This is a genomic window from Crenothrix polyspora, assembly GCF_900163755.1.
GTDB lineage: Bacteria > Pseudomonadota > Gammaproteobacteria > Methylococcales > Methylomonadaceae > Crenothrix > Crenothrix polyspora.
In genome coordinates this window covers 1-57,671 of the sequence record NZ_FUKI01000105.1, presented here as the reverse complement: position 1 = coordinate 57,671, position 57,671 = coordinate 1, and the positions used below count along the sequence as shown (strand labels likewise).

Here is a 57,671-nt window from a genome sequence, read left to right as displayed (position 1 = left end):
TTTCCAGTCGCCTGTACGCTCAAAATGTCTTTATTGGCGGCAGTTACTTTAATTAAATCTTTAGTCGTTACCACAATGCTTTGGCTGGCATCATAGCCTCTTTGTTCCGAACGCGTGCCCCCATTGGCTAACGGCACATCAATCATGTGCGGCGTAACTGCTTCAGCGCCTTCTTGCCAACTGGTTTTATCCAAACCGTGCTTAACCAAAAACATATCCAGGCCAGGACGTTCCTGACGTAAATTAGCCAGTGCCTGGGCAAAATTCTCAGCGCTTACCGACACGGTTACTGTCCATTCAGCATTATCCGCTTGCACAGCTTTTTCTGCTAAGCCTTTTACCGATACCGATTGTTGCGCAGACACGGCTTTTTTAGCCTGTACACCCAAAATAAATGCTGCGCCAGACATGCCCAAGGCGAGCAACAATCCTAATATGGCCATTGAATAAGATAATTGCTTTTCCATTGAACTGCCCTCTTGTGTTGTGTGACGAATAAATACTATTGGAATACAGCTTGAGTTAAATGTTTTTCTCAACTCCAACAAGATTCAATAATTGTCAATACTGGGTTAGCAAATAACCGGTAGCCTAACTTATTTCAGTATTACCAATTTTTGTGCCGTTTTAAGTTAAATAAATGCAATCGATTGATTTATGCTTGATTCTGCTACGTTCTGAATTATTAATTGCGCCACACACTTCTATAGTTAATAACAACCTTATGGTACAATGGGCGAGTCTAAATCACTTAAAGAGAATACACATGGCTAAAGAAGATCAAATTGAAATGGAAGGCAAGGTTATTGATACCTTACCTAATACAATGTTTCGCGTACAGTTGGAAAACGGTCACATTGTTACCGCACATATTTCCGGCAAAATGCGCAAACATTACATCCGCATCTTAACCGGCGACAGCGTTAAAGTAGAAATGACCCCTTATGATCTGTCCAAGGGGCGCATCTCGTTCCGCATGCGTTAACCGATTAACCGTTTTCAGAAACAATTAATTCATTATTTTCTATATCCAAGCTGAGCTCATTGTTTTCTACATAGATACGCACATTACCGCCGCGCACTAATTTACCGAACAGCAAATCGTTCGCCAGTGGCTTTTTGATTTTTTCCTGGATCAATCTTGCCATCGGTCTTGCCCCCATTTCTGGACTACACCCGTGCTCGGCCAGCCACAAACGGGCATCGGTATCTAGGCTGAGGGTGACGTTTTTATCGGCCAGCAACGCTTCCAGCTCAAAGATAAACTTGTCGACCACAGAGCCCACAATGGCAATATCCAGCGGTTTGAACTGAATAATCGTATCCAAACGGTTACGAAACTCCGGTGAAAAAGTTCTTTCGATGACTTTCAAGCTATCCGTCACATGGTCTTGCTGGGTAAAACCAATGGAAGCACGACTGCCTTCTGCCGCCCCTGCGTTGGTAGTCATTACCATGATGATATTACGGAAATCCGCCTTGCGGCCATTGGTATCGGTTAGCGTGCCGTGATCCATCACTTGCAATAATAAATTAAACACATCAGGGTGAGCTTTTTCTATTTCATCCAACAGCAACACCGCATACGGATGCTTATTGACTTGCTCGGTCAATAACCCGCCTTGATCAAAGCCCACGTAACCTGGTGGTGCGCCAATTAACCGTGATACCGTATGCCGTTCCATGTATTCAGACATATCAAAACGAATTAACTCTACGCCCAGCACCTTAGCCAATTGTCGCGTTACTTCGGTTTTACCGACACCGGTAGGGCCTGCAAACAAAAATGCGCCGATGGTTTTTTGGGCTTCCCGCAAACCCGCTCGCGACAGCTTGATAGCTGACGTTAACGCAGAAATAGCCTCGTCTTGACCAAACACCAACATCTTGAGATTTTTGTCCAGATTACCCAGCTTATCCACTTCATTCGACGACACCGATTTAGCCGGTACTCTGGCCATTTTGGAAACAATATCTTCAATCTCGGTCACATCAATCACCGGCACACGCTCAGACACCAGTTTCATGCGCTGTCTTGCACCGGCTTCATCAATTACATCAATGGCTTTATCAGGCAAATGCCGGTCGGTAATATAGCGATCGGATAATTCTGCCGCAACCCGCAAGGCTTCTGGCGAGTATTTCACATCATGATGCTCTTCAAAGCGCGATTTAAGGCCTTTTAAAATAAGGATGGTTTCTTCCACAGAAGGCTCAAGCACGTCCACTTTTTGGAAGCGACGTACTAACGCATGGTCTTTCTCGAAAATACCGCGATATTCTTGATAGGTCGTAGAACCGATACAGCGCAACTGACCTGAGGCCAGAATGGGTTTAATTAAATTGGACGCATCCATGACACCACCAGAGGCCGAACCTGCACCAATAATAGTATGGATTTCGTCGATAAATAAAATTGAATCCGGTTCATTTTTTAGCTGATTCACCAAATCTTTCAAGCGCTTTTCAAAATCGCCCCGGTATTTGGTACCGGCCACCAAGGCACCCAAATCCAGCGCATAAATCACGCTGCTACGCAAAATTTCGGGCACACTTTCTTCCACAATGCGCTTGGCTAAACCTTCGGCAATGGCGGTTTTGCCGACACCGGCCTCACCCACCAATAACGGGTTGTTTTTACGCCTGCGACATAAGATTTGTATGGTGCGCTCCACTTCGGCCTCGCGGCCAATGAGCGGATCAATCTTACCTTTTAAGGCTTCGTCATTAAGATTAGTGGCGTATTTTTCCAAAGGAGTACTGGACGCTTCTGGGTCATTAGGGTTCATTTTGGCAGCTTGCTCAGGTGCGGATGACTGATCCTGTTCGTTTTTGGATATGCCGTGTGCGACATAATTCACCACGTCCAGCCTGGAAACATCTTGTTTATTTAATAAATACACCGCATGCGAATCTTGCTCGCTAAACAATGCCACAAATAAATTAGCGCCCGACACTTCTTTTTTATCAGATGCTTGCACATGAAAAACCGCACGCTGTAACACACGCTGAAAACCCAGAGTAGGCTGGGTTTCACGGTGTATGCCATCGGGTATCAGGGAAATGGTTTCATCAATAAATTGCTCCAACTGCATGCGTAACACTTTAAGATTGCAGCCACAGGCTTTCATAATGACTTCTGCGGAGGCATTATCGGTTAATGCCAGCAGCAGATGCTCAACGGTAATAAACTCGTGGCGCTGATCGTAGGCTTTTTTAAAGGCCATATTCAGGGTAACTTCCAGCTCTTTACTTAACATACACTCTCCGACTACAGTTCTTCCATTGAGCACAGCAAGGGATGCTGATGCTGTCTTGAATACTCATTGACGATATAAACCTTGGTTTCTGCAACATCTTTGGAATACGTACCGCACACTCCCACGCCTTGTGTATGGACTTGTAACATCACTTGCGTCGCCTTTTCTTTGGGCATAGCAAAAAACTGCATTAAGATTTCAATGACAAAATCCATCGGCGTAAAATCATCATTTAACAAAATGACTTTAAACAACGGCGGCTTTTTGAGCTTAGGCTCAGCCAGCTGAATCGACAAATCGTTATCGTCGTCTCTGTATGGATCAAAATCGGACATAATTCCCTGTAAAATAGTATTCTAGGCCTTAACATAATGCTAATGTAAGAATATTTCAAGGCCTTGTGCATAAGAAAATTAACCGCTCACCCAGTTGCATCCTGCAAGCGGGCAGTGATGCGCATTGTTATAAAGTAGACAAGTGACTGTTTTATGAAACAGATCATCTGTTAAATCTTTGCAGCCATAATACCGTTAAATCCAGTAGAATAGCCTTTTTATTCACTCGGAACACCTGAATGGTTTGGAAACCACACGTCACTGTCGCCGCCATCATCCAACGCGGTGATCGTTTTCTTTTTGTTGAAGAAGAAACTTCCAGCGGCCTGCAATTTAATCAACCCGCCGGCCATCTAGAAGAACACGAAGACTTGCTTGCCGCTGTTAAGCGCGAAGTTAACGAAGAAACCGCCTGGCATTTTGAACCAGAGGCGATTATTTCCGTGCAACTGTGGCGACTTAATCCTAACTCCCCCACCTACATGCGTTTTTGCTTTTCTGGCCAATGCCACAGCCACAATCCCTTGCAAGCTCTGGATGATGGCATTATCGCCACCCATTGGTTAACCCGTGATGAAATTTTTACCCAGCAATCACGCTGTCGCAGCCCCCTAGTGCTGTCATGTATGGATGAATACCTGAACGGCCAACGCTTTCCACTCAGTATGCTGAAATCATTACTCAATAATCACCATGCGTAAAAACATTATAGTCGGCATGTCCGGTGGCGTGGATTCTTCTGTCACCGCCCTGTTATTATTAGAACAAGGCCATGATGTTACCGGCTTGTTCATGAAAAACTGGGAAGAAGACGATGGCACTGAATACTGCACCGCCATGCAAGATCTGGCCGATGCACAGCAAGTCTGCGACAAACTCGGCATAACACTAAAAACGGTTAATTTTGCCAGCGAATACTGGGATGAAGTCTTTGAGGTATTTTTATCAGAATTTAAAGCCGGGCGCACGCCAAATCCCGATATTCTCTGTAATAAACACGTTAAATTTAAAGCGTTTTTAAACTACGCGACTGAAGATTTAGCCGCAGAATTCATCGCCACTGGCCACTATGCCCGTGTCGCTGAAGAAAATGGCAAATACTTTTTACTCAAAGGCTTAGATCCCAATAAAGAACAAAGCTATTTTTTGTACACGATGGCGCAAAAGCAGCTATCACGCACACTGTTTCCGATTGGCCATTTGCACAAACCAGAAATTCGCGCCTTGGCGACAAAAGCGGGTTTTGATAATCATAAGAAAAAAGACAGTACCGGTATTTGTTTTATTGGCGAGCGCAAATTTACCGAGTTTTTACAACGCTATTTACCCACCCAGCCTGGCGAAATGCGCAGCCCCGACGGACAGCTTATTGGCCAGCATCATGGCCTGATGTATTACACCTTTGGCCAGCGCCAAGGTTTAGGGATCGGCGGCGTTAAAGATGCACCCGATGAGCCGTGGTATGTACTGAATAAAGACTTGACCACTAATCGCTTAATCGTCGGCCAAGGCCATAACCATCCGTTACTGCTGCATAATACTTTGGAAGCCAATCAACTGGACTGGTGCAATAATCAGCCACTCACAGAGGTGCTGCGCTGCTACGCAAAAACTCGTTATCGCCAAGCCGATCAAGCCTGCACTGTTACGCCATTGTCGAATGATCGGGTGCGCTGCGTTTTTGATGAGCCACAACGAGCAATTACACCAGGACAATCCGTGGTGTTTTATGATGGCGAGCTATGTTTAGGTGGCGGCATTATTGAATCAAAAACAAATCAATAACCGGCTTAGTACATGACTATCAAATTTTTTGCCCACCATTACGCATCAAAGTGTCTATTCTGCGGGGCACTACAGCGTTTTCACAGTTCAATAGTTACAGCGTAACCGTTCGTACTGAGCTTGTCGAAGTGTGCCGTTCATGCTTCGACAAGCTCAGCACGAACGGTGGCTGTAACTGCCCTAAGTTGAAAACGCTGTATCAATATCAATCAACACATAAATAACTGGATACCTTCATGACCCATTTTGCCTTAACCGCTATTTCACCGATTGATGGCCGCTACGCCAGTAAAGTGGCCGATTTGCAACCTATTTTCAGCGAATACGGCCTAATTCGATTACGTGTTACCGTTGAAGTACGCTGGCTACAAGCCTTGGCCAAACACACGTTAATTACCGAAGTTAAAGCCTTCAGCGAGACGGCTAATCAACTGCTTGACACTATCGTGACAGATTTTTCAGAAGCCGAAGCACAGCGCGTAAAAGACATTGAAAAAACCACCAATCACGATGTAAAAGCCATGGAGTATTTTTTAAAGGAAAAAATCGCCGGTAACGCGGAACTGGAGCAAGTGAATGAATTCATTCATTTCGCCTGCACCTCAGAAGATATTAATAACCTATCTTACGCCTTAATGCTAAAAGAAGGCCGTGAGGTGATTGCCACACAAATCAGCGCCTGTATTGATGCGATTAAAAAAATCGCACTGGAAACCGCCGATCAACCGATGTTATCGCGCACGCATGGCCAATCTGCCACACCCACAACCGTTGGTAAAGAATTTGCTAACGTGGCAGCGCGGATGCAACGCCAATATGCACAACTGCACTCGGTAGAGCTGCTGGGTAAAATCAACGGTGCAGTCGGCAATTACAACGCGCACAGCGTAGCTTATCCTGATGTTGATTGGGAAGCCTTTGCCAAAAATTTTGTGGAATCATTGGGTTTAACCTTCAACCCTTACACCATTCAAATTGAACCGCACGATTATATTGCTGAATATTTCCATGCTTTATCGCGTTTTAACACCATCTTGCTGGATTTTGACCGTGATGTGTGGGGCTATATCAGCTTGGGATATTTTAAGCAACGTACGGTTGCCGGTGAAGTGGGCTCATCCACCATGCCGCACAAAGTCAATCCGATCGATTTTGAAAACTCTGAAGGCAATCTAGGCCTGGCCAATGCCCTGTTTGGTTTTTTAGCAGAAAAATTGCCGGTATCACGATGGCAACGCGATTTAACTGACTCCACCGTATTGCGTAACATCGGCGTGGGTATTGCACATACCAGCATTGCTATTCAGGCCAGTTTAAAAGGCATATCCAAATTACAGCTTAATGTTGAGGCTATCGAAGCAGATCTGGATCGTAACTGGGAAGTGTTAGCTGAGCCGATACAAACCGTGATGCGTCGTTACGGCATTGAAAAACCCTATGAAAAATTGAAAGATTTAACCCGTGGCGAAAAACTAACACCCGAGCAAATGCGTGTGTTTATTAACGATCTGGACATTCCAGTGGCCGCTAAAACCGATTTATTGACCTTGTCGCCCAGAACGTATATCGGCTATGCCAAAAAATTAGCTAACCAAATTTGATTTTTGTGACTTAGTTCACAATACTAATTTTTAATGTGTGCCATAATTAAGTCGTGGTAGATAGTTTCTTTGGCGGACTCCTTAGGTTGACGTTTATCACAATTAAAGGCCGTACCAGCCCTACGGCCTTTTCCTCTTTCAGTAACAAGCGCCATACAGTTAAATTTAACACGCAATAGCTGGCTTTTCCTCTCCGTGCAGCAACTCCATTCAAATCCACAGCATTGCCAAGTCACCAAAGCTTGGCAAGTGCTATAATAGCGACTCTTTTTGCATGCGGATTTTTCATACCATTCATGTTAGTACACCTTAAAACGCTCGGCTGTCGCCTGAATGAAGCTGAATTGGAAACCTGGGCACACGACTTTCAAAAATCGGGTCATCACATTACCCAACAAGCACAAGCAGCCGATCTTATCGTTATTAATTCTTGCGCGGTTACCCATGATGCAGCGCGAAAATCGCGCAATTTAATACGCCGTGTTCACCGCGACAATCCCAAGGCCAAACTGGTGATCAGTGGCTGTTATGCTACCTTAGATGAAGCGGAGGCCGCTGCCATTATGGGCGTGGACATGGTGGTGCGTAATGCCGATAAAGCTCAATTAGTCGAGCGTTCCTTAACCGAACTGAGCATGGAAACCATGCCAGAAATGTCATCAGATCCCGGAGAATCGTCTTTATTTACCCGTGGCAGGCAACGCGCATTTGTTAAAGTGCAAGACGGTTGTCGTTACCGCTGCACGTTTTGCATTGTTACCATTGCCCGTGGCGAAGAAATCAGTCGGTCGATTGATCTCGTTATTGCAGACATTAACACGCTACACGCACAGGGTATCAATGAAATTATTCTTACCGGCGTACACTTAGGCGGCTATGGTAGCGATTTGGGCTATACACTGTGTGATTTAATTAAGGCTATTTTACAACGCACCCACATTCCAAGACTGCGTTTAGGATCACTTGAACCGTGGGAATTTACCGCCGAGTTTTTTGAACTGTTTAACAACCCACGCTTAATGCCACATTTGCATTTGCCACTGCAAAGCGGTGCGGATTCGGTACTGCGCAGAATGGCACGGCGCTGTAAAACCGCAGAATTTGCCGACATCGTGCAGCAATTACGTCAGCGCATTCCACATTTTAATATCACCACCGATATTATCGTCGGTTTTCCTGGCGAAACCGAAGAAGAATGGCAGCAAAGTGTCGATTTTATTCAGCACATTGGCTTTGGCCATATTCATATCTTTACCTATTCCATTCGCAACGGCACTAAAGCGGCCACCTTGCCCAATCAAGTGGACAGCCAGACCAAAAAGCAACGTAGCCAACAGTTGCATGAAATAGCCAACACCTTAAAACAGGCCTTCTACCAAAATAATATTGGCCAGGAATTTTCGGTGTTGTGGGAAGGCTACAGCGAAGTTTGCGACGAAAATCAAAAGCGCGTATTTGGTTATACGCCTAATTATCTTCGAGTGGCGGCGGTCATAAAGAGCGCTGATACATTAGAAAATCAGTTAGCCAGCGTAAAATTAACACAGCTAACTGATGATTATTTAACAGGACAACTAATTAACTGGGCATAGCACGCAGTCAATCTTGATAGGTCGGGTATATTTTTGACAAATACAAGACCTACAAGTTTCTTAAAACCTCGTACAACGTTTTCAACTTAGGACAGTTACAGCCACCGTTCGTGCTGAGCTTGTCGAAGCATGAACGGCACACTTCGACAAGCTCAGTGCGAACGGTTACGCTGTAACTATTGAACTGTGAAAACGCTGTAGGTCTTTGCAACACCCAACAGAATTAGTATGTAAATTACCAGCCGTAACCCACACTAAACAAGTAGCGTGTATCAACTGATTCACGACCTGGGGCAGGTTTACTGAAGTAATCCACCTGTACTTCGTTAGTAAATTGTATGCCATTCCAAATCGGCACACGGAAACCCGTGCGACTACGTACAAACAATGAACCATCCACCAGGCCTTCATGGTTATGGAATAATTGTACTGCACGGTTAAACACAAATTGGTCATAGTTAACTGCCCAACGTCCGGCTATGCCACTTTGATCTTTTAAAGCGCACAGGCTTTTAGGTATTTGTGTGCAAACCAGACTTTGATCATAAAAATCAACATTCACATAAGCAGGACCCGCTTCTAATGATAAGTTAAGATCATCTGATGTGAAAAATTGATAACCCGCGCCCACACCGAAGGCCGAACGCAATTTTATATCTTGTAAGCGATCGTTAGTCAGCAAGGCATTAGCATAACCGTACCATTTATCACTAAAGAAATGTGCGTAGTTACCAAACACCTGCCAATTACGTGCATTTAAAGAATTCTTTTTGGTCACCTGGTCTTCATTGTCGGCGTAATTATACAATCCACCCAAAACGACCCGATCATCACGACCACGTACCGTAACTGTTGCATCACCATGATACGATTGGCGCGTGGTGTTACCCGCAGAAAGCCCACCACCGACATTCGCCATACCACTGAAGAATTTTTTATTGATTTCTTTGATTTCAGTCAGTGGAATCGGCTGCGATTGATAAACACCATCTGTTTTTAACGTCATGCTGTTATTTTCGCTATTACCCGCTAAGCCAGTAAACTCTTGTTTATTTTTAAGGGTAACCAGCATAGGCTTGCTTGAATTTAACGTTTCAACAGCATCCCATTTAATAACCACTTTTTCAGCGTAATCGGTTTTCATTTCCAACACTGATCCTGATTTACTCAGGACTTCGCCGGTGATTTTGTCACCATTTTTTAATAAAACTTCATCAGCGTGAGCCGTAAAAGCGCACAAAGCCAGGGTTACTAATTGTAAGGTTTGTCTTTGTTTCATGATGCCTCTTCCGTTTATTTGCTACTTGCGTAATAGCATTTTAAAAAACCAATCCGTCAGCAGTGTATTTTTGCGGATTAAGTGCGCCTGTTGCGTTTATACAAATAAGCAACAGATTGTGTTAAAATACAACAATAGTATGAACGCAAGCTGAATGAAATTCAAGTAGAAAGTTAATTGCTAACAAAAATTCTCTGTCGCATTTATATATAAAACGCTATCAATCAAAATCATAATACATTTCCGTATTATAACATCGTATTATTTAAGAAAATTTACATACGATATTAGTCTGATATTTACAGCCTGCCTAGGCTTTTGCTGTTACGCAACAAATAAAAGCAACTGCTTTGCGGCGCATTGATAATAGATCCATTAATAACAAACATACTCGCATGCGTCCGTTGTATGATGGTGTGAAATAACGCGACAATAAGAAGATTCATTGACCGTTGTGTAGCAACATACGGCATACTAACCACTAACTTATCATTTCAATCGTAAAAAATTGACCCCCTACCCTAGCTAAAATACACACAAAAACCTATGCAAATTCAGTGGTATCCTGGGCACATGTGCAAAGCAGGCAAAGAAATGAAAGAAATGCTGCCGAACGTTGATATCATCATTGAAGTGATTGATGCGCGTATTCCGTTTAGTAGCCAAAACCCTTTATTGGCCGAATTGCGTGGCAATAAGCCCTGCATTAAAGTATTCACCAAAAGCGATTTAGCGGATACCGAAATAACCGCGCAATGGCAAACTTATTTAGAACAAGAGCAAGGCATAAAAACCTTAGCGGTGAGCAGCGATCACCCTGAAAAAATACGTCAACTTATCGACTTATGCCACAAAATGCACCCGAACGTGTCGGCAGCTAATAAACGCACGCAAGTACTGATTATGGGGATTCCCAATGTCGGCAAATCAACATTGATTAATATTTTAGCCGAGCGTTTGATTGCTAAAACCGGCAACGAACCGGCAATTACCAAAGGTCAGCAACGTATTAACATTGGTGAAGATATTGTGTTATGGGATACACCTGGCATGTTATGGCCGAATATTGAAAATCGCCACAGTGGCTATCGCTTGGCTATTACCGGCGCAATTAAAGACACGGCGATAGATCATTTAGACGTTGCGATGGCGGCGGCTGAGTATTTACTGCAATATTACTCAGATGCACTCATGAAGCGTTTTCAACTGGAAACACTACCTGACAGCGAACATGCTTTGTTGGTGGAAATTGGTACGCAACGCGGTTGTTTACGTACCGGTGGGGCGGTTGAAATGGACAGGGTGGCCAAAATATTCCTGACTGAATTACGCGCCGGTGTATTGGGTAAAATCAGCCTGGAAACCCCAGCAATGATGGAAAAAGAACTTCTTGAAGTAATGGTTATTCGTGAACAAAAAGCGGCTAAAAAACTACTGCGTAAAAAGAAATTTTTAGGCGACCAATCACCATTTTCCTGAACTCAAACTATAAAATAATTACCGCGAAAAAACCATGCCGTAGAGAGACGTTAAGTTTTACGTCTCTTACGACAAATTACTGACATTATACTAAGGAAGATACGCATTGATGCCGTACTCACGCGTAGTCAAAGACACCTTGGCAAGAAGAAATTGCAAGTTTCGCTTCAACATTCTAACGTACTCGGCAGGTTTAAATTCGCTGTATAAACCAAGATCAACAACAAAAGCTTCAGCATCTGTATAGCCCAAAAAACCCTGTGCCGGATTATTTAAGAAAAGATATAACTGCTTGAGTTTGGCAATGGTTTTACGGTCGTAACGATTAAAATAACTCAAATTACGCTTTATACTCGGTAAATAATCCGACATATCTGCACCACCGCTGTCTGTCATATAAAAATGCGCAACATTGGCACTGTCTTTTGCCAAGCCAACATTGACATTATTGTAACGATCCCATTGTTGAAAAATAACATCCAATGTCATAACAATCGAATATTCACGCGCTAATTGCAGAAGATCACCCGTATATCCCGCTTGAAGCGTAATTTTTTTGTTAGCAACCGGCTGTGGATTAGACGCTTGCAAAGCGGCAATAATCGGGTTATTTTTTATTGGATCGCCTTGCGCGGCACGAGAAATATCTGCAATAGATTTATATTCAGCGTAGCTGTCATGTTTTTTAGTTTTTAAACACCCCAGTAGCGAAGGTGTTGTTGCAATTCTGGTTAAAATCCGATCAATTCGCACCAAACGCCTAGCGTTAATATCGGTTATGGTAAGGCGATCTTTTTCTAATAATGTTTTGAAGGCAGCGGTGGCTTTTGCACCTAAAGAATACCGAACCACTGGGCGAATAATATCGTCGTGGCCAAGAATTGCTGCCAAATTGTAATACGCCAGTTCAATATCAAAATTAGCCGATCCACCGCGCGTAACGAATGTACCATAAGCTTGATAGCCATCCTCTAAATCAGTAGGGTCTATTTTATGGACTTTTAGATTAATTGACGTTGCACCTGAAAGTTCGTAAAACTCAAAACCATCCGCTTCAAGATTTGTACCCACCCAGCGCTTCATCCATTTGTTAGTTTCTTTAGATAACACCTGCGGTGGCTTTAGTTTTTGTAGCTTGGCAATAATCGGTGCTTGTTTTATAACATTGGCTTGCGCAGTGTTTACTGCTGTATCCGTCAACACAAAGATCAAACTTATAGTTAAAATAAGCTTGGCTTTGGTAATTATCGTCATTTTGTTACTGCGAAATAGGGACATAACTCTTTCTCGTCACGGTTAGTTAGACTTACCGGCTTCTGGCTTAAACGAGACAAAATACAGTAATGAAAATACCTGAGCGACTTGCCGCTGGGTGACTTAGTTGTATTTTTGCCCTGTTTAACTGTGAGCTGGCTTTATTATATTGCCAGTGCCCCCAGAATATTTTCGACGAACAACCTACCCTAAAACGCGAAAACTTCGCGTTTCTAATCTACAGCGAGACCAGGGTATATTTTTCAAAAATCAGCTTAAGACACTTAAGAAAGCTGTTAGCAATAGGTATGCCTAAAAAATATGACGTTATTAATTAATGATTTATAAAAAAATTATTCAGAAATATTGCCTGCAACATAGCAAAGCTGTTAGTTTTTTTGACACATACAGACATCCAAATAAATAATTTTATCTAAATAGAAATCAATACATTGATTTTAAATTGTTTTTTAATTTAAAAACGAAAGTTATTCATCTACAGATCTATAGTATTTAAAAAGCAGAGTATCTTTAAAAACACGTTATAAACGTTGTTTATATTGACATTTTTATCGAATAATCACCCTATACCAGTGATTGCAGTGTAAAGAAATCCAACAACCATTGATTATCACAGTATTAACCTGATGTTTTACACTCACATTATCGGTAACGGTGTAACCTGACCTGTTGCTCGAAAAGCTTTGTAGTGCATTAACACTTGCGCGTGATCAAATGCCAATTGCTCAGGCAAGGCATCAATATTAAAAATCTGACAGTTCTTTGCGTCATCCGCAGCCACAGGCGATCCTGACGCTACTGCCACGTAAACTGCGGTGACAGTATGGCCACGCGCGTCACGACTGGGGTCTGAATAAAGCCCAAGCAAAGCCATTAGCGCAACCTTTAGCCCGACTTCTTCTTGCGCCTCGCGCACCGCCGCGTGTTCAATGCGTTCACCCACATCCACAAAACCACCAGGAATAGCCCAGCCATACGGTGGGTAGGCACGCTCAATTAACACAATGGGGCGATTGGGATAATCGGTTAATTCGATAATGGTATCGGCGGCCAATAAGGGTGTGACAGGTTTGGTCATAAGATTTTCCAAGTAAGGTTCATAAAAGCGAATGATTTCAGAAAATGTTTCAACAAACAAGGTTTAGGAACGTGCATGAAATAACTTGAACAACTTAAACGCCACCACCGTTCGTGCTGAGCCTGTCGAAGCATGAACTTGCTCAAGTTATTTCGTGCGCGTTCCTTAACTATTTTGTTATTGCACTCAGAGGTAGCAATATTTTTATTAAACTATGTTATTTAACGTATTTTTTATGTGGCATATAACCTGTTTTTTATATTTATATATAATTTCAATTAGTTACATAATCTATTTTTTCGTATTTCTTCATAAATCCAGTAAACAACCGGATGATTTACGGTTTTTTATCTTAAAATCACAGTATAAAATGTATAAAACCACTTTTACCGACACAAAAAGCCTTCACAACATTCAAGAAAAAATATCAACATATTAAGTACTTATGAAATATTTTTATAAAATCACTCTATTTCGATTATGGCACAATTAATGCTTGTTAAAAAATATGTTATTTAAAAATAATCAGCCTGCTTTATTGACAAAAATCAGCCCACCTACTAAGACGTTAGTTAAGCTGGGTTTGGCGTGTGTGTTGTACATAACATCTAGCGTGGTATTTGCTAGTGATGCAAGTGTCAACTTAACCATCTCCACAGAAACAACAACAGCATTGCAATTAGAAGCCAGACAAGCACCTTTAGCACAGGTGCTTGATAAAATAACCAAAACCACCGGTGTGCCCATTCATTATTCAGTGTTGCCCGAAGGCCGTGTTACCGCAACGTGCGTAGGGGCAACCTTAAGACATATTTTGGAATGTGTACTTAACCACAAAGCCGACTTGATCTTCCGTTACCCACATAACACGGTGTGGCATACACCTAAAAACACCCTGGAAGAAGTTTGGGTGTTAGGTGCAAAATTTGAGGCTATCTCGCCGTCGGTAAGCTCCGCAGACTGCGAAACAACAGTATTAAATCAACAAGATCAATTACAGGCGCTGCGCAAACAACAAAACCATGTAGAAGCTGAAGAGGCGGCACAAACCACTGCCATGCTTAAAATGACACAATCGAAAGATCCTGCTGAACGCGCCCAAGGTATCGGGGGATTATTAGCCGAAAAACCCGGTGATCCTGCTATTAGAGCAACCTTAGAAGCCGCGTTATCTGACAGCAATCCTGATGTGCGAGCACAAGCCATCTCTAGTTTTGCCCATCGCAACGAAGAAGGCACCGAAGCTGCTTTACAAACCGCTATGCACGATGACGCTGTTGAAGTACGCATCATGGCGGTGGACAGTGCAGGCAATAATACCGCTTTATTACAACAGGCACTGCACGATAAAGATGAAAACGTGCGTTCTTTAGCCGCATTAAAATTGGAAACCCTAAGCACGGAAAAAGCACAGTAATCATTTAGCCAGCGAATATAAAAGCTTCTCCGTTGGCTTTTTGGAATAACGGAAATCAAAGAAACAAACGAAAATAACAATTTTCGTTTGTTTATGCCGATGGCTTTAGGATAAAAACCTGGGTATTTTTTAATTTAGCGTTAATTTTAACGTAATGAGAAACAACATGAAAAAATTAGTATTACAGCGCATTATTAGCACAACAGCGCTTTTGGCAGCCATGAGTTTTACTGGCCTTGCTTCAGCGCACACTGTTCCTGGTTCACTGGGCATAAAAGCGAGCGCAGTTGATGTCTTTACAACAACATGCTCAAAAAATGCCGCTGGTGCAACAGGCAAATTTTTGACTAAAGTTAAAGGTGTTACCAAAAAAGGCCCTTTAGTCAGTGTTAAAGTGATTAAAGGCAAGTTAGCGTCTAACACAACCGATAAAATAAACGGTGATGCGGTATACAGCCCAGATGGCATTATTAAAGCCGGTGGCGAAGGCGCTTATACCGTTTCAGTATCTAAAACGGGTGCAGGTATGATGAACTATGTACTCGAAACTCATTGTCAAACCGCAAAAGCTACGCACAGCGGCCAAACCGAACCAAAGCAAACGCAAAATCAATAAGCTTTAATTTATTACACCAGTGACAGTACTGTTGTGGTGCTGTCACTGGATTTTTAGTATGAATGCTGATTTTTTAACGTAAGGAGAAGCAACATGAAAAAGTTAACTTTACAAAACACTATCACCACTGCTGCACTTTTAGCAGCGCTAAATTATGCTGACATGGCTTTAGCACATACCATTCCTGATTCACTTGGTGCTGCTGCGGGTGCAGTTGATGCTTTTCAAACTACTTGCAAACCCAATGCTGCGGGTAAAACCGCGCAACTGGTCACTCGTGTAAAAGCGGCAAAAAAAACACCGCTGGTGAGTGTACAAGCTTTTAAAGGCAAGGTGGCCTCTCACAGCACAGATGCTGTCGGTGGCAATGCCGCTTATAGCCCATTGGCAAAAACCATTGCAGGCGATGGCGTTTATACCGTTTTAGTCGATAAAAGTGGCGCTGGCGCTATTAATTACGTACTCGATGTACATTGCCAAACCCTAACAGGGGCACATACCGAACAACCTGAGCCTACACAGCTACAAAATAACTGAGCATTAGATATGATAAAAACAACAGCACGGTTTTAGCGCTGTTGTTGTGGGTTGGTTTAGCGTGATTTAATCGGTATCATGGTGCAAAATCGCTACCCCAATCCCGTTTGGCATTGGTAATATTGACATAACACTAAGAAGGCAAGTAATGATTGCACGGATATTAACAAGATTTGGCATTTTTTTAACGCTAACAGCAGCCTTCACAGTGTATGCCGAAGACATCAATAAACCATTACCTGCGTGTGTGTTAAGCACATTAAACGGCGGCCAAACTTACGACTTACAGCAATTTAAAGGTAAAGTGGTGTATGTAGACTTTTGGGCTTCTTGGTGTGGATCGTGTGCTAAATCGTTTCCGTATCTAAATGTATTAAATGACACTTATAAGGATAAGGGCTTGCAGATTATTGGCATTAATGTCGATGAAAATGTCGACGACGCAAAAGCCTTTATCGAAAGCCATCCGGCACAATTTAGCGTAGCAGCAGATGCGAGCAAACAGTGTGCAACGGGCTTTGGCGTTGAGGCTATGCCATCTACTTTTCTAATTGATAAAAAAGGCATTATTCGTTACGTACATTTGGGCTTTCGTGCCGGTGAAACCCAAGACCTTGAAGACAAAGTCGCGCAATTATTAGCAGAGTAATAAAGCCAGTACCTGCTGTTCCGTAACGTTAACCGCTAAGGAAACCTATGAAAATGAGACACCATCTGCCCGTGTTATTATTGTGTATTAGCTGTTTTGGTATACTGGGCTGCACCAGCGTACAACCCTGGGAACGCGGCAACTTAGCCAAGCCACACATGGCCTTGGATGCAAGCGTTTTGCACAGCAGTTTGAGTCAACATAATTATAATAGCCGCGAAGGCGCGGCAGGTGGAAATAGTGCGGAAGGCGGTGGATGTGGCTGTTACTAGGCTAAGTATTACAAAAACAAAATCAGTAAGATCAACCAGTGCATCGTTACAGGCTTTAACCGCTGCCGCCTTAGCATTACCTGGGTTAATAGCACCCCCTGTTTTTGCCGCCGATGAAGAAGTTAGCTTTCAATACAGCCATTATCAGGAAGGTAAGCGGCAGTTATTTGATTCCAAAAGCACACTTAACCCAATTGAAGTAGACAGCTTACAAGGCAGTGCCAAAATCAAGTTGGCGGATCGCATTCGGTTTGCGTTTAATTACACCCAAGATACCTGGTCGGGTGCAACGCCCATTACCACGGCACCGCTCGCGCGAAATGGCAATCGATGGAAAGGCGAGACTATTAATACCGGCGCGTCGCCTTTGATACAGGCGACACCCGGTGTTTTTGATAAAAATTTTAATCCACTTAAAACCGATAATCCAGGTGACCCCAGCGCTAACGTGATAGGTAAAGATACCCGTTTGGCACACACCCTATCCTATGCGTCACCAGAAACACGTAAGCAAGGTGACTTTAAGCTCAGCTACGACTTTGACAATGCAGCGTTAGATATTGGTGGCGGCATTTCTATCGAAAATGATTATGAGTCGCGCTTTGGCAATCTGGCCGGACGCTGGGATTTTAACAAAAAACACACCAGTGTCAGTGCTGGGGTTAGTTATACCAACAGCCATACTCAAGCGCTGCTAGATCACGCAGCTTATGATTACTACCATTACAAACCCTTCCCCTTTAAAGATCAAATTCAAAACACTAGCGACGGTGGTCATACACTAAGCGGCGACCGTGAAGATTGGGCGACGCATGTAGGTTTAACGCAAATTATCAATAAACATGCACTGATCAATATAGGCTTAGGCTATACCTACAGCAGCGGCTTTATGGAAAACCCCTATAAGGCAGTTACTTTTATATTTGTCGATCCTAACTCAGACAATCAGCATCGCCTTGATAAAAATCTTAATGGTAATTACGCGGCATTGTTTGAGCAACGCCCCAACGAACGCAATCAATGGACACCCAGTTTAAGCTACGTGCAACATATTGCACCGCTGGACGCAGCATTGCATGTAGATTACCGGTTTTCCTCTGATGATTGGGGTATTAACGCCCATACCTTTGAGCTAACCTGGGGGCAACCATTGGGTGACGGCTGGACGATTACCCCTAAATTCCGCTATTACTCGCAAAGTGCAGCGGATTTTTACCAGCCGGTATTTTTGTCTAAACAAGGTTTACCTGGCTCTCATGCTTTAGGCGCAGATGGCCTTGATACCGCCAAAAAATACAATGCGTTAAACCCACGCAGCTTGCCCAGCAATTATTCCAGCGATCAACGCTTATCCGGTTATGGCGCACTCAGCGGTGGCGTTACACTCAGCAAGCAATTTGCTAAAGGGGTTAATTTTGAAGTCGGCTTTGAATATTATAGCCATGCCGGTGCATTAAAATTAGACGGTGGCGGTGAAGGTGCTTATGCCGACTTTAATTACTATATGGCCAATGCCGGTATGAAAGTGAATCTGGATAGCCTTGCCACATCACTCGGCGAATCAAATCATCACGCAAAACACCACCAACACACGACACACCAACATGCAGCGCCCGCTGGGGTTATGTTTGATCATGTCCTGCATAACGCCGGTGATGTCATGGTAGGCTATCGGTATATGTACAGCGATCAATCAGGCAATATATTACACGGTAACAGTATTGCTAAAGATTCGGCTATTATTCAGCACGGCTGCGCCAATAACACTTGTAGCAGCGCACCAAGTTATATGACCATGCACATGCACATGCTTGACCTCATGTTTGCACCTAGCGATTGGCTTACCTTAATGCTCATGCCGCAGTTTGTCGATATGAACATGAGCACCCGCGAACTTAACGGCGCACCAGAAGATCCTAATGCCCACAGCCATTCGGGAGGCCATAACACAGGTGGGGTCGGTGATACCGGCCTGTACGCGATTAGCAACTTGTTCAACAAACAAGGGCATCAGATTAACCTCAGCTTAGGCATCAGTGCGCCCACCGGCGATGTCGGTATAAAACTGCGCGATACCCACGGTTTAGGGGGCTTGTTCATCCATTACGGTATGCAGCTAGGCAGCGGTACTTGGGACTTTAAACCCGCACTCACCTACACGGGCGCGTTAAATAACTGGTCATGGGGCGCACAAGCCAGCGGTACTAAACGTCTGGAAAGCAAGAATGCGTCTGGTTTTGCTTTTGGCGATATATTTCAGGCAACGGCCTGGAGTGGTTATAACCTAACCCCTTGGCTATCGGCATCGGTGCGCGGTGTTTACACGGTACAGGGCAAAGTTAAAGGAGAATTTAATAACGCGCACTTTGGTGATAGCGCGGAAGAGCGACCTTGGGGCGGCTCTCAAGATTATACCGGCAATTATGGCGGACGCTTCTGGGATGTCGGTTTTGGCTTAAGTGCAGTAGTACCCAATGGTGATTTACAAGGTAATCGCTTGAGTTTTGAATGGTTGCAACCAGTAGAGGATGATGTTAATGGCTACCAAGTAGAGCGCGATGGCGCACTATCGGCCAGCTGGAACTATATGTTCTAATGCCGTGCCGACACTTTATGCCGGTTGGCAAAACGCTTCTCAAACGACAGCTTAACAAGCGCTCCGCAAATTTGTCGCTGCACGCCCTAATGGCCGCTGCGTTACTGTTGCCTGGCCTTATTGCACTCCCCGCGTATGCGGGCGATGATGAAGTCAGCTTTCAATACGGCCACTATCAAGAAGGCAAGCGCCAGCTGTTTAACGCCAAAAGTCAGTTTAACCCCATTGAAGTCGACACCTTGCAAGGTAATGCCAACATTAAACTGTCTGAGCGCATTAAATTCGCGTTTAATTACACCCAAGATACGTGGTCGGGCGCTACGCCCATTACCACAGCACCGGTGGTACGCCAAGGTAACCGCCTGCGTGTTGATAACGATATTCACTCTGGCGCATCACCGTTAATTGGTGCAAGCGCTGGCATTTTTGATAAACACTTTAACCCCGTTAGCCTCAGTGATCCCGCCAATCCTGATTCCACAGTCATCGGTAGCGATACACGTCTGGTGCATACCCTGTCTTATGCCTCGCCAGAAACCCGCAAGCAAAGTGATTTTAAAATCAGTTACGATTGGGACACCGCCGCTGTGCATATTGGCGGCGGCCTTTCTATTGAAAATGATTACGAATCGCGTTTTGGCAATGTCGGTGGCCGCTGGGATTTTAATCAAAAACTAACCAGCGTCAGTGCCAGCGTCAGCTATACCAACAGCCATACCCAGGCGTTATTGGATCATGATGCGCAGACCTATTACAGCAGCAACAATTCCCAGCTGGATAAGCTGATTCACAGCGATGTGGATGCTAATGTGTTGATTGCCAATAAAACAGACTGGTCAACCCACCTGGGCTTAACCCAGATTATTAATAAAAATGCGCTGGTCAATTTCAATGTGGGCTACACCTACAGCAGCGGCTTTATGGAAAACCCTTATAAGGCCGTCACCTTTGCATTTGTTGATCCTAGCGCCGTGCGCCCTGATGGCAATTACAATGGCACGTATGCGGTATTGCGTGAGCAACGACCGGATGAGCGCAATCAATGGACAGAAAATCTGCGTTACGTACAGCACATCGACGGCCTAGATGCCGCTGTGCATGTTGATTACCGGTTTTTTCATGACGACTGGGGTATTAACGCACACACCTTCGATGTCGATTGGGTGCAGCCACTCAGTAACGGCTGGACAATAACGCCTAAATTCAGGTATTACTCGCAAAGTGCAGCGGATTTTTATCAGCCCTTATTTTTAACCCAGCAGCGCTTACCCGACAATGGCAGGCTAGATGCCAGCACGTTGCCCAGCAATTATGCCAGCGATCACCGCTTATCCGCCTATGGCACACTCAGCGGCGGCATAACCCTCAGCAAACAATTTGCCAAAGGCGTTAATTTTGAAGTCGGCTTTGAATATTACAGCCATGCCGGTGCGTTAAAATTGGGCGGTGGCGGCGAAGGCAGTTATGCCGACTTTAATTACTATGTCGCCAATGCAGCTATGAAAGTTAATTTGGATGCGCTGGCCAGTACGCACAGCGAACACAGTCATCACACAGGACACAGCACACATGGCGCTCATGCGCCTGCCGGTATTATGTTTGACCATATTCTGCACAAGGCCGGTGATGTCATGGTCGGCTATCGCTATATGTACGCGAATCAGGCCGGTGCTAGCTTGCACGGCGACAGTGTCGCCCGTGATTTGGACATCGCCAGTTTGGGCTGCAAAAATCACCCGTGCGCCAGTACACCCACCTATATGACCATGCACATGCACATGCTTGATCTTATGGTTGCACCGACCGATTGGCTGACACTCATGTTAATGCCGCAGTTTGTTGATATGTCAATGAACATGCGCGAAGTTACCGGTGCTGATGAAGACCCTAATCCGCATCAACACAGCGGTGGTCACAGTACCGGTGGTATAGGCGATACCGGACTTTATGCCATTGGCAAACTCTTCGCTAGCAAAGGCCATCGTATCAACCTGAGCTTAGGCATCAGTGTACCTACCGGCGATGTGGGTATAAAACTCAGAGACGCGCATAAACTGGGTGATGTATTTATTCATTACGGTATGCAGCTGGGCAGTGGTACCTGGGATTTCAAACCGGCATTAACCTATACCGGAGAAGCCGACAAGTGGTCGTGGGGTGCTCAACTCAGTGGTACTAAACGTTTAGCCAGCAAAAATACCTCTGGCTTTGCTTTCGGTGATTTATTTCAGGCCACAGCCTGGGGCGGTTATCAGCTGAACAGCTGGCTAGCAGCGTCTTTGCGCGGTGTTTATAGCGTACAAGGTACCGTTAAAGGCGAATTTAATGGCGCACATCTTGGCGATGGCGGCGAAAGCTTTGATGGCACGCCACGTTCCTGGGGCGGCACAGAAGATGCGACCGCTAACTACGGTGGCCGTTTTTGGGATGTCGGTTTTGGCGTAAGCGCCAGCGTACCCAGTGGCGATTTACAAGGCAATCGCCTGAGTTTTGAGTGGTTACAGCCGGTACATGACGATGTGAATGGCTACCAAGTAGAGCGCGATGGCGCACTATCGGCAAACTGGAGTTATATGTTCTGATGTTACTACTGGCGATAGGGTAATGATATTTTACCAGCGTACTTTTAATGCAATGGGTTCACCCTGTGAGATACAGCTGTTTGCTGTAACGCACAGCCACGCAGAACACGTTGCCAGCGTGGCTATTGCCGATATAGAGCGTTTAGAGCAACGCTATTCACGTTATCGCGCCGACAGTTTTTTAAGTGAGATTAACCGTGTTGCAGCGGTGGGTGGTTCAATTAGCGTTGATGAAGAAACCGCAGGCTTGCTCAATTATGCCAGCGCCTGTTATCAGCAAAGCGATGGTTTATTCGATATTAGCTCCGGTATTTTACGCAAAGCCTGGCGCTTTAATACCCAGCAATTACCCAACGCCCAAGAGATTGAAGCCTTACTGATTAAAGTCGGTTGGCATAAGCTGAGCTGGCAAGCGCCCGTATTAAACTTCCCGCTCGCCGGTATGGAAATTGATTTTGGCGGCGTAGTCAAAGAATACGCTGTGGATCGTGTCGCCAGTTTGTGTTGGGCTGCCGGTGTACACCACGGCGTAATCAATTTAGGCGGTGATATTAAAATCATTGGCCCGCGTGCTGACGGAGAGCCGTGGCGGGTGGGCATTCGCCATCCACGCGACAAAGACGCAGTAATGCACACCCTCGCCTTGCGTAAAGGTGGCTTGGCCAGCAGTGGCGATTACGAACGCTGTATTGAAATCAAGGGCATACGTTACGGCCATGTGCTCAACCCTAAAACCGGCTGGCCGGTACGCCATTTGGCATCGGTTAGCGTAGTCGGCGATTTTTGTGTGGTGGCAGGCAGCGCTTCCACTATCGCCATGCTTAAAGAAGAACAAGGCCCTGCATGGCTAAAAAGCCTGGGTTTACCGTATCTGTGGGTGGATGTACACGGTAATACGGGTGGGTCATTGCGCTGTTAAACACATTATCTGAATAAGCACTTACATTTTTTGTAATTATTCAGTCCCCCGCTTTGAAAAAGAGAGGTTAGGGAAAATTTTTTAAATAAATCCCCCTCAATCCCCCTTTTTCAAAGGGGGAAGTAAACACATACAGCGTTTTCAACTTAGGACAGTTACAGCCACCGTTCGTGCTGAGCTTGTCGAAGCATGAACGGCACACTTCGACAAGCTCAGTGCGAATGGTTACATTGTAACTATTGAACTGTGAAAACGCTGCACCATTTTTTCACTCTCAATCACTAGTCTAATAATATGAACGATACCCCACCAAAAACCATCAGTCGCGCTATCATTTTTTTCATTGTCTTTATCACCGGCGCGTCGGTAATGGTCATAGAACTACTGGGGACGCGGTTGATTGCACCGTTTTACGGTGCCAGTCTTTACGTGTGGTCAGCACTTATTTCTGTCACCATGATTGCTTTGGCAATGGGTTATTACATCGGTGGTTACTGGGCAGATCGAGCTAAACGTGTGGGTTTATCGCTTATTATTGCCCTGGCTGCGATTTTGACACTGTTAATTCCCTGGTTTACGCGCCCCGTATTGCTGGCAACCGATTCTTTAGGCTTGCGTTTAGGTGCGTTTGTCAGTGCGCTGGCCTTATTTTGGCCGAGTTTGACTTTTTTAGGCATGGTCAGTCCGTTTGCCATTAAATTATCCACGGCTAGGCTGGATGGTGTGGGTTCAAGTTCGGGTTCAATCTATGCCGTCAGCACATTGGGTAGCGTGGTTGGCACCTTGGTACTGAGCTTTTTTCTGTTCCCGATGGTCGGTTCACGGCAGATATTAATCGGTGTTGGTGTGGTCTTGTTGATTTTAGCGGTACTGATCGCGCTGTATGAGAAAAAAGTTTTAACCAGCTCAGCGTCTATGCTGCCCAGTATTGGTTTGTTAGTGATTGGCTTATGCTTGCTGCCTAAAGTGGTTGGCGCAGGACATGCCTACCGTGGCGGCGATAGCTTTACAATCCAATCCGAGCAAGAAAGCCTGTACGGCTGGGTACGGGTGATTGATCAGCCTGCGAAAAATTTCCGCTTGTTAACCTCAGATGCGTCAACTATTGGCGCGGCCAGTCTGCGCACCGGCCAAACGCTGCTAACGTATCAAGATATTGTCGGTTTAATTCCGGCGATAAAACCTGATATGAAACGTGCGTTGATTGTCGGTTTAGGTGCCGGCCACATGGCCAAGGTATTGCACGACCAATACGGCATCGAAACGGATACCTTGGAGATTGACCCTGCGGTATCACAAGCCGCCAGCGATTATTTTGGCTTTAAAGCCACCGGCAAAGCCATTATTGGCGATGCGCGTTATGAAATAAGACGCTTACAAGGCAAATACGATTTAATCATTCACGATTGCTTTACTGGCGGCACTGAACCCGCGCATTTGTTAACCGTAGAAGTATTAGAGCAGTTACGTAGCCTGCTGACTGACCAAGGTATTTTAGCCGTCAATTTTGTCGCATTTTCCAGTAAAGACAAAAATATGGCTTTAGCATCGGTCAGTAAAACCATTGCTCAAGTGTTTCCACAGCAAACAGTGTTTGTCTCTGAGCCGGGCAAAGATTTTAACGATTTTATCTTTTTGGCCAGCCAAAACGCTATTAATCTAGCGCCAAAAAGCTTGAACAGTGAACAAATAGCTTGGTTAACACATCGGGTATTTAAGCTGGACAATGCGCAAGGCATTGTCTTAACTGACGACTTTAATCCCATTGAATCGTTGCAAACCAAAAAATCTGAATATTACCGGCGCTTTGTGGTTGACTGGTTGGGAGCAGATTTGTTGGTGCGCTAATGTAACTGACTGGCATTGTGTTTAGACAACAAAAGGAAGCCAGATAAAACCGGAATGGGTATGTAATTGTATTAAGGGAGCGTGGCTAAATTAGGCTTGAACGAATCAAAACGACGTGGTTCATCAGAGCCGCCAGCGATGTAAAGCTTATCGGCTACTACAGCCCCTGTCATACGGTATCCGTGCAATAGTGGCATAGGTGTTTGATAGCTTACTTTTTTGCTCACCGGATCAAAAATACACGTTGCGCTACCAGTGGTAGCAATAATCTTTCCTTTGAGCGGGTTTGCGCTAACCCATGATAAATCCTCTGGGCTATGATGAGACATTGACAGCTGTGCATTATAAGCATTCCAAACCTCCCATTTATCGGTTTTAGGGTTATAGATACTGATACCATAACTCCTCGCTCCGCCATGAAAGTTGTTAGACATATAATAGCGACCACCAAAAATATAAATTTTGTCATTTAAAACCGTCGCAGCGGCGCTGAAATGGCTATCGGGCATATCGGCTTTTTTGCTAAAGGCTAATTTCGACGGGTCAAATAGCCAAATTGTTGACTGTTGGTTTTGAAGTGCTGCACCCACCTCGAAATACCCCCCAAAAAAATAAATTTTATTGTTATAGACCACGGCTTGGCTGGAGTCACGTAGATCAGGTATAAACGGAATATTTAATTTTGAGATTGAACTATCAGCAAGATTATATTTCCACACTTCTGGTGTTGAGGTATCCGTTAAAAAATGATCCGTCTTTAATTTAAAAATATAGATATTCCCTGCAACCAAGGCGGCACGTACCTGACTAAAAGGGTTGTCATTGATTTCGTCAATATCATTGTATTCCCAGGTTTTGTTTCGCGTATCGTAAATATCAATATTCATGGTATTTACGATATAGAGTTTATTGCCGTTAACCACTGATGCCGCTGAATTAAAACTATGGGGTAATCTTTCTTCCGACCTCCAACCATAACCGGTATCAATTACATAAGATTGCGTTTCCCACGTATTGGTTTTGGCATTCCAGCGCAAATTAAACGTGTAATCGTATGTCGCTGAATGGACATGCTTTAATATCAAGGTATTTTTGCTGACCGATACCTCAGCATCTTTGGCGTTAATGGCCATAGCATTAACCTTCAAAGAAGGCAACAATAGTAGTGCATAAATCAGCGTATACATGTAACGCTTATGACTTGTTATTTTTAGGTGCTTCATTTTTATTCCCTTTAAAAAATATCTGCTTTAAAATGATCGGGTGGGCAACGCTTTTCTACCCACTATTACGCATGCGAAATCACCCTACAATTCAACTACCTTAAGGGTAATTACCCTGAGGTGCATTCTCATAAAATGCAGCAATTTTCAATTTTCATAACAGAACATCAAGATGGGTAGTGAATTGCGGCGAGTACGATAAATGACGACCCATTTAAGCTGGGATACGATTTGTAGGTTGGGGTTCCTATCGTCGCCCCAACCTACGCCAATAACAGTACACTTTGTCCCGCCTTAATTGGATAGCCCAATAAATTAAATATGCGTGGATAGCTTTTTCTACCCATGCATTTTTTAAAAATTTTAAGAAAATTTTGCTCGATGTCTTGACCCCTATTAGAAAATCGTGCGTCGTCAAATTTTCTTAAAAAATGTTAAAATATTTCTGAGTTATTATTTATCAATACATTTCTATGCCAAAAAATCATTAAAATGCATACACCGCTACTGACATTTAGATCACCCAACCTATAAGTGTCTGCTTATTTTACATAACAACCAAAGTCTACTATAAGAGAAAGTCATTAATACTATAAAAACCAAGATCGATTTTCATGGTCGCCTCTCAATAGCACCTAGCGATTCAAGATCAGTCAGTTAAAAACACAAGCCTACTGAAAATATATTTTTTAAAGCATTATTGATGATGAATATGCACAAATTTCTGCCAAAAAAATACGTATACTAAATTGATTTTTATGTAGATAAGACCGTCAAAACATAATATCCATTCAATAAAATATTCTGTTATCGCGATATAACATCAACTAGATCACTTATACCCCATAAAATGTCATTATTTTTTACATAGCATGGCGATAAAGAAGCTACCCGCGTTAATAAATACAATACAAAACAACAGGCTAAATAAATGGCATATTAATTGCTTATTTTATGTGTGGCATGTAACATGACTTACGTGTTATCTGCTTAACATTAAGGAGTCCACCTAATGACCACCAGCAAGATGCTTGCTATGACAGTGTTTGCCTCAGGATTGATGATAAACACGCCATCTTATGCAAGCATAATTAACATTGATAATTTTACTAGTTACCCCAATTCAGTCGCAGACACAACAGCGAACGACGGCGCTGTATCTGTTATAAATACAGCACGCACAATTAGCCACAACTTACTGTCAATAAGTAGCCAAAACCAAAGTGGGCTAAATATGGCTGATGGAAACCTTATTCTGCACAGCAGCAAAGATACACAGAGTATCTTTACGGTATCTTGGCTTATTAAAGAAGGCTTATTAACAGGAGCAACAACTGCTGACCTGGGCTTTACTGTTTTTGAAGCGAATGAAATACCCAGCACATTAAAGTTTTTATTTAATAACGCTGAGCTAGCACATTTTAATATTGCTGCCAACACTAAAAACGAGTCTTTATCATTCGAAATGACACCCTTACAACTGAGCGCGATTAATAGCGGAGGAACTCTTGCGTTAGAAATTAATGGCGCATCCGGTGCTGACTTAAGCCTTGATGCAGTAAGCATAGCCACGGATAATCACGCAGGGAACGTACCAGAACCGGCTTTAATGGGCTTGGTTGGTTTAAGCTTAACGGGACTAGGCCTGTTACGTAAAAAAAAATAAGGTTATTAAATTCATAAATAATTAACAACCTACATCGCTATAACAATAATCCCCGCTATAAAAACATACCAACAAAAAATTTCAGTAACTATTCAATTACCTGAAAAAATGTCTCATCTGCTTTAATCATTCCCAACTCATCCCGCGCACGCTCTTCAATCGCTTCTTGACCTTTTCGCAAATCTAAAACTTCAGCATATAGCGCATAATTGCGATCTTGTTTCTCGGTAACCTGAAGCTTTAGTTCATCAAGCCGTTGCTGGTACAATTTAATCTGTGCAATACTGGCATCACCAACCCATAATCGGTATTGAAGAATACAAATAAACAACAGCATAATAGGAATCAAAATTTTCATAGTCTCTTGAATAAACGAGAGGAAATACGCTTGAATTCCCCTCGTTTTTTGACTTACTTTACAGCATTCTAAAAGCGCTGCGACCTGCATACACCGCTAAATCGCCTAACTCTTCTTCAATTTTCATCAAACGATTGTATTTAGCAACACGGTCAGAACGGCTTAATGAGCCGGTTTTAATTTGACCAGTGCCAGTAGCAACCGCCAAATCAGCAATCGTGGTATCTTCGGTTTCGCCAGAACGATGCGACACTACTGCGGTATAACCGGCGGCATGTGCCATATTGATAGCGGCCAACGTTTCAGTTAACGTACCGATTTGATTGACTTTAATCAAAATTGAATTAGCAATGCCCTTATCGATACCTTCTTGCAGAATCTTTGGATTGGTCACGAATAAATCATCACCCACCAATTGCACACGATTGCCCAATTTTTCGGTTTGGTCTTTCCAACCCGCCCAATCATTTTGATCCAGGCCGTCTTCAATAGAAATAATCGGGTATTTATTGACCCATTCCACAAAAAAGTCATTCATTTCCGCTGAATTAAAGCTACGGCCTTCAGCCGATAATTCATAAAGACCATCTTTATAATATTCAGAAGCCGCTGCATCCATACCTAAGAAGATATCAACACCGGCTTTATAGCCCGCTTTTTCGATCGCTTCTAAAATAACCTCAATGGCTTCTTCGTTAGACGACAAATTAGGCGCAAAACCGCCTTCATCGCCTACGGTAGTTGCCAATCCACGGCTTTTTAACACTTTGGCTAAATTATGAAACACTTCCGCGCCATAACGAATCGCTTCACGGAAAGTGGGCGCACCGACGGGTAGAATCATAAATTCTTGCAAATCAACACTGTTATCCGCATGTGAGCCACCGTTGATGATGTTCATCATCGGCACAGGCATGATGAATTTACCGGATTGGTTTAAATAACGGTACAAAGGCACGCCCGCATCTTTTGCAGCGGCATGAGCGACCGCCATCGAAACCGATAAAATAGCATTAGCGCCTAAACGGGCTTTGTTGTCTGTACCATCTAATGCAATCATTGCCTTATCAATGGCTTCTTGGTCATTAGCATCCAAGCCAACGATAGCCGCACGAATCTCGGTGTTAACGTTGTTAATCGCGTTTAACACACCTTTACCTAAATAACGATTTTTATCGCCATCACGCAATTCAATGGCTTCGCGCTCACCGGTGGATGCACCAGACGGTACCATTGCACTGCCAACAACACCAGAAGCCAAAATAACATCGGTTTCTAAGGTTGGGTTACCGCGTGAATCTAAAATTTCTCTTGCTCTAATATCAACGATTTTACTCATGTTGCTGTCTTGCTCCGAAGATTAAAAAATAAAAACATTCTGTGCCTACGCACACTTTAAAAATAAGGGATGACATTAACTGTCTTTAAATAAAGTGGCTAAATCAATCACTAAATCAGGAAATACAAACGAGATGGCTCGATCATCATCGGCATAACTGTTAATTAATTGATAAGCAGTTTCGTCACCTTGTAAAACAAATTGCTGGATAACTTCCTCGTAAGGATAGACCAGCCAATACTCTTTTACACCGCTTTCTGCGTAAAGCGCGTGCTTAGTATTTACTTCCTTTTTAGAATTACCTTTCGATAAAATCTCAATAATCCAATCCGGCGCACCGTTACAGCCCTGTTCATCCAATTTGCTGCTATCGCAAATCACACAAATATCGGGCTGTACAACCGTGGTGATGTCTTTATTGGCCAACAAAGATTTTTTACGGTCGTACAAGCGCACATCAAACGGTGCCGAAAAAGCACTGCACGATTTATGACTAAAGTAATTAAATAAAGTCCCGCTGAGTTGCCATGAAAGCCGTTGATGCTTAACATTCGGTGCAGGTGACATTAACTGTATTTTACCTTTAATTAACTCTACCGCATCTGCAAACTGCCACGTCAAATAATCGGCATAACTGTAATTAGCGGTTAAATCAAGCTGGGATAATTGCGTAATTTTCATCATGACACCACTATAGCACCACTCACATTACAAGGTTGTTTCAATGAATGGCTGGCGTTTAACCACATTATCTAAAGCCATGAGCGTTTCTAGCAATTCTCGCATTCTGTGTAATGGCCACGAATTGGGCCCGTCACTTTTGGCTTCTGCGGGATTAGGATGCGTCTCCATAAACAGCCCTGCAATACCCACTGCTACCGCTGCTCTTGCCAATACGGGGACGAACTCGCGTTGTCCGCCTGAGTGCGTACCTTGTCCACCGGGCAGCTGTACCGAATGCGTGGCATCAAACACCACGGGGCACGCGGTATCACGCATCACCGCCAAAGAGCGCATATCCGACACCAGATTATTATAACCAAACGACACACCACGTTCACACACCATAATTTGTTGATTGCCGGTGGCTTTGGCTTTGTTGGCCACATGCACCATATCCCACGGCGCTAAAAACTGACCTTTCTTAATGTTGACCGCAATGCCTTGCGCAGCAACAGCCTGAATAAAATTAGTTTGTCTACACAAAAACGCGGGGGTTTGCATCACATCCACTACCGATGCCACTTCTGCAAGCGGCGTATCTTCATGTACATCAGTTAAAACTGGCACACCAATCTGCTGCTTAACTTTCGCTAAGATATTCAAGCCTGTCTCAAAACCCAAACCCCGAAAGGTTTCGTGTGATGAGCGGTTCGCTTTATCAAACGAAGATTTATAGATAAACGGGATGTTTAAAGCGGTGGTCAGCTCTTTAAGATAACCTGCCGTATCAATAGCCAGTTGCTCGCTTTCTATAACACACGGCCCAGCTATTAAAAAAAAGGGTTGGTCTAAGCCTACTTCAAAACCACATAATTTCATTACTTTGCTTCCTTTTTATGTTGCGCCGCCGCTCGCACAAACCCCGAAAACAACGGATGCCCGCCTCTGGGTGTCGAGGTAAATTCAGGATGAAACTGACAGGCTAAAAACCACGGATGATCAGGAATTTCAATCATTTCCACCAAACGTCCGTCAATAGATTTACCGGAAAAGCGCAAACCAGCCTGTTCCAGGCGATTATAATACTGATTATTAAACTCATAACGATGGCGATGACGCTCGGTAATCACATCTTGTTGATAGGTTTGATGCGCCAAAGAACCGGGCTGTAACTGACATTGCTGGCCACCCAAGCGCATGGAGCCACCCAAATCGGTTTGCTCGTCACGGATTTCTAACTGGCCGCTGTCATCCATCCATTCGGTAATTAAACCAATCACCGGATGCGGCGTAGTTGGCAAAAACTCGGTACTGTGCGCACCTGCCAACCCTGCGACATCTCTGGCAAACTCGATGACCGCCACTTGCATACCCAAACATATCCCTAAATACGGAATTTTATGCTCACGGGCATAACGCACGGTAGCAATCTTGCCTTCCACACCGCGCTCACCAAAACCACCCGGCACCAAAATAGCATCTACATTGTTGAGCTGCGCAATACCTTCATCCTCAATAGTCTCGGAATCAATATAAACAATTTCCACCTGGTTCAGCGTAGAAATACCCGCATGAATCAGCGCTTCATTCAGCGACTTATACGCATCGGAATGATCAACATATTTACCGACAATAGCAATCGTCACCTCGGCGGTCGGGTGCGTTAACGCTTCCACAACATTACGCCATTCGGTTAAATCGGCAGGGGGTACATTCAGGCGTAGCTTATGCACAACAATGTCATCCAAGCCTTGTTCGTGCAATAACAGCGGAATACGGTAAATCGAATCGGCATCCACCGCAGAAATCACCGCTTTTTCTTCGACGTTGGTAAACAAGGCAATTTTACGGCGCTCACTTTCAGGAATCGCCTGTTCGGAGCGGCAAATCAGAATATCCGGCTGAATACCAATAGAACGCAATTCTTTAACCGAATGCTGCGTCGGTTTGGTTTTTATCTCGCCCGCCGAACGGATATACGGCACCAAAGTTAAATGAATAAACAGTGACCTGTCCGCGCCCAACTCAAAACGCATTTGCCGGATGGCTTCCAAAAACGGTAAAGATTCAATATCGCCGACCGTGCCGCCCACTTCAATCAGCGCCACATCCATGCCTTCGGCACTTTGGTAAACACGGCTTTTGATTTCATCGGTAATATGTGGAATCACCTGGACGGTAGCACCCAGATATTCGCCTCTGCGCTCACGTTTCAGCACGCTGTCGTACACCTGGCCCGTGGTAAAACTGTTTTTCTTGGTCAGTGTGGTTTTAAGAAAACGTTCGTAGTGACCTAAGTCCAGATCAGTTTCTGCACCGTCTTCGGTTACAAACACTTCACCATGCTGAAAAGGACTCATCGTGCCCGGATCAACATTAATATAAGGGTCTAACTTGGTCATGGTTATCTTGAGGCCACGCGCCTCAAGGATTGCAGCAAGCGAGGATGCGGCAATACCCTTGCCTAGCGAAGATACAACTCCGCCGGTAATGAAAATGTATTTTGTCATGTGGGATTTAAAGCTCAGAGTCGATCTGAAGAAATTACGTAAAACCAGTGCATTTTAATCGACATTACGATATTCGTCATGATGTTTCAGGATTTATTTACCAAACCGCACAAAATCGGCTTAAATTATGGCCATAATTTAAGCCGGTGTGATTTTTCATCTGTCGAACAGACTCGGTTATTAATCCTGTCTCTGCAATACCAGACGCAATGCGGCCTCATTCTCAGTGTAGAATTCCGCATTAATCCATTTATCGCCTACGGCAGCGAGTTTATCATCCAGATACACCAGAGGTATTGCAGCCCGTTGCCACGGGGGGATACCGGCTTCCTGAAATAAGTTTTTCAGTGCATGGCGACCCTCACGCTTAGGTAAGGCGATTTTCTCACCGCCGCCACGAAATTTAATCACTACCGTGGCATTAAGCCATTTTTCTTCAGCAATACCCTGCGTGGCAGGCATACACGATAGCCATTGCTTATTAGCCATAAGTACCGATACCGCACCTTTAGGCCAACGCATATCGACCAATACAGCAGGCTGCATTTGCTTTAAACAATACAGCTTATCGCGGTAACGCCGAATACTAACGCCCTGCCCTGTTAATAACGGCTCGCTGTCTTGCCGCGCACCAACGACTTCCACTAAAATTCGTGTGACAAAACCCTGTGCAGGCATTTTTAAGCCTAAGTGCTGAAACCACGCACGTATAATATGCGCGTGCTGTGCAGTCTCAAACGCAAGTAAGCGCTGTAGCGATAACGTGTTGTCATCGACATTAAATACTGTTAAAAACCATGTTTGTGCGATGTGCCCCAGCATAGTTTCAGCACTGGCGCAATGTACAGCAGAACGCGAAACAGTTTTATCCAACGCGGGCCAGCGCTGTTTTAATAACGGCACAATAGCGTTACGCAAAAAGTTACGATCATAATCGCTGTGCGCGTTACTGGGATCTTCAATCCACTGTAACTGATGCGTACGGGCATAATCCATAATATCTTGCTTGGCTATATTTAACAAAGGTCGTAGCATAACGCCTAAACCAAAAACCATAGACTCCGGCATGCCCGACAAGCCACGCAAACCACCACCACGGAACAATTGCAAGAGTACAGTTTCCAATTGATCTTCTCGGTGTTGGGCAACTAACAAAGCACAATCTGGCGCGATCAAATCTTTTAGTGCCGAGTACCTTGCATTGCGAGCGGCTTCTTCGGGGCTTTCACCGGGTTGCGGCATGGCATTAACCCGTAACACTTTAAAATTAACAGACAAGGCTTGCGCACTGTGTTGGCAATGCTCTGCCCAAGCTTCTGCTTGAGGCTGCAAGCCGTGATGCACATAGACGGCGGTAAGCTTGTCTTTTAACTGCGCGTCCGATGCGCACAAATGCAATAACACATGCGAATCCACACCGCCACTGTAAGCCACGATTAAGCGCGATACGCTGTGCCCGCTAATTTGCCTTGCTATAGACGATAAAAGACTCATGGCATTCATGGTATCCATTTCCAAAGGCTGTCACACACACTCAGTTGCGATAATGCATTAAAATAGCTTTACACTACTTTTATTTAAAATAACTTAAAATTACAACTACTAACAAAATAATTGTCTTTTTATTTTACATAACAAAGTATAATGCTTTCAGCTACAAAGAAGTAAAATAAATTAATTTCTCAATCTAATTTATTTGTAGCTCCATTAGTAACAATTAATTTTATGAGTCCTTAAATGAAACACCCAAACAATTCGAGCGACGCTAACGCCAAGGTCGCCTCACTCTTGCTACTATTTTTCTACCTGATTGCTTTTATCTCACCGGCTCATGCTGGCCAATCTTCTTATGCGGCATTTGGCGACCGCCAAGGCGACATTTACACTATTGCCAATGATGGCAAGCTACGCTGGTTTCGACATAATGATCGCATGGTTGGCACGCTGTTAGCCACTAGCCAAAAACCAATAATCGTAGGCAGTATGGCTATCTTAAATGACTGGTTCACAACCAAAGTTATTCCCAGTACCGATGGGGTTATTTACATGGTTGACAGTGCTGGGCAATTATTATGGTCTCGCTATGACACTAAATTTCCTGACAACCAGCAATGGATTAACCGTGATAAAATGACGGTAATCAATAACGGTTGGCAAAATTATCAACATATTTTTGCCGGCGGCGATGGTGTTATTTATGCCATTACCAACACAGGTAAAATGCACTGGTTTCGACATACCGGCTGGCAAGATGGCTCCAACGCATGGGCAAATGACAGTGGTAAACAAATCAGTAAAGGCTGGCAGGGAACACTTAAAATATTCTCCGGTGGCGATGGCATCATTTATTCCATCTTCAAAGATGGACGACTGCGCTGGCACAGGCATCTTGGCCGATTAACAGGCGCTAATAACTGGACATATAACGGTACGCAAAGAACCATAGGTTTTAACTGGCAAAACTTTCACCAAGTGTTCTCCAGCGGTGATGGCATTATCTATGGCACTACCGCTAACGGTGACTTTGTTTGGCATCGACATGCCGGCTGGTTAACCGGTGCAGAATCTTGGACACCTGCTCCAGCCATGAATTCTGGTAGGGTTGTGGCAGCAGGCCAAACCTTACGTTAGAGTATTTACCAATCCGCTGAGTGCAGCGAGCGGCGGATTAGTTAACTGATCCGCCGTTATCAATCCAGTATATTTTTTAAGCACACCCCACAGTCAGAATACTTTACAACATTTATTTATATGCCTGATTTACAAAATAAAGTATAGTTGACTACGGTATCACAATACCAAAACTCATTTCACGTTACAAAAATGCACTAACTTCATTGTTCACGTTTATTTTGGAACCCTAAAAATGAAATCTATTTATTTTTTGATCAATCGCTGTAACAAAGCTACGCCATTCTTATTATGCATGTTTATGTGTTTAAGTGGATTAACCTTACCGGCACACGCTATTCAACCTGCTTATGCCGCATTTGCCGATGGCGATGGTGACATTTACGTCACGACCAAAAACGGTACATTGCACTGGCTGCAACACACGGGTCGCATGTCCGGCGCAGACAGCTGGGTCAATTTTGGCGCATCTAAAGTTGTAGGCGACAAAGCAACCAGCAAAAATCTACTTAACACCAAAATGTTTTCAGGTGACGATGGCATCATTTACACTATAAACAATAAAGGTCAATTACTCTGGTCGCGCCATGACGGTCGATTTAACGGCAGCCAAGTTTGGACTAACGGCAATAAATTATCAATCATCGGCAACGGCTGGAATAAATACAGCCATGTTTTTTCAGGTGGTGATGGCATTATTTACGCCATAACAACCGATGGAAAAATGCTCTGGTTTCGCCACACAGGCTGGCTTGATGGCACTGCCAAATGGACAGCCGACAGTGGTAAGCAGGTTAGCAAAGGCTGGGTAGGCGTACTCAAGGTATTTTCCGGCGGCAATGGCGTTATTTATTCTATTATGCCATCTGGTCGTTTACGTTGGCACAGACACGACGGCCGCTTAACCGGCACCGATAATTGGGTTAATGCCGGTGTACACAGCGTGGTCGGCTATAACTGGCAAGGTTATCGACAAGTATTCACCGGTGGCGATGGCATTATTTATGCCATAACCGCCAAAGGTGATCTACTTTGGCACAGGCATACTGGTTGGCTAACCGGCAAAGACACTTGGGCTCCGATACCCGCTACAGATGCAGGCCGAGTAATTATGAGTGGTTTGGCTATAAATTAACATCAGACATTTTAATTTAAATTAATAACAGTAATTACACATACTCCGATCTGTCAGATTTTTAAAATCTGACAGATCGATAATTAATCACTAACAACTAATTGTTCGGTTTTAAAGATGGTAATCATGTTTCTCCTTTGCTTCTTTGATCCCACAAATTTTATCCCAAAAAATTTACACATTACCTGAAATCATTACTAAATTTCATTTCTATTTCATGAACAAGATTGTCTTTTGTTGAGTATATTTTATCCAGTAATTCGCTATTATCTGGCTGGCAAATATAGCTTGACGAATCAAAGTTATTAAGTGTTATAGCCCTCTTAAAATCAGAATATTTTCTAAAGTTATTATTTGAAATCAATTTTTCACGAGTAATAACTTTAATAAGACGATCAAGTAATATTTTTATTTCCTTACTAAGTTGCTCATTATTATGTGCGCCTTGATGATACTCAACAGCTTTACTTTCAATTGAATTGATATCAACATGAGTTCTATCAATTAACGATCGTTTTTCTTTTCTCAATTCCCTTTTGTTGTTACGCCAATCAACAAAAAACCATCCAGCGATTACCAGCGCATAAGTAATAAATTGGCATTTTTCAGATACCATTTACTTCTCTTCTTCTGCTTCATCGATATAATCTATGATTTCATCTGGAATAGTTGGATCGTTGTTTGATATAAATGTAAATGCCTCAAGAATTTTTGATTTACTAAACCCCAATCTTACAAGACCACCGAATGCTTCTTCTAAAAATGATGAACCGTAACCTCTTGCTCCATCAAATATAATATCTGCGTGTTGATTTCGATTTAATGTATCGATTAAAAACTCCTCTCTAAACTTTGTACCACTGCAAGGCCCATCTGATAAATATCTACCAGCTGGATAACGACTGAAGTCTTTAGCTATGGTAATTACTGATTTGCTCATAATTTTTTCCTTCTTGCCTCTGAATAGGAATAGTCCACTCAATTATTGTTCCATGAATTGAACCTTTAAAATCTTCCATAGAATTCTTTCCAGAAGAAGTGTAAACACCTCTATTACTATAAATTTTTATTCTTCCATTTAATTCATTAGTAATGGAGTTAATCATTTGATTTAATCCATGACCTCGCCCTTGCTTATTTGTACTTGTCTTTTTTAATGCGGTTGCTTCTTTAACAATTAAACTATCACTTGGTTTTTGCAGTAAAATTCTTTTCCATAGAATAGGGTGTTTTATTGGGATTGTTTCAGGAATTCCAACACCTAAATCACAAAAAGCAACATATAAAACGCCATCTTTTTCTTGAGATAACATCCACCAATTTTTTACAGTTATATTGTTATCTAAATTATCTTTTCTTGGCATCAAGTGCGCATGTTGATGCGAATTAAGCATGGCCTCTGTTAATCCAACGTACAACTTACTGTTAAGTGCTTCTGTAATTTTCCCATCATACTTATCCAAAATAGCCTCGGTTTTTTCACCTTCTGCTTGTAAACCCGAAGCGAACTGCCAGTATTGAATATTATTGGCATGGGAAGTAGCCACATTACATTGTTTTCCTAACATTTTAAAAAATCCAAGTTTTTTGAAAACTTGTTTGACTTTTCTATTAATTGGAAATTCACATTTTATTTTTACATCAGGCTTTTTTAACTTGATGAAGCGATCTATTTCCGCAATAAACAACAATGTAGCACTCGGCTTCAATTGTTCGATATTTTTAAGACTAATGCAAATGTCTTTTTCTAAGACAATAACGTGACGGCCAATATCATTAATTAATTTTAACAGTTGATTCCTACTACTATTTTTACTAATGCTAAGCGTATGGGGGGCACTTAGCACCGGTAAATTTGAAATTGATTTTTTGGTATATCTTCCGATACTTTTTTTACGGTGTCTTTTTAAAATCCTCTTTAAACGTCTAAGATAATGTATTTTTTGCTTAAATGTTGGTTTTTTCATTCGTAGTGATTTACTTCAAGTTGCCACAATCCATTGCCCCCCATCCCAATATCATATTAATTGAACTTGAAAAATTACTGGCCGATTTAACCATACACCGGAAATCGCTTACACAGCGCACTCACTTTCTCGCGCACCGCTGCAATCAATGCATCATCTTCCATATTTTCCATCACATCACACATCCAGCCCGCCACCTCAATCACATCCGTTTCCATAAAGCCGCGTGTGGTCACCGCAGGCGTACCCACGCGGATACCGCTGGTTACAAACGGCGATTGCGGATCATTCGGCACCGCGTTTTTATTGACCGTGATATGCGCCTTACTCAACGCCGCATCCGCCGCCTTTCCAGTAATACCCTTATGAATCAACGACACCAGCATCAAATGATTATCCGTGCCACCCGACACCACATCAAAGCCCCGCGCCATAAACACCGCCGCCATCGCCTGGGCATTTTTAATCACTTGCGTTTGATACACCTTAAACTCAGGCTGCATGGCTTCTTTCAAGGCCACCGCCTTGGCTGCAATCACATGCATCAACGGCCCGCCCTGTATGCCAGGAAAAATATTGGAATCAAACTTCTTTTCCAACTCAGGATTGCTTTTACACAGAATCAAACCGCCACGCGGCCCGCGCAACGATTTATGCGTGGTTGTGGTTACAACATCGGCAATCGCCACCGGATTCGGATACACACCCGCCGCAATCAAGCCCGCCACATGTGCCATATCAACAAACAAATACGCACCGACCTTATCGGCGATGTCTCTAAAACGTTGCCAATCCCACACCCGTGAGTAGGCAGAAAAACCCGCCACAATCACTTTAGGCTTGTGTTCCAAGGCCAAGGCTTCAACCTGTTCATAGTCGATTTCGCCGGTCTCTGGATTTAAACCGTATTGCACTGCATTGTAGATTTTACCGGAAAAATTCGGTTTCGCGCCGTGGGTCAGATGCCCGCCACTGGCCAGGCTCAAGCCTAAAATGGTATCGCCCGGCTGCACCAAGGCCATAAACACCGCCATATTAGCCTGTGAACCCGAATGCGGCTGTACGTTGGCATAATCCGCACCAAACAGGGCTTTGGCACGGTCAATAGCCAGTTGTTCGGCTTTATCGACAAATTCGCAGCCACCGTAATAGCGCTTGCCGGGGTAACCTTCGGCGTATTTATTGGTCAGCTGCGAACCTTGCGCCTCTAACACGCGGGGGCTGGCGTAGTTTTCCGAGGCAATCAGTTCGATATGATCTTCCTGACGTTGGCGCTCTTCTTCCATCGCTTCGAATAATTCATCATCGAAACCGGCAATTGTCATCATTTTGTTAAACATTTTATCTCCTGAAAAGCATGCAATTAGTAGGGGTTACGGTAGGATTAGCAGTATCTGTAAATCGGCCACGTTGGTGCCAGTGGCGCCGGTCATCAGTAAGTCGTGTGAAGTTTTTAACGTCACGTAGGAATCGTTATTGTCGAGCAACTCACCTGGATTGATGCCTGCGGCGATCATGCGTTGTATTGTACCTGAATCCACCATGCCACCGGCAGCCTCTGTGGGACCGTCGCGGCCATCGGTGCCACCGCTTAAAAATACCCAGTTACCGGGTAAATTGTGGTGCTGTGCGCTGATGGCAAAAGCCAGCGCCATTTCCTGATTGCGCCCACCTTTGCCATTACCTTTTAATGTTACAGTGGTTTCGCCACCCGCTATAATGGCCAGCGGCTCACCCATAGAGCAAATGGTTTTTTTGGCAAACAGCACCAGTTTTTCGGCTTCATCCCGTGCTTCGCCGCGTAGATGATCACTGTACAACAACATAAAATAGCCATTCGCTTGAGTAGCTTGCATCACGGCATGAACACTGAGGGCATTGCTGCCTATCAGCGTGTGCGATGCGTGAGCAAATACCTCGTCACCCGATTTGGGTGTTTCGGCAATTTGGCCGTCACGTCCGTGTTCCAAATGCCGCTTTACGTTGGCGGGAATTTTATCCGCTAAATTTTTAGATTCGAGTATCGAAAGCGCATCCGCATAGGTGGTTTCATCTGGCACTGTTGGGCCGCTGGCTATGGCACTAATATCATCGCCCAATACATCCGACAAGATCAACGCATGCACATCCGCAGGATACGCCAGCTTGGCCAAACCGCCACCTTTCAGCTGCGACAAATGCTTACGCACGCAATTCATTTGGTTGATACTTGCACCGCTGGCCAATAATAAATCCGTGGCGGCAATCTTGTCTTGCAAAGACACCGTCTTAACCGGATAAGGCAATAAGGCCGAACCGCCACCGCTGATTAATACCAGCACCAATTCATCTTTTTGTGCGGCTTCGGCGATTTCTGCACAGATTTGTGCCGCCTTAAAACCACGCTCATCCGGTAACGGGTGGGACGCGGCTAATAACTCAATCCCATCCAAAGCGATGACATTATCATCATTGGTGACCGCGATACAGCAAGCCAACAAATGGACAGGGATAACCTCCCTGGCAGCTTTAACCATTGCACAGGCCGCTTTGCCAAAAGCAATCACATGCACTTTTGGCCAAGTGCCATATCGCTGACTGCCATCCGCCAATATCAATCCGAATCGATTGCCATCCGTCAGCATATGACGTTTTACTGCCAGATAAGGCTCAGCCGCTTCTACGCCTATTTTAAAGCAGACAAGTGCATGCCGTCTGAGTGAGCCTATCGCTGTATTTATCATTATTGACGAAAATCAAGCATTAAGCAGCCAGGAATAGACGGATATTCCGTTATCCATACACCATCCTCGTCCCTATCAATCGTAATTATAAATTTCATGGTGGCATACCCAGATTAATGTAATGAGATTTGTAAGCTTAAGCCATCTCCTTAGCCAAAGCAAAAATAGCCTCAGCATCCAACACCTGTTTATTGTCCTCAAATAACTTGGCAATACAGGCACGATGCACAGCCAGCTTTAGCGCACCAAACCCCAACGCACCCCAAACAATTTTACCGTGCCGTTCAACACCTTTGTCCATCATATCCACACCGCCAATACCCAGTGGTGGCGTGGTGTTGGCATCAGCGATTAATTCCAAAGTCGGGTGGTTTTGCCATTGCTCAGGAGATAACAAAGATATGCCCGCAGCACCCGTGGCCAAGACAATATGTACGCCGTCAATCGCCACAGCCCTGGCGGCATTATCGACCGCTTCAATAGCATGCAAAGCCACACCAAAACGTTCAGACATCGCCTGACAAGCGTGTTCGGCACGCGCCAAACTGCGTCCTGTTATTGTAACCTGTGCGCCTTCTTTAGCTAACATAACCGCCGCACGTTGACCAACAGGCCCTGTTCCCGCCAACACCACCGCTTTTTTACCTACTAATGAGCCACTGGTCGCCAATTTGGCCACTGCCGCCGCCGCTGTGGTATTACAACCATTACTGTCCAACATGACCGACACCTGAAAGCCAGAAAAAAACTGCCTCTGCACGGCTTTTAACAGCAACTGCCCCACCACCATATCGCTGCCACCGACAAAAATGGCGGTATTCTTTTTATCTTTAGGTGCGCGGGTAAAAATTGTGCCTTCTACTAACGCGGCAATATTATCAGGCGTTAAGCCGCCGTAGCCAATGACATGATCTGCGCCGCCATCATAAGCAACGACGCTATCAAAAGAAGAAGGATGGTTATCGGTATCAAATTGGAAGAGCAGTTTTTTCATGTGGGGTCGGGGTATATAATTCGCATGTAATCCATTAAAGTAAAGCAATTATAACCGAGATAGCCGCAAATACCGCACAAGCTCAGATAGATTTGCACCTACCTGTGCGTTTTCGTTATGATTGGGTAACGAACACTTAAAAAGCCTAAGCTGTACAGCGACACCATATTTCGTATCGTCACTCTAAGGCCGCTAAAAACAAAAATCATACCTATAAGGCAAGCAAATGAAACAACCTATTCATATAGCGGTTACCGGCGCAGCAGGACAAATCAGTTATTCGTTGTTGTTTCGCTTGGCAGCGGGCGACTTTTTGGGCAAGGATCAACCTATAATTTTGCATTTGCTTGAGATTAGCCCTGCCCTGCCCGCTTTACAAGGCGTGGTGATGGAATTACAAGATTGCGCCAGCCCTATCTTGCACGGAGTTATCATTACTGATGACCCTAAAATCGCGTTTAAAGATGTCGATTATGCGTTTTTAGTTGGCGCACGACCCAGAAGCGCTGACATGGAACGCAAAGATTTGTTGCAAGTCAACGCGGCGATTTTTTCGGTACAAGGCAAAGCGTTAAATGAAGTCGCCAACCGCACTGTAAAAGTGCTGGTCGTTGGTAATCCCGCTAATACTAATGCCTTAATTGCCCTGAGCAATGCACCGGATTTAAAGCCGGAAAATTTCAGTTGTATGACGCGGCTGGATCACAATCGTGCCTTAAGCCAACTGGCAGAAAAATGTGATGTATTAGTCACCGAGGTTAAAAATGTCATTATTTGGGGCAACCATTCCGGTACGCAATACCCTGATATTCAGCATGCTAAAGTCAAAGATCAGGGTGCGTTATCGTTAGTCGATCATAATTGGTTTGAAAATACGTTTATCCCTACCGTACAACAACGGGGTGCTACGGTTATTAAAGCGCGTGGACTATCCAGCGCAGCTTCTGCGGCTAATGCAGCAGTCGATCACATGCGTAGCTGGGTAGTAGGAACGTCTGAAGGCGAATGGGTCAGTATGGGAATTTATTCAGATGGCAGTTATGGAATCGAGCCAGGTTTGATGTATTCTTATCCTGTGACTATAAGCAATGGCAAAGTGAGCATTGTACAAGGACTGGATATTAACGATTTCAGCCGCCAAAAAATGCAGCTAACAGAAACGGAATTAAAAGAAGAACGGAGCGCTATAAAACACTTGTTAAGTTGATTGCAGCAGCTAAACTTAGGCTTATAGCTCACCGGAGATAAAAAACATGTTTAAGAATATAGCTGCTGACGTATTTGGTTTGAGTGATATTGGCAAAATCATTGAAGCCAAAGATTTTGATAAGACCGATATTGATGAATATGTTTTTCAGGAAGACAACGAGAAAATCTTTGTGGTCATCAAATCCAAGTCTGATGAATACTGTTTTACCAATATTGCTTTTATCCATTTGGACGGCAACATTGCCGCCAGTAAGAAAAAAACCTTAAACCGCTATCTTTATAAGCATTACCCCATTAGCCATGTGCGCATTGAAACGGCGGGCACGATTGATCTGGATGCGGAACTTAAGTTTAAATACGGCGAACAAGAAATTTCTATCGACATCGACAAAAAGCAGATGGAGCAAATCCGAGATCTCTACAAAACCCTGTTTACCATTTCTGAAAAGTGCAAAGACATCCAAAAATACATGGCAACCTTGCAACAAAGTCACGAAGCCATCTGTAAAATGTTTGTGCTACGCGAATTGCCGGAGCAGGTAGTGTTAAGCCTACCCGATATCATCTGCCAAACCGTACAACAAGTGGAAAGCCATTACAATACACGCCGACAAACAATACAACACTACGATTTTAGTGCTGTCTTTGAGCGTTATATCGCGCACTAACACCAACCAAAAGACCTGGCAGATTTTAAAAACCTGCCAGGTCTATAGCATATTAATCCAACAAATCAGCCGGAATATTGCCGCCATTTTGCGCCAATTTTTGCAAGACAGCCTTATGCAACCACATATTCATTTGCGCTGAATCACCCATTGTTGAAGCAGGACAAGCCAATTCTGTGGCAAGTTCTTTACGAGCAGCCAAGCTACTGTCTATTCCTAGCAACTTTAATAAATCAACAATCGACACGCGCCAATTCAGTTTTTCCGCATGAGAAGATGCCAATCCTTCCAATTTAGAAACGACATCAACTTCACTAATAGCAGTCGCAGTAATAGCCGCAACAGCAGGATCAACTGCACCAGGCGCTTCCGCAGCCTCCGCACTACCAATACCCAATTTTGAAAGAATGGAACTAAATATACTCATGGTTAATCCTTATGTGTGTATGTAAAGTTATTGCGATTATTTCTGTAACACTGACATGAAAGCAGACTTTTAATCCAAAAAAGTAGCATTATCAACATTGCCACCCTCACTCAAAAGCCGCCAAAGTGATTTTACACCAACTCTACGTTAAAGCTGATGCTTTTTAGAATAAGACTAATGCACTGTTTTATTGGCACAGTTCAAGACAACGACAGATAATCATGCCACAATGGCTACAAGCCAATAAAAGGCCACGCTGTCTGTTCAAACTTTTTTGGATAGATATGTTGTTACTTATACCCAAAGAGAAAACTATGAAAATCGTTAGTCCATTGCTGTTAATCCTATTTACTATTGCCACTTTAACAGCCTGCGACGGCCAAGGCCAAGGCCCTAAAAAACCGACTAACGCCACGTCAACACAGATTACCCTGTTATAACGCTGTTGATAACAACGCAGTAAATGCTAATACGGCAATAGATAAAACACAGATGACAGCACATAACCGATGATACGAATTTTATATACAGCGTTTTTAACTTAGGACAGTTACAGCCACCGTTCGTGCTGAGCTTGTCGAAGCATGAACGGCACACTTCGACAAAAGCTCAGTGCGAACGGTTACGCTGTCACTATTGAACTGTGAAAACGCTGTATTTTATCCGTATCAATCAGTACAACCTGTATCATCCGTGTTTTACTTGGGTAACGGCGCACTGATCAGTCGCGCCAGCACATTGCGGGTAATTTTTTTTACCAAGCGATTTTCAAGATTGACAGTTCTTAAATAGCTGTCTAAACCCCAAACCCACTGCATAGTGCCGCTTGCAAAAACAGTTGAAACGGGGTTGTTGCACGGTGTCAGTGTGCAAGGTTTAGTGTAAACCGTCATGTGTGCTTTTGGCTGACTTACACTACTGGAGGCAAATTCAGGGTACTCAACCGCATTGGTTGGTACCGACGAGCTAGCAACAATCTGCAAATTAGCCGGCGTTTTGCCGTTATTAAATACCCTGTCTGCCTCATAACCTAACAAACCTTTAAAAACAGCACCAACGCCAAGCCCAGTGCCGGTATAAATCCAATGTGATGGCTTGCCATTAGCAAGCTTGGGGTCGGTTTTAGTGGTGATAACATTGCCATTAACTGGCCAAAAACTGTACATAATACCCACCAGCTCATTTTCAGGACTGTTTGCCCACCGCTCATCTCGCCACAGCGAGGTGACCAAATTATCATCTATGGTACTAACATTGGTTGCCAAAGGGTCTTCTGTTTCAGCATACTCTTTATAACCAACAAGCGTACGGTATTTTTGGGTCACCAAAGGGGCGCTGGCAGACTCTAATCTAACCTGCCAAAAAGCCGTATTGGCACCAAAAAATCCTAAACCGATACCGTGATTTTGAGCCGTTTGAAAATTATTGCGCATAGACTTCGTCCAATATTCGTCATGCCCTACTGACAATAAAGCCTTATGATTCAGTAAGCCGCCATTGCCAATATGAGAATCGGTGTCAGTTTGATAAGTCACATCATAGCCTTCGCGCTCTAAAAAAAACAACATCTTTATCTCCCAAGCAGTCAATAACCCTAAGCCTTGCCAGTCATCATAGGGCCGGTTAAAAGATACTTTCCGCGCAGGAATATGCGCATCATCGGTAAGATCAGTATCGGATGCAACCGGTACAGCGTTAGAATTATAGCTATACAAAGATTTCCCCCCCCAGGCATTATAAGCTTGCCACGTCAGAGTAGCGACTTGAAACAAGTAATCTGAATTACGGTTAATCTCTCTGACAACAAAAGGAATATATTGTCCTTTTTTAGATGTATTACCAATGACAGTAACCACATAAATACCGCTTAACCAGGTTTTCGGCACTATCAGCTCATAAGATTTAACCCAATTAGCCTGAACCATACCGGTCACCTTGTCGGATGCAGGTATATTTTGGGATTTACTGATGATTACAACCGGTGTAACAACCCGTCTGGCACCTGCGCCGCCATACCAGCCTAAGCGATACACGGCTAATTTAAAGTTGGCATCAATACGTGGGTTAGCGTTAACATAAAAGGCAATACTGTCACCTGGGTTAACAGACTCTTTATTTGCGTAACCTTCCATATCATGTACATTGCTCGGCGCATAAAAATCATCCCACTCCGCAAAACCTGGCTTAGCATTTTCAATTTGCACCAAATTAGCGGCTAAGCTAAGCTGACTAATAAAAAATAAAGTCAAATAGTATGCCGCAGCACGAATGAACCGAAAAAAATTAAAACAGGGTGTTGCATTAAAGGAATACATAAATTTCTCATGGTTTTTTATTTTTAGATAACAATACTGACAACAAATTAAATAGCTTTTCAAATAACCGATTTTTCTTTAATCATTTGAAAAATATATAATCACCAGTAATAAAATAAAAAATACCTTGCCCTTTAATTTTATATATAGCGTTTTATTCTCGATTGATAACAGATGAAGTGTAGTTTGGCTTAGGTGTTAGCAGTAAGCCAACATAAGCACGCCTTTTGATAGTAAAAAATGTCGCCTTTATAATTGACGACTTGACAGTGCTGTTTGTAAATAACGCGCCGATTGCATCTCAATCAATCGTGACACCGTGCGCTCAAATTCAAACGAACCATCACCTTCGGTATAAATTTCAATAATGGGTACGGCTGAGCTGCAAATCAAGGTCACCTTGTGTTCATAAAGCGCATCGACCAAACTCACAAAACGCTTGGCTTCATTACGCATGGCAACGGTTAATTTAGGAATATTGGCAATAATCACGGTGTGAAACAAACTGGCTATTTTTATATAATCCGCCGAACCCAAAGATTGCACACACAACTCATCAAAAGAACTGAGTGCAATACCTTTATGCACGGCTTCCAAAGTAATGTGGTGTGCCCATATCTCCAATACTACCGATTGTCTGGGCGCACACAACGTCAAACTGTCAAAATGGTGTTGAATAAAGGCATTAGCATAAGCATCTAACGGAAAACAATAGTGGATTTTATGTGTGCTTGCTTGCTGTAAGCGAAAATCCTCCAAAGCGCTAAGCTCGACAATATCCGCTGCATTTTCTAAAACTTTAATGAAAAATAAAAATTGTTCTTTTTGCAAACCGCCTTGGTATAAATCGTTTGGATGACGATTTGAAGTAATAATCACAATCACCCCTAACTCGAACAACGCCGTAAATAATCGGCCTAAAATCATCGCATCGGCAATATCAGTGATGTGAAACTCATCAAAACACAATACCCGTACGGAATTTCTAATTTGTTTTGCCAAGCGTGGTAACGCATCGGAAATATGTTGCTGACGACACTGATGGGTAAACGCATGCACTTCCATCATAAAAGCACTAAAATGCACGCGGCGTTTTTGTAAGATTGGGCAAGCCTGATAAAACAAATCCATCAGCATAGATTTGCCGCGTCCAACACCACCAAAAATATACAAACTTTTGCACGCTTCTGGCCGTTTAAACCATAATTTTTCTAAAGTAGATGCGTGTTCGTAAGCAATATTAAGCAGTAAATTATTCAGTAAATTTTGCAAAAACTGCAAAGTATTAAGTTGCGCGGCATTAGCGTGAATATGCTGTTTAGCTACTTTATCTTGATAACATGCCAACAGCAGTCCAGAAGATTCTTGCGAACGGGGCGCTGTAAATACAGCAGACTTTTTTAGCATAAGATACACAGTATAGCCACGAGATGCAAAATCAGTAAAGCATTACAATCACGCCGCCTAAAATACTCAGTAAACGTTATCCGGTGGCTACGTTGTCAGTCGTAAACGTTAATAACGCAGCGCATTATTGTCTAACATATATCATCCACCGGTCATATTCATGTAACGCAATATAACCGGCTGTTCATGAATGTTAAATTCGTGTTTTTCGGGCTTAATCCGCATAGCATCCACAATAGCCTGTTTTAAAGCCACTGTGTCATTAGGCTTGGCACGTAATAAGTTTTTTAAATCAACAGAATGCTCGTTGCCCAAACACAGTAATAATCGACCTTCCACAGTAAGCCGTACACGATTACAAGTACTGCAAAAATTGTTACTGTGTGGCGAAATAAAGCCGACACGGGATTGTGTACCTGCGACTTTAAAATACTGCGAGGGGCCACCGGTTTTTTCTGTACTGGCCAGTAAAGAAAATTTTTCAGCCAAATCTGCCTGAATCATATCGCTGGAATAATACGCTTCAGAGCGATTGTGCTGATCAACCACACCCAAAGGCATTTCTTCTATAAAACTAATGTCGATACCCAGATCAACTGCAAACTGAACCAACTCGACGACTTCTTGATGATTCCTGTTTTTTAAAATAACCGCGTTGAGTTTAATACGTTCAAAACCCGCCGCTTGTGCAGCTGTAATACCACGCAGCACCTGATGTAAATCGCCAGTGCGGGTAATGGCTTTAAATTTGTCAGCATCCAGCGTGTCTAAGCTGATGTTAAGACGCTTTACCCCTGCTTGACGTAATGCCACCGCCATAGTTTCAAGCTGCGATCCATTGGTAGTCAATACCAGCTCATGCAAACCGCTCATACTGCCTAGCTGCTGCAATAGCGTTAGCGCACCTTTTCTAATCAGCGGCTCACCACCGGTTATCCGAATTTTAGTCACCCCCAATTCAGTAAACGCTTTTGCCAGCGTATAGATTTCTTCCAGTGATAATATCTGCTGACGCGGCAAAAATGTCATGTCTTCGGCCATGCAATACACACAACGAAAATCACAACGATCGGTAATGGAAATTCTTAAATAGGTAACAGCCCTGCCAAAACGATCAATTAGTTGTGTAGGTTTAGTGGATGAAGTCATACAGAGTGATTATAAACGCCAGAACGCTAATGGTAACATACTATCAATTAAGCTAATAAATGGCTTTAGCAACCCGCCGGCTGAGTAGCGCATTTAATACACATACTGGCATGTGGAATGACGCTTAGGCGTTCATAATCGATTTTATCGCCACACAGTTCACAAATGCCGTATTCCCCGTTATCTATGCGGGCAAGCGCCTGTGTAATCATTGCTCGTTTTACCTGAACAGAGTCGTTTAAACGCTCTGCCAGTTCACCACTTTCGGCTTGTTGCGCTAAATCTTTACCTAATGAAATATCAACGTCCTGAACATCTTCAGTGATTTTACTCAACCGCTCGTCAAGCTCTTCCAGCATTTCAAATAATTGATGTCGTACAGCGTCATAAGCTTTCATAATAAAACCCTGTTTAGCTTTTGTGTGATGCATCATTACAACATTTTTTAAAGCTGACATGCGTATCGTATCATTGGTACTTACAAATGCAATCAATCCACCGTTAAACTTCAGCGCTATTGGTAAGTGATAGCCTGTTTGATCGCTACGCTACAAAAATATACTTGCTATGTAAAGGTAATATTACCGATAAAAAAGGTGAATAGTTCACAGATTTTATAACTATTCACCCATACACTTACACCGGCGTTACCACTACAATTAGTTTAAGTAGCTCCAACATACAAAGCGAACTGCTTGACTTTGTATGTGCTATCTTTAGCGACTGTGCTGACGTGTTATCAGTTGTGTAGTTTGGAGCTGCTCTTTTTTGTTTTTGATTTTTTGAGAGGAGAGTAACAATGTTTAAATGGTTTTATGCTATTTTCATAGCTGCAATTTTAGCGATTAGTTCGCATGCGTTTGCAAAAAACAATCCTGTAAACGCTATAAATATCAATATTGGTTCCGATGGGCGTGGTGTTGATGGCAACGCTATCGGAAAAGTTCGTCGTTTGAGTGGCGATGCGCTGGCATCTGGTGTTGTTGATGTGTTTATCGTCAAAGCACCTAAAAAAGGTGGACCGATTTTTATTGAAGGCGGCTTGTCTGCGTGTGCAGAAGCTGGATTTAGTTCAACCTCTAAATCGTTTAATAAATTTATTGGTAACTTGCGCGCTATCCATCCAAAAACAGGCACTTTTATTAATGTCAGTGCCACACCAAGCTGCACTAAAACCACGCCACCACCTGTTATGTGTGGCGGTATTGCAGGTTTAGCCTGCCCAACTAATCAAGTCTGTGTCGACGATCCAAACGATACCTGCAACCCTAATAACGGCGGCGCTGATTGTTCGGGTATTTGCAAAACCAAATAAAGCGCAATCTTTTTGTTTATCAAATGCTACGTAGTTTTTAATTCCATCTCACAGGAACGCGGTTTTACCCGTTCCTGCTTTTTGCCCCCCCTAGCACGACTATTTAACACGCTGTATAGCTAATCGTAGCACTAAAGCACTATAATTTACGTGAAGATGACAGGTAAAACCCATTACCTTGCATCTGTTTTTTAGTCTACGGAGATATGAATGCACGCGGTTACGTTAATTAAAGGTGATGGTATAGGCCCCTCCATTATGGATGAGGCGGTAAAAGTGATTAATGCGTCTGGCGCAAAAATCTACTGGGAAGAAGCTTTTGCGGGTTTGAGTGCTTTTGAGCAATTCGGTACGCCGCTACCCGATGCGACAATGGCATCCATCGATAAAACCCGCATTGCTTTTAAAGGCCCATTAACCACCGTGGTGGGCACCGGTTTTAGAAGCATTAACGTCGCGTTACGGCAAAAATACGAGTTATACGCCAATGTGCGCCCCGCCAACAATTGGGACGGTGTTAAAACCCGTTATGATAATGTCGATATTGTCATCGTCCGCGAAAACACCGAAGGCCTGTATTCCGGCCTGGAACATTATTTAACCCCTAAAAAAGACATTGCCGAAAGTTTGGCGGTCGTCACTCGCACCGGTTCACTGCGTGTTATCGAGTATGCGTTTAAATACGCCCGCGACAATAATCGCAAGAAAGTTACCGTCTGCCATAAGGCCAATATCTTAAAATTTACCCAGGGTTTGTTTCTGGATGTTGCGCGTGAGGTTGCAGCGCGTTACCTTGATATCCAGTTTGATGAAAAGATAGTCGATGCCGCCTGTATGCACATGGTGATGAACCCGCAACAATTTGATGTGGTGGTGACCACCAATATGTTCGGCGATATTTTATCGGATTTAACAGCCGGTTTGGTGGGTGGATTAGGTTTGATTCCAGGCGCTAATATTGGTGATGATGCCGCCTTATTTGAAGCGGTACATGGCAGTGCGCCAGATATTACCGGCAAAAATCTGGCTAATCCTGCCGCTGTGGTAATGGCAGGCGTGATGATGTTAAACCATTTGGGCGAATTTGATGCGGCTAAACGGGTGCAAACGGCTATAGAAAAAGTGGTGCGGGAAGGCAAGTTTGTTACGCCGGATTTAAATCCACAGTCTACCTGCGGCACTAAAGAAATGGGTGATGCTATTGTGGCGGCGATGGGTAATTGATAGTAACTCACTTTTAGCCTGAGCAATTAAAAGCTGGTTCACTCCACTCGGAACTGAGTGTGGGTGAACCAATTGCTTAAAAAAACACATCTACAGAAACACTAAAGCGTTTTGACAGTATCTGAATTTGCCGTGTATTTAATTGGCGCTTGCCACGTAAAATTTCTGAGACAACGCCCTGGCTACCTATTTCTGGCAAATCGCTTTGTTTTAGCTGGTGTTCGGCCATTAAATACGCCAATATGTTTTGCGGTGTGGATATAGGTATTGGATAGTGGGTTTGTTCGTAGTCTGAAACAACCATGCCCACTATATCCAGCAATGAAGCCAGTGGGTGTTGTTCGTTTTCGCCCACTTCATCGATTAAATCGTTTAGTAAAGCAAGACGCGCTTGATATTCCGCCTCGGTGTAAGGCACTGAAACCAATGGAGCTATAGGTTGCCAGTTGTTTTGCATTGATTGCAGGGTGTTGTTCATAAACTACCTCTAGTTGCCATTATGACTTCCATTTTCCTTTGTCATACTCGTTATGGGTTAGGATGTCACGGATATATATTTTGTTCCGGTTATAATGAATGGCTGCGATTAGGCGTACATTATTCCCTTGAATATTAAATACCGTTAGCGAATCACTATTCTTACTTTTAACCACATCGGCACTCGGAAAAAGTGCTTTGACTTCAAGAAAGTTAGTAAAATTATTTTTTCTAACTAATTGATACCAGGTATCAAGTGACGATTTTGCATCAGGGTGTATTTTGCTGAAAGAATTGATAAGCGAATAGGAAATAATATGCGCCATTTAGCATCCTTGAGGGTTGTGAAAAATAATTTGTATAGGTAGGATTCATATTTATTTCCTATTGAGATGCGCTGTAGCCACTTGTATTCTACTATTCAAAAATGCCGATTTTTATATTTATTGTTGTATTTCTATCTCAGCTAAAGATAGATGAAACAATCATATCTCAATATGAGATATTCACAAAGAACTTTATTTCCTTGTAATCACTGTATGATTTTTTTATTTGAGGATTCTTATTGATGCTAGAACAATACCGCAACCACGTAGCCGAACGCGCCGCCGAAGGCATTGTACCTAAACCCCTTGATGCAGAACAGACCGCCGCATTAGTCGAACTCATCAAACAGCCACCTACTGGTGAAGAAAATTTTATCCTGGATTTATTGACTAACCGCATTCCCGCCGGTGTTGATGAAGCCGCTTATGTTAAAGCTGGATTTTTAGCAGCGGTTGCCAAAGGTGAAGTCAGTTCGCCTATTTTAAACGCAGAATACGCCACCGAATTACTGGGCACCATGCTCGGTGGTTACAACGTAGCGCCACTCATCGAGCTATTGGATAACCCTGCAATGGCCACGATTGCCGCTAAAGCACTCTCGCACACTTTGCTGATTTTCGATGCTTTCCACGATGTACAGGAAAAAGCCGAAGCGGGCAACGCTTATGCCAAGCAAGTCATCCAATCCTGGGCGGATGCCGAATGGTTTACCAATAAGCCGGTCATGCCGGAACGATTGACCGTCACCGTGTTTAAAGTCACTGGCGAAACCAATACCGATGATTTATCTCCCGCACCGGATGCCTGGTCGCGGCCTGATATTCCACTACACGCCAAAGCCATGCTGAAAATGCCCCGCGAAGGCATTACTAATGCCGAGCAGCAAATCAACGAACTCAAGCAAAAAGGCTTTCCGATTGCTTATGTCGGCGATGTGGTCGGCACGGGTTCGTCTCGCAAATCAGCTACTAATTCGGTGCTGTGGTTTATGGGTAATGACATTCCCTATATCCCCAACAAGCGCGAAGGCGGCGTGTGTATTGGCGGCAAGATTGCCCCAATCTTTTTTAATACGATGGAAGATTCTGGCGCATTGCCATTTGAGTGCGACGTAAGTGCGATGGCGATGGGCGATGTGATCGACATTTATCCTTATGCAGGCGTGGTAAAACGCCATGACAGCGGTGAAGAAGTCTGCGCATTTGAACTTAAAACCGACATATTATTAGATGAAGTCCGCGCCGGTGGCCGTATTCCGTTAATTATCGGTCGTGCGTTAACAGACCGTGCCCGCAAGCTGCTAGGCTTGAGTGCCTCGACGGTTTTCAAGCGTGCGGGCGATGTGGCGGCCAGCAGCAAAGGCTTTACGCTGGCGCAGAAAATAGTCGGTAAAGCTTGCGGTGTAACCGGTGTACGACCCAATATCTACTGCGAACCGTATATGACCACCGTTGGTTCACAAGATACCACCGGCCCGATGACCCGCGACGAATTGAAAGACCTGGCCTGTCTGGGTTTTTCTGCTGATTTAGTATTGCAATCGTTCTGCCATACCGCTGCTTACCCCAAGCCAATAGATGTCGCCATGCAGCACAGTTTGCCGGACTTCATCATGAATCGCGGTGGCGTGTCGCTGCGCCCTGGCGACGGTATTATTCATTCGTGGCTCAACCGCATGTTGTTGCCCGATACCGTGGGTACGGGCGGTGATTCACATACCCGTTTTCCGCTCGGCATTTCGTTTCCAGCCGGTTCCGGTTTGGTGGCGTTTGCGGCGGCTACCGGCGTTATGCCGCTGGATATGCCGGAATCCGTATTGGTGCGCTTTAAAGGCACAATGCAGCCAGGCATTACCTTGCGCGATATGGTCAATGCCATTCCTTACGAAGCCTTAAAACGCGGCTTGTTGACGCTGGACAAAAAAGGCAAGAAGAACGTGTTTTCTGGCCGAATTTTAGAAATTGAAGGTTTACCTGATTTAAAAGTTGAGCAAGCGTTTGAACTGTCCGATGCCTCGGCTGAGCGTTCTGCTGGCGGTTGTACCATTCGTTTAAATGAAGCACCGATCCGTGAGTATCTCAGCTCCAATGTCACTTTATTAAAATGGATGATAACGCAAGGCTACGGCGATGTGCGCACCATTGAGCGCCGCATCAAACACATGGAAGACTGGTTGGCTACGCCTGTACTGCTGGAAGCCGATGCCGATGCCGAGTATTTTGAAGTTATCGAGATTAATATGGATGACATTAAAGAGCCACTGCTTGCGTGTCCAAATGACCCTGATGATATCAAACCGCTGTCGGCAGTGGCAGGTACACACATAGATGAAGTTTTTTTAGGTTCGTGCATGACCAATATTGGCCATTTCCGTGCCGCTGGGAAATTGCTGGACAAAATGACTGGCGAATTACCCACCCGTCTTTGGATTGCACCACCCACCAAAATGGATCAAAACCAGCTAACCGAAGAAGGTTATTACGGGGCGTTTGGCAAGGCCGGTGCGCGTATGGAAATGCCGGGCTGCTCGCTGTGCATGGGCAATCAGGCACGGGTGAAAGAAGGCGCTACGGTGGTGTCTACCTCAACACGTAACTTCCCTAATCGCTTGGGTAATGGTGCTAATGTATTCTTATCGTCAGCAGAATTGGCGGCGGTGTGTTCAATTTTAGGTAAAATTCCGACATTTGATGAATATATGCAGTATGCTAACCAGATTAGCGCGACGGCAGATGATACTTATCGCTATCTCAACTTTAATCAGATGGAAAGTTACCAAAAAAATAGTTAACTTAACGAAGCGCTGTTTAAATGAGCAGTTAATCAAAATATTTTTCACCTGTGTGACAGGGCTTTAGCCTAATTTTTGCAGCTAAAGCCTAGCACACAATAATAAGCAGTGCTAAGAAAGCTATAAACTCCTATTTACAGTATTTTTAATCAGGATAAGTTGTGATATATCGGTGTAGGCTGGGTTAGTAATAAAATAACCCAACATTTTCTCAAAACCATTATGCTGGATTACGGTTAACGCCTCCTTAACCGCCTCACTCAACTATCAACACGTTACTAAACAACCCCCTCCTCTTTACTTGAAAAAACACCTTAAAAGAGGGAGCTGAACAACCACCCTACCGAACAGAGTATTACTTAATTCAATATTATTTCCGAATTTTATACATCAAATGCCTATCGCAGCTTTACAGCACAGTCTGCATTATTACGCATTACTATTCTCACCCCTTTTAACCCACAGAGATTTTCATACATGTCTTTTGCACAACTTGGATTAATTCCAGAGATTTTAAAAGCCGTCGCCGAACAAGGCTACACCACGCCTACCCCTATACAACAACAAACTATTCCGCTGATATTGCAAGGTAAAGATGTACTGGCAGGCGCACAAACGGGTACGGGAAAAACCGCCAGCTTTACCCTTCCCATGTTACAGCGTCTAACAGAAACTACAAAAACACTGCATAAAGCCCCCCCCGTACGCGCTATTATTTTAACGCCGACCCGTGAGTTAGCAGCACAAGTACACGACAACGTAAACATTTACGGCAAACATTTAGCATTGCGTGCCGAAGTCATTGTCGGCGGTGCTAGCATTATGATGCAAACCCGTAATTTACGTAAAGGCTGCGATATTATTGTTGCGACTCCAGGTCGATTAATCGATCATATTATGCAAAAAAACGTCAATCTTGGCCAAGTAGAAATACTGATCCTAGATGAAGCGGATCGTATGCTGGACATGGGATTTTTACCGGCAATACGCCAGATTATGAATTTATTACCTAAACAGCGACAAAGTTTACTGTTCTCGGCCACCGTGCCTAATGACATTAAAACACTGGCTGCAACTGTCCTCAACAACCCTGTTTCAGTAGAAGTCGCCAAACAAAATGCCACGGCGGACAACATCAGTGAGCGCGTTTACGGTATTAAGAAAGAAGACAAACGGGCGTTATTATCGTATTTAATTGGTAGTAATAACTGGCAGCAAGTATTGGTTTTTGTACGCACCAAGCACGGCGCAGATCGCTTAGAAAAACAACTTATTCAGGACGGCATTCGCAGTACAGCAATGCACGGCGACAAAAGCCAGGGCGCACGCAACAAAGCACTGGAATTTTTTAAAACTGGCAAAGCCACTGTCATGGTAGCAACCGATGTCGCCGCGCGTGGTTTAGACATTGATGATTTGCCGCATGTCATTAATTATGATTTACCACAAGTGCCAGAAGATTACATTCACCGCATTGGCCGTACTGGCCGTGCAGGCGCTAAAGGCGAAGCTTTGTCGTTGGTATGCCCTGAAGAAGCGCATCAGTTGGCGGATATTGAAAAGCTCTTAAAGCGTACAATACCGCGTGTAGCAGATACTGGTTATGAAACGGTATCACTAAAAGTGATGGATTCTCCTAAGAAAAACGCACCCGCTAAAACCACAGGTAAAAAAGATTTTCGACACAGTAACAAACCTAATGAACGTAACTCTAAAAGTGCAGGCCATAATTACGGTGATTCAAAAAGGCCGCAACGTTCTAAATCGCAAGCATCGCGTAGTCGTTAAATTTTATTGATTTATAACAACACTAATCTGTGCCAAAAGTCTTTATTTATGGCACAGACTAAATTTTGGCTCGCCAATTACACGCCTCTCATAAGGGCTACAAACTTAATACCTGTGCGGCATTAAATTTCGTAGCCCTACTTTAAAGATGATTATTTTTTGCCCCGCTTTTAATAAATAACCCTCTGTACATGACAAAAAAATAAGCCAATGAAATGTCATATAATTTTCGTTTTTGTAAACGA

51 protein-coding genes (1 of these 51 running past the window's edge) are annotated in these 57,671 nt (G+C 43.7%); 25 read left to right on the top strand and 26 right to left on the bottom strand.

Translation table 11 applies throughout. The features are described from left to right. A protein-coding gene (locus CRENPOLYSF2_RS08225) for an SIMPL domain-containing protein (RefSeq protein ID WP_087143473.1) crosses the window boundary here: on the bottom strand, positions 1 to 467 show its 5' portion. The gene continues 286 nt to the left of window position 1, outside the view; 467 of the gene's 753 nt are visible here — the first part of the coding sequence; the start codon lies at positions 465 to 467; its stop codon lies beyond the left edge, outside the window. Between the two features lie 299 nt (positions 468 to 766). Between CRENPOLYSF2_RS08225 and infA the strand changes: the two genes are divergently transcribed. Then, entirely contained in the window at positions 767 to 985 is a 219-nt protein-coding gene (gene infA, locus CRENPOLYSF2_RS08220; protein WP_019866271.1) for a translation initiation factor IF-1, read from the top strand. A gap of 4 nt (positions 986 to 989) precedes the next feature. Here the strand turns inward: infA and clpA are convergent, their stop codons facing one another. Together clpA and clpS are read right to left on the bottom strand one after the other, a co-directional pair. After that, entirely contained in the window at positions 990 to 3,260 is a 2,271-nt protein-coding gene (gene clpA, locus CRENPOLYSF2_RS08215; protein ID WP_087143472.1) for an ATP-dependent Clp protease ATP-binding subunit ClpA, read from the bottom strand. 11 nt (positions 3,261 to 3,271) lie between these two features. Beyond that, positions 3,272 to 3,595, bottom strand: a complete 324-nt coding sequence (clpS, locus tag CRENPOLYSF2_RS08210; RefSeq protein WP_087143471.1) for an ATP-dependent Clp protease adapter ClpS — start codon at positions 3,593 to 3,595, stop codon at positions 3,272 to 3,274. A gap of 239 nt (positions 3,596 to 3,834) precedes the next feature. Here clpS and CRENPOLYSF2_RS08205 point away from each other — a divergent pair, with 239 nt between their 5' ends. The 4 genes from CRENPOLYSF2_RS08205 to mtaB all read left to right on the top strand — a co-directional run bounded on the left by CRENPOLYSF2_RS08205 (position 3,835) and on the right by mtaB (position 8,573). Then, entirely contained in the window at positions 3,835 to 4,296 is a 462-nt protein-coding gene (locus tag CRENPOLYSF2_RS08205; protein ID WP_087143470.1) for an NUDIX hydrolase, read from the top strand. Then, complete coding sequence (gene mnmA, locus CRENPOLYSF2_RS08200) at positions 4,289 to 5,380, top strand: tRNA 2-thiouridine(34) synthase MnmA (RefSeq protein WP_087143469.1); 1,092 nt, start codon at positions 4,289 to 4,291, stop codon at positions 5,378 to 5,380. The genes CRENPOLYSF2_RS08205 and mnmA overlap by 8 nt, the downstream gene beginning before the upstream one ends. A gap of 236 nt (positions 5,381 to 5,616) precedes the next feature. After that, positions 5,617 to 6,981, top strand: coding sequence for an adenylosuccinate lyase (gene purB / locus CRENPOLYSF2_RS08195; protein ID WP_087143468.1), 1,365 nt, complete (start codon positions 5,617 to 5,619; stop codon positions 6,979 to 6,981). A gap of 296 nt (positions 6,982 to 7,277) precedes the next feature. Continuing rightward, a complete protein-coding gene (mtaB, locus tag CRENPOLYSF2_RS08190) occupies positions 7,278 to 8,573 on the top strand; it encodes a tRNA (N(6)-L-threonylcarbamoyladenosine(37)-C(2))-methylthiotransferase MtaB (RefSeq protein ID WP_087143467.1) in 1,296 nt (431 codons plus the stop codon). Positions 8,574 to 8,808: 235 nt separating this feature from the next. Here mtaB and CRENPOLYSF2_RS08185 read toward each other — a convergent pair whose 3' ends face one another. Then, entirely contained in the window at positions 8,809 to 9,852 is a 1,044-nt protein-coding gene (locus tag CRENPOLYSF2_RS08185; protein ID WP_087143466.1) for a DUF481 domain-containing protein, read from the bottom strand. Between the two features lie 546 nt (positions 9,853 to 10,398). On the opposite strand from CRENPOLYSF2_RS08185, the gene ylqF reads away from it, so the two are divergent. Continuing rightward, positions 10,399 to 11,331 carry a ribosome biogenesis GTPase YlqF gene (gene ylqF / locus CRENPOLYSF2_RS08180; protein ID WP_087143465.1) on the top strand — a complete coding sequence of 311 codons (933 nt, stop codon included), beginning with the start codon at positions 10,399 to 10,401 and terminating at the stop codon, positions 11,329 to 11,331. 90 nt (positions 11,332 to 11,421) lie between these two features. Here the strand turns inward: ylqF and CRENPOLYSF2_RS08175 are convergent, their stop codons facing one another. Both CRENPOLYSF2_RS08175 and CRENPOLYSF2_RS08170 read right to left on the bottom strand, forming a co-directional pair. After that, positions 11,422 to 12,585 carry a hypothetical protein gene (locus CRENPOLYSF2_RS08175; protein WP_087143464.1) on the bottom strand — a complete coding sequence of 388 codons (1,164 nt, stop codon included), beginning with the start codon at positions 12,583 to 12,585 and terminating at the stop codon, positions 11,422 to 11,424. A gap of 658 nt (positions 12,586 to 13,243) precedes the next feature. Then, positions 13,244 to 13,684, bottom strand: coding sequence for an NUDIX domain-containing protein (locus tag CRENPOLYSF2_RS08170; protein WP_087143463.1), 441 nt, complete (start codon positions 13,682 to 13,684; stop codon positions 13,244 to 13,246). A gap of 508 nt (positions 13,685 to 14,192) precedes the next feature. Between CRENPOLYSF2_RS08170 and CRENPOLYSF2_RS08165 the strand changes: the two genes are divergently transcribed. The 9 genes from CRENPOLYSF2_RS08165 to CRENPOLYSF2_RS08125 all read left to right on the top strand — a co-directional run bounded on the left by CRENPOLYSF2_RS08165 (position 14,193) and on the right by CRENPOLYSF2_RS08125 (position 25,120). Beyond that, positions 14,193 to 15,101 (top strand): HEAT repeat domain-containing protein, encoded by a 909-nt coding sequence (locus CRENPOLYSF2_RS08165; protein WP_087143462.1) that lies wholly within the window; start codon positions 14,193 to 14,195, stop codon positions 15,099 to 15,101. Between the two features lie 166 nt (positions 15,102 to 15,267). Further along, positions 15,268 to 15,717 carry a hypothetical protein gene (locus tag CRENPOLYSF2_RS08160; protein WP_087143461.1) on the top strand — a complete coding sequence of 150 codons (450 nt, stop codon included), beginning with the start codon at positions 15,268 to 15,270 and terminating at the stop codon, positions 15,715 to 15,717. 93 nt (positions 15,718 to 15,810) lie between these two features. Beyond that, positions 15,811 to 16,254, top strand: a complete 444-nt coding sequence (locus CRENPOLYSF2_RS08155; protein WP_087143460.1) for a hypothetical protein — start codon at positions 15,811 to 15,813, stop codon at positions 16,252 to 16,254. 148 nt (positions 16,255 to 16,402) lie between these two features. Continuing rightward, positions 16,403 to 16,903 carry a TlpA family protein disulfide reductase gene (locus tag CRENPOLYSF2_RS08150; RefSeq protein WP_087143459.1) on the top strand — a complete coding sequence of 167 codons (501 nt, stop codon included), beginning with the start codon at positions 16,403 to 16,405 and terminating at the stop codon, positions 16,901 to 16,903. A 53-nt stretch (positions 16,904 to 16,956) separates the two neighbouring features. Continuing rightward, the gene (locus tag CRENPOLYSF2_RS08145; RefSeq protein WP_245807947.1) at positions 16,957 to 17,175 is read left to right on the top strand and encodes a DUF4266 domain-containing protein; all 219 of its coding nucleotides are present in this window, start codon (positions 16,957 to 16,959) and stop codon (positions 17,173 to 17,175) included. Beyond that, on the top strand, positions 17,135 to 19,771 hold the full coding sequence (locus CRENPOLYSF2_RS08140; RefSeq protein ID WP_245807946.1) for a DUF3570 domain-containing protein: 2,637 nt from the start codon (positions 17,135 to 17,137) through the stop codon (positions 19,769 to 19,771). Before CRENPOLYSF2_RS08145 ends, CRENPOLYSF2_RS08140 begins: the two co-directional genes overlap by 41 nt. An 89-nt stretch (positions 19,772 to 19,860) precedes the next feature. After that, a complete protein-coding gene (locus tag CRENPOLYSF2_RS08135; protein ID WP_245807945.1) occupies positions 19,861 to 22,353 on the top strand; it encodes a DUF3570 domain-containing protein in 2,493 nt (830 codons plus the stop codon). A gap of 22 nt (positions 22,354 to 22,375) precedes the next feature. Beyond that, entirely contained in the window at positions 22,376 to 23,272 is an 897-nt protein-coding gene (locus CRENPOLYSF2_RS08130) for an FAD:protein FMN transferase (protein WP_087143457.1), read from the top strand. Between the two features lie 294 nt (positions 23,273 to 23,566). Continuing rightward, entirely contained in the window at positions 23,567 to 25,120 is a 1,554-nt protein-coding gene (locus CRENPOLYSF2_RS08125; RefSeq protein ID WP_087143456.1) for a fused MFS/spermidine synthase, read from the top strand. A 71-nt stretch (positions 25,121 to 25,191) separates the two neighbouring features. On the opposite strand, the gene CRENPOLYSF2_RS08120 is transcribed toward CRENPOLYSF2_RS08125, so the two are convergent. Next, entirely contained in the window at positions 25,192 to 26,343 is a 1,152-nt protein-coding gene (locus tag CRENPOLYSF2_RS08120; protein ID WP_087143455.1) for a Kelch repeat-containing protein, read from the bottom strand. A 1,234-nt stretch (positions 26,344 to 27,577) separates the two neighbouring features. Between CRENPOLYSF2_RS08120 and CRENPOLYSF2_RS08115 the strand changes: the two genes are divergently transcribed. Further along, positions 27,578 to 28,009 carry a PEP-CTERM sorting domain-containing protein gene (locus CRENPOLYSF2_RS08115; protein WP_176371065.1) on the top strand — a complete coding sequence of 144 codons (432 nt, stop codon included), beginning with the start codon at positions 27,578 to 27,580 and terminating at the stop codon, positions 28,007 to 28,009. Between the two features lie 88 nt (positions 28,010 to 28,097). Here CRENPOLYSF2_RS08115 and CRENPOLYSF2_RS08110 read toward each other — a convergent pair whose 3' ends face one another. The 6 genes from CRENPOLYSF2_RS08110 to tilS form a co-directional block, all read right to left on the bottom strand. Further along, a complete protein-coding gene (locus CRENPOLYSF2_RS08110) occupies positions 28,098 to 28,367 on the bottom strand; it encodes a septum formation initiator family protein (RefSeq protein WP_087143453.1) in 270 nt (89 codons plus the stop codon). 58 nt (positions 28,368 to 28,425) lie between these two features. After that, a complete protein-coding gene (gene eno, locus CRENPOLYSF2_RS08105; RefSeq protein WP_087143452.1) occupies positions 28,426 to 29,706 on the bottom strand; it encodes a phosphopyruvate hydratase in 1,281 nt (426 codons plus the stop codon). Positions 29,707 to 29,781: 75 nt separating this feature from the next. Next, entirely contained in the window at positions 29,782 to 30,390 is a 609-nt protein-coding gene (locus CRENPOLYSF2_RS08100) for a Uma2 family endonuclease (protein ID WP_087143451.1), read from the bottom strand. Between the two features lie 24 nt (positions 30,391 to 30,414). Further along, on the bottom strand, positions 30,415 to 31,248 hold the full coding sequence (gene kdsA / locus CRENPOLYSF2_RS08095; RefSeq protein ID WP_087143450.1) for a 3-deoxy-8-phosphooctulonate synthase: 834 nt from the start codon (positions 31,246 to 31,248) through the stop codon (positions 30,415 to 30,417). Next, the gene (locus CRENPOLYSF2_RS08090; RefSeq protein ID WP_087143449.1) at positions 31,248 to 32,879 is read right to left on the bottom strand and encodes a CTP synthase; all 1,632 of its coding nucleotides are present in this window, start codon (positions 32,877 to 32,879) and stop codon (positions 31,248 to 31,250) included. Before CRENPOLYSF2_RS08090 ends, kdsA begins: the two co-directional genes overlap by 1 nt. Before the next feature lie 180 nt (positions 32,880 to 33,059). Then, on the bottom strand, positions 33,060 to 34,391 hold the full coding sequence (gene tilS, locus CRENPOLYSF2_RS08085) for a tRNA lysidine(34) synthetase TilS (RefSeq protein ID WP_336469722.1): 1,332 nt from the start codon (positions 34,389 to 34,391) through the stop codon (positions 33,060 to 33,062). Positions 34,392 to 34,616: 225 nt separating this feature from the next. Here tilS and CRENPOLYSF2_RS08080 point away from each other — a divergent pair, with 225 nt between their 5' ends. Together CRENPOLYSF2_RS08080 and CRENPOLYSF2_RS08075 are read left to right on the top strand one after the other, a co-directional pair. Further along, complete coding sequence (locus CRENPOLYSF2_RS08080; RefSeq protein WP_087143447.1) at positions 34,617 to 35,510, top strand: tachylectin-related carbohydrate-binding protein; 894 nt, start codon at positions 34,617 to 34,619, stop codon at positions 35,508 to 35,510. 235 nt (positions 35,511 to 35,745) lie between these two features. Next, a complete protein-coding gene (locus CRENPOLYSF2_RS08075) occupies positions 35,746 to 36,645 on the top strand; it encodes a tachylectin-related carbohydrate-binding protein (protein WP_087143446.1) in 900 nt (299 codons plus the stop codon). Positions 36,646 to 36,826: 181 nt separating this feature from the next. On the opposite strand, the gene CRENPOLYSF2_RS08070 is transcribed toward CRENPOLYSF2_RS08075, so the two are convergent. From CRENPOLYSF2_RS08070 to CRENPOLYSF2_RS08040, 6 genes are all read right to left on the bottom strand, one after another. Beyond that, a complete protein-coding gene (locus CRENPOLYSF2_RS08070; RefSeq protein WP_087143445.1) occupies positions 36,827 to 37,261 on the bottom strand; it encodes a hypothetical protein in 435 nt (144 codons plus the stop codon). Beyond that, complete coding sequence (locus CRENPOLYSF2_RS08065) at positions 37,262 to 37,585, bottom strand: STAS-like domain-containing protein (RefSeq protein ID WP_087143444.1); 324 nt, start codon at positions 37,583 to 37,585, stop codon at positions 37,262 to 37,264. Further along, positions 37,557 to 38,612 (bottom strand): hypothetical protein, encoded by a 1,056-nt coding sequence (locus CRENPOLYSF2_RS08060; protein WP_087143443.1) that lies wholly within the window; start codon positions 38,610 to 38,612, stop codon positions 37,557 to 37,559. The genes CRENPOLYSF2_RS08065 and CRENPOLYSF2_RS08060 overlap by 29 nt, the downstream gene beginning before the upstream one ends. A gap of 86 nt (positions 38,613 to 38,698) precedes the next feature. Next, positions 38,699 to 39,952: a serine hydroxymethyltransferase gene (gene glyA / locus CRENPOLYSF2_RS08055; protein WP_087143442.1), complete on the bottom strand. Its 1,254-nt coding sequence runs from the start codon at positions 39,950 to 39,952 to the stop codon at positions 38,699 to 38,701. Positions 39,953 to 39,985: 33 nt separating this feature from the next. Continuing rightward, on the bottom strand, positions 39,986 to 41,335 hold the full coding sequence (locus CRENPOLYSF2_RS08050; RefSeq protein WP_087143441.1) for a glycerate kinase type-2 family protein: 1,350 nt from the start codon (positions 41,333 to 41,335) through the stop codon (positions 39,986 to 39,988). 136 nt (positions 41,336 to 41,471) lie between these two features. Continuing rightward, complete coding sequence (locus CRENPOLYSF2_RS08040; RefSeq protein WP_087143440.1) at positions 41,472 to 42,329, bottom strand: NADP-dependent methylenetetrahydromethanopterin/methylenetetrahydrofolate dehydrogenase; 858 nt, start codon at positions 42,327 to 42,329, stop codon at positions 41,472 to 41,474. 226 nt (positions 42,330 to 42,555) lie between these two features. Here CRENPOLYSF2_RS08040 and CRENPOLYSF2_RS08035 point away from each other — a divergent pair, with 226 nt between their 5' ends. Both CRENPOLYSF2_RS08035 and CRENPOLYSF2_RS08030 read left to right on the top strand, forming a co-directional pair. After that, positions 42,556 to 43,536, top strand: a complete 981-nt coding sequence (locus CRENPOLYSF2_RS08035; protein ID WP_087143439.1) for a malate dehydrogenase — start codon at positions 42,556 to 42,558, stop codon at positions 43,534 to 43,536. Between the two features lie 46 nt (positions 43,537 to 43,582). Next, complete coding sequence (locus CRENPOLYSF2_RS08030; RefSeq protein WP_087143438.1) at positions 43,583 to 44,206, top strand: PH domain-containing protein; 624 nt, start codon at positions 43,583 to 43,585, stop codon at positions 44,204 to 44,206. Positions 44,207 to 44,258: 52 nt separating this feature from the next. Here the strand turns inward: CRENPOLYSF2_RS08030 and CRENPOLYSF2_RS08025 are convergent, their stop codons facing one another. After that, on the bottom strand, positions 44,259 to 44,633 hold the full coding sequence (locus tag CRENPOLYSF2_RS08025) for a DUF3597 domain-containing protein (protein WP_087143437.1): 375 nt from the start codon (positions 44,631 to 44,633) through the stop codon (positions 44,259 to 44,261). A gap of 314 nt (positions 44,634 to 44,947) precedes the next feature. Between CRENPOLYSF2_RS08025 and CRENPOLYSF2_RS19355 the strand changes: the two genes are divergently transcribed. Further along, positions 44,948 to 45,073: a hypothetical protein gene (locus CRENPOLYSF2_RS19355; protein ID WP_272867700.1), complete on the top strand. Its 126-nt coding sequence runs from the start codon at positions 44,948 to 44,950 to the stop codon at positions 45,071 to 45,073. Positions 45,074 to 45,331: 258 nt separating this feature from the next. Here CRENPOLYSF2_RS19355 and CRENPOLYSF2_RS08015 read toward each other — a convergent pair whose 3' ends face one another. From CRENPOLYSF2_RS08015 to CRENPOLYSF2_RS08000, 4 genes are all read right to left on the bottom strand, one after another. After that, positions 45,332 to 46,948 (bottom strand): N,N-dimethylformamidase beta subunit family domain-containing protein, encoded by a 1,617-nt coding sequence (locus CRENPOLYSF2_RS08015; RefSeq protein WP_087143435.1) that lies wholly within the window; start codon positions 46,946 to 46,948, stop codon positions 45,332 to 45,334. Positions 46,949 to 47,197: 249 nt separating this feature from the next. After that, entirely contained in the window at positions 47,198 to 48,355 is a 1,158-nt protein-coding gene (gene zapE / locus CRENPOLYSF2_RS08010; RefSeq protein WP_087143434.1) for a cell division protein ZapE, read from the bottom strand. A gap of 141 nt (positions 48,356 to 48,496) precedes the next feature. Next, entirely contained in the window at positions 48,497 to 49,504 is a 1,008-nt protein-coding gene (gene moaA, locus CRENPOLYSF2_RS08005; RefSeq protein ID WP_087143433.1) for a GTP 3',8-cyclase MoaA, read from the bottom strand. Positions 49,505 to 49,569: 65 nt separating this feature from the next. Then, positions 49,570 to 49,902, bottom strand: coding sequence for a TraR/DksA family transcriptional regulator (locus CRENPOLYSF2_RS08000; protein WP_087143476.1), 333 nt, complete (start codon positions 49,900 to 49,902; stop codon positions 49,570 to 49,572). A gap of 401 nt (positions 49,903 to 50,303) precedes the next feature. Between CRENPOLYSF2_RS08000 and CRENPOLYSF2_RS07995 the strand changes: the two genes are divergently transcribed. Together CRENPOLYSF2_RS07995 and CRENPOLYSF2_RS07990 are read left to right on the top strand one after the other, a co-directional pair. After that, positions 50,304 to 50,819 (top strand): hypothetical protein, encoded by a 516-nt coding sequence (locus CRENPOLYSF2_RS07995; protein WP_087143432.1) that lies wholly within the window; start codon positions 50,304 to 50,306, stop codon positions 50,817 to 50,819. 210 nt (positions 50,820 to 51,029) lie between these two features. Next, positions 51,030 to 52,043 carry an isocitrate/isopropylmalate dehydrogenase family protein gene (locus tag CRENPOLYSF2_RS07990; RefSeq protein ID WP_087143431.1) on the top strand — a complete coding sequence of 338 codons (1,014 nt, stop codon included), beginning with the start codon at positions 51,030 to 51,032 and terminating at the stop codon, positions 52,041 to 52,043. Between the two features lie 76 nt (positions 52,044 to 52,119). On the opposite strand, the gene CRENPOLYSF2_RS07985 is transcribed toward CRENPOLYSF2_RS07990, so the two are convergent. Continuing rightward, positions 52,120 to 52,521, bottom strand: a complete 402-nt coding sequence (locus CRENPOLYSF2_RS07985; protein WP_087143430.1) for a helix-turn-helix domain-containing protein — start codon at positions 52,519 to 52,521, stop codon at positions 52,120 to 52,122. Between the two features lie 19 nt (positions 52,522 to 52,540). Next, positions 52,541 to 52,846 carry a type II toxin-antitoxin system HigB family toxin gene (locus CRENPOLYSF2_RS07980; RefSeq protein ID WP_087143429.1) on the bottom strand — a complete coding sequence of 102 codons (306 nt, stop codon included), beginning with the start codon at positions 52,844 to 52,846 and terminating at the stop codon, positions 52,541 to 52,543. Positions 52,847 to 53,088: 242 nt separating this feature from the next. Between CRENPOLYSF2_RS07980 and acnB the strand changes: the two genes are divergently transcribed. Then, a complete protein-coding gene (gene acnB / locus CRENPOLYSF2_RS07975; RefSeq protein ID WP_087143428.1) occupies positions 53,089 to 55,638 on the top strand; it encodes a bifunctional aconitate hydratase 2/2-methylisocitrate dehydratase in 2,550 nt (849 codons plus the stop codon). A 477-nt stretch (positions 55,639 to 56,115) separates the two neighbouring features. Beyond that, positions 56,116 to 57,426 (top strand): DEAD/DEAH box helicase, encoded by a 1,311-nt coding sequence (locus CRENPOLYSF2_RS07970; RefSeq protein WP_087143427.1) that lies wholly within the window; start codon positions 56,116 to 56,118, stop codon positions 57,424 to 57,426. Positions 57,427 to 57,671: the final 245 nt, after the last annotated feature.

Excerpts from the sequence above, each read along its gene's own strand:
- tilS (WP_336469722.1), bottom strand. The coding sequence starts at position 34,391 with ATGGATACCATGAATGCCATGAGTCTTTTATCGTCTATAGCAAGGCAA.
- eno (WP_087143452.1), bottom strand. The coding sequence starts at position 29,706 with ATGAGTAAAATCGTTGATATTAGAGCAAGAGAAATTTTAGATTCACGC.
- CRENPOLYSF2_RS08155 (WP_087143460.1), top strand. The coding sequence starts at position 15,811 with ATGAAAAAGTTAACTTTACAAAACACTATCACCACTGCTGCACTTTTA.
- kdsA (WP_087143450.1), bottom strand. The coding sequence starts at position 31,248 with ATGAAATTATGTGGTTTTGAAGTAGGCTTAGACCAACCCTTTTTTTTA.
- CRENPOLYSF2_RS08065 (WP_087143444.1), bottom strand. The coding sequence starts at position 37,585 with ATGAGCAAATCAGTAATTACCATAGCTAAAGACTTCAGTCGTTATCCA.
- CRENPOLYSF2_RS07980 (WP_087143429.1), bottom strand. The coding sequence starts at position 52,846 with ATGGCGCATATTATTTCCTATTCGCTTATCAATTCTTTCAGCAAAATA.
- CRENPOLYSF2_RS08120 (WP_087143455.1), bottom strand. The coding sequence starts at position 26,343 with ATGAAGCACCTAAAAATAACAAGTCATAAGCGTTACATGTATACGCTG.
- CRENPOLYSF2_RS07985 (WP_087143430.1), bottom strand. The coding sequence starts at position 52,521 with ATGAACAACACCCTGCAATCAATGCAAAACAACTGGCAACCTATAGCT.
- CRENPOLYSF2_RS07970 (WP_087143427.1), top strand. The coding sequence starts at position 56,116 with ATGTCTTTTGCACAACTTGGATTAATTCCAGAGATTTTAAAAGCCGTC.
- CRENPOLYSF2_RS08100 (WP_087143451.1), bottom strand. The coding sequence starts at position 30,390 with ATGATGAAAATTACGCAATTATCCCAGCTTGATTTAACCGCTAATTAC.
- CRENPOLYSF2_RS08070 (WP_087143445.1), bottom strand. The coding sequence starts at position 37,261 with ATGGTATCTGAAAAATGCCAATTTATTACTTATGCGCTGGTAATCGCT.
- CRENPOLYSF2_RS08170 (WP_087143463.1), bottom strand. The coding sequence starts at position 13,684 with ATGACCAAACCTGTCACACCCTTATTGGCCGCCGATACCATTATCGAA.
- CRENPOLYSF2_RS08025 (WP_087143437.1), bottom strand. The coding sequence starts at position 44,633 with ATGAGTATATTTAGTTCCATTCTTTCAAAATTGGGTATTGGTAGTGCG.
- glyA (WP_087143442.1), bottom strand. The coding sequence starts at position 39,952 with ATGTTTAACAAAATGATGACAATTGCCGGTTTCGATGATGAATTATTC.
- CRENPOLYSF2_RS08035 (WP_087143439.1), top strand. The coding sequence starts at position 42,556 with ATGAAACAACCTATTCATATAGCGGTTACCGGCGCAGCAGGACAAATC.
- CRENPOLYSF2_RS07995 (WP_087143432.1), top strand. The coding sequence starts at position 50,304 with ATGTTTAAATGGTTTTATGCTATTTTCATAGCTGCAATTTTAGCGATT.
- CRENPOLYSF2_RS08130 (WP_087143457.1), top strand. The coding sequence starts at position 22,376 with ATGATATTTTACCAGCGTACTTTTAATGCAATGGGTTCACCCTGTGAG.
- CRENPOLYSF2_RS08205 (WP_087143470.1), top strand. The coding sequence starts at position 3,835 with ATGGTTTGGAAACCACACGTCACTGTCGCCGCCATCATCCAACGCGGT.
- purB (WP_087143468.1), top strand. The coding sequence starts at position 5,617 with ATGACCCATTTTGCCTTAACCGCTATTTCACCGATTGATGGCCGCTAC.
- CRENPOLYSF2_RS08000 (WP_087143476.1), bottom strand. The coding sequence starts at position 49,902 with ATGAAAGCTTATGACGCTGTACGACATCAATTATTTGAAATGCTGGAA.
- CRENPOLYSF2_RS07990 (WP_087143431.1), top strand. The coding sequence starts at position 51,030 with ATGCACGCGGTTACGTTAATTAAAGGTGATGGTATAGGCCCCTCCATT.
- ylqF (WP_087143465.1), top strand. The coding sequence starts at position 10,399 with ATGCAAATTCAGTGGTATCCTGGGCACATGTGCAAAGCAGGCAAAGAA.
- clpA (WP_087143472.1), bottom strand. The coding sequence starts at position 3,260 with ATGTTAAGTAAAGAGCTGGAAGTTACCCTGAATATGGCCTTTAAAAAA.
- zapE (WP_087143434.1), bottom strand. The coding sequence starts at position 48,355 with ATGCTAAAAAAGTCTGCTGTATTTACAGCGCCCCGTTCGCAAGAATCT.
- mtaB (WP_087143467.1), top strand. The coding sequence starts at position 7,278 with ATGTTAGTACACCTTAAAACGCTCGGCTGTCGCCTGAATGAAGCTGAA.
- moaA (WP_087143433.1), bottom strand. The coding sequence starts at position 49,504 with ATGACTTCATCCACTAAACCTACACAACTAATTGATCGTTTTGGCAGG.
- CRENPOLYSF2_RS08090 (WP_087143449.1), bottom strand. The coding sequence starts at position 32,879 with ATGACAAAATACATTTTCATTACCGGCGGAGTTGTATCTTCGCTAGGC.
- infA (WP_019866271.1), top strand. The coding sequence starts at position 767 with ATGGCTAAAGAAGATCAAATTGAAATGGAAGGCAAGGTTATTGATACC.
- CRENPOLYSF2_RS08080 (WP_087143447.1), top strand. The coding sequence starts at position 34,617 with ATGAAACACCCAAACAATTCGAGCGACGCTAACGCCAAGGTCGCCTCA.
- CRENPOLYSF2_RS08015 (WP_087143435.1), bottom strand. The coding sequence starts at position 46,948 with ATGTATTCCTTTAATGCAACACCCTGTTTTAATTTTTTTCGGTTCATT.
- CRENPOLYSF2_RS08110 (WP_087143453.1), bottom strand. The coding sequence starts at position 28,367 with ATGAAAATTTTGATTCCTATTATGCTGTTGTTTATTTGTATTCTTCAA.
- CRENPOLYSF2_RS08185 (WP_087143466.1), bottom strand. The coding sequence starts at position 9,852 with ATGAAACAAAGACAAACCTTACAATTAGTAACCCTGGCTTTGTGCGCT.
- clpS (WP_087143471.1), bottom strand. The coding sequence starts at position 3,595 with ATGTCCGATTTTGATCCATACAGAGACGACGATAACGATTTGTCGATT.
- CRENPOLYSF2_RS08150 (WP_087143459.1), top strand. The coding sequence starts at position 16,403 with ATGATTGCACGGATATTAACAAGATTTGGCATTTTTTTAACGCTAACA.
- CRENPOLYSF2_RS19355 (WP_272867700.1), top strand. The coding sequence starts at position 44,948 with ATGAAAATCGTTAGTCCATTGCTGTTAATCCTATTTACTATTGCCACT.
- acnB (WP_087143428.1), top strand. The coding sequence starts at position 53,089 with ATGCTAGAACAATACCGCAACCACGTAGCCGAACGCGCCGCCGAAGGC.
- CRENPOLYSF2_RS08115 (WP_176371065.1), top strand. The coding sequence starts at position 27,578 with ATGGCTGATGGAAACCTTATTCTGCACAGCAGCAAAGATACACAGAGT.
- CRENPOLYSF2_RS08165 (WP_087143462.1), top strand. The coding sequence starts at position 14,193 with ATGTTATTTAAAAATAATCAGCCTGCTTTATTGACAAAAATCAGCCCA.
- CRENPOLYSF2_RS08125 (WP_087143456.1), top strand. The coding sequence starts at position 23,567 with ATGAACGATACCCCACCAAAAACCATCAGTCGCGCTATCATTTTTTTC.
- CRENPOLYSF2_RS08060 (WP_087143443.1), bottom strand. The coding sequence starts at position 38,612 with ATGAAAAAACCAACATTTAAGCAAAAAATACATTATCTTAGACGTTTA.
- CRENPOLYSF2_RS08040 (WP_087143440.1), bottom strand. The coding sequence starts at position 42,329 with ATGAAAAAACTGCTCTTCCAATTTGATACCGATAACCATCCTTCTTCT.
- mnmA (WP_087143469.1), top strand. The coding sequence starts at position 4,289 with ATGCGTAAAAACATTATAGTCGGCATGTCCGGTGGCGTGGATTCTTCT.
- CRENPOLYSF2_RS08030 (WP_087143438.1), top strand. The coding sequence starts at position 43,583 with ATGTTTAAGAATATAGCTGCTGACGTATTTGGTTTGAGTGATATTGGC.
- CRENPOLYSF2_RS08050 (WP_087143441.1), bottom strand. The coding sequence starts at position 41,335 with ATGATAAATACAGCGATAGGCTCACTCAGACGGCATGCACTTGTCTGC.
- CRENPOLYSF2_RS08075 (WP_087143446.1), top strand. The coding sequence starts at position 35,746 with ATGAAATCTATTTATTTTTTGATCAATCGCTGTAACAAAGCTACGCCA.
- CRENPOLYSF2_RS08145 (WP_245807947.1), top strand. The coding sequence starts at position 16,957 with ATGAGACACCATCTGCCCGTGTTATTATTGTGTATTAGCTGTTTTGGT.
- CRENPOLYSF2_RS08175 (WP_087143464.1), bottom strand. The coding sequence starts at position 12,585 with ATGACGATAATTACCAAAGCCAAGCTTATTTTAACTATAAGTTTGATC.
- CRENPOLYSF2_RS08160 (WP_087143461.1), top strand. The coding sequence starts at position 15,268 with ATGAAAAAATTAGTATTACAGCGCATTATTAGCACAACAGCGCTTTTG.
- CRENPOLYSF2_RS08135 (WP_245807945.1), top strand. The coding sequence starts at position 19,861 with ATGGCCGCTGCGTTACTGTTGCCTGGCCTTATTGCACTCCCCGCGTAT.